Source organism: Agromyces sp. Leaf222, from assembly GCF_001421565.1.
GTDB lineage: Bacteria > Actinomycetota > Actinomycetes > Actinomycetales > Microbacteriaceae > Agromyces.
The window spans coordinates 285,976-341,903 of record NZ_LMKQ01000002.1 but is presented as its reverse complement, the minus strand read 5'-3'; the positions used below and the strand labels follow the sequence as shown (position 1 = coordinate 341,903).

Sequence of the window (55,928 nt, the reverse complement as noted above, 5' to 3'; positions counted from 1 at the left end):
GGGAGCGGGTGACGACACGACCCGCGACCACATTGCCGCGACGTTCCAGCGGGCCGATGCGTTCCTCTTCGGCCGTCGAACATACGACATCCTCCACGAATTCTGGGGCACCATCGAGGACCTGAAACGACACCCAATTGGAGTGGCGTTGAACTCGAAGCCGAAGTACGTGGCATCCAGAACACTGACGGAACCGGAATGGCCGAACACAGCAGTCCTCGGAGACGACCTCTTCGCCGCCATCACGGAACTGAAAGCCAGCGGCGACGGCGAACTGCAGGTACACGGAAGCAGCCGTCTCATCCAGTGGCTCCTCGAGAAGGACCTCGTCGACGAAATGGAACTCATCATCATCCCCGTGGTCCTGGGGCAGGGAGCCCGACTCTTCGCAGACTCAGGTCGAGACATCGCGATGAAGCTGGCCGACTCGCGTTCCGATTCCAAGGGAGTGATGATTCAGACATATCGGCCGACTGGCCGCCCCAACTACGCAACCTTCTGATGCCGTCCGATCGAGGTACACGGCGTAAACCTGATCCGCGTCCGGGACGGCAGATCGTCGAGGCGCGCGGCTACGTGAAGAACTCAGGAGATGCGGGCTGTGAAACGACCGCACACAGCGCTCCCTGCGGATCGCGGATCGCCCCGCGTCGAAAAACGCCTGAGAGGCTGTAGACATGGCGGTCATCGACGACGTTCAAGCGCTGGGCGCGGAGTTGGAGCGCTCCTACCATGCCACCGTGCGCGGGCGATTGAAGTTCCGCGTCGGTCAGATGGTCTACGTCGCGTTCTCCCTCGACCAGCGCGTGATGGGGTTCGCCTTCCCGAAGGAGGAGCGGGCAGCGCTCGTCGCCGGGAATCCACGCAAGTTCCAGATGCCCTCGGACTCGGATCTGCGCTTCAACTGGGTCCACGCCGATCTCGTAGCCCTTGAGCCGGCCGAGGCCCGCGAGCTCGTCGTCGATGCCTGGCGCATGGTCGTCCCGGCGAAGATCTCCCGCGCCTACGACCTCGCGCATCCCGCGGGCCCGCAATGACACTGACGAGCCGCACGCTGACATGAAACCGAAGGAGAGGATCTTCAGATGCAGTACTTCATTTCCGTGATCGATGACAAGAGCAATCCCGGCAGCTTGGACAAGCGGCCGGGGATCAGCGCGTTCAACGAGCGTCTGATCGCCGACGGCTATTGGGTGTTCGCGGGCGGACTCGCAGACCCTGACGCGGCCACGGTCATCGACAACCGGGGCGAGGAGCCGGTGATCAGCGACGGACCCTTCGTGGAGTCGAAGGAGTACCTCGCCGGCCTCTGGGTGTGGGAGGCGCCCGATCTGGATGTGGCGCTCGCCCTCGCAGCAGAGGCTTCGAAGGTCTGCGACCGGAAGATCGAGGTGCGACCGTTCGCGTGAGCGACGTCGAGGACGCGATCACCCGGGCCTACCGTGACGAGTGGGCCCGGGTGGTCGCCGGCTTGACCCGACGCTTCGGCAACCTCGACCTCGCCGAGGAGGCTGCGGCCGAGGCCTTCGCGACCGCTGTCGCCCGGTGGCCGGCCGACGGCGTGCCACCAATCCCAGGCGCCTGGCTCACCACCACGGCGAACCGCAAGGCCATCGATCGACTGCGGCGCGAGAACCGACGCGACGCCAAGCACAAGGAGGCTCTGATGGTGTCCGACAACACCCCACCGGAGTCGATCGGTGCCATCGATGACGACCGGCTCCGGCTGATCTTCACCTGCTGTCATCCGGCGTTGGCGATGGAGGCCCGGGTGGCGCTGACCCTGCGCATGATCGCTGGTCTGACCGTGCCAGAGATCGCTCGCGCCTTCATCGTGCCCGAGAGCACGATGGGGCAGCGGATCACCCGCGCGAAAGCCAAGATCAAGGCGGCTCGCATCCCGTACCGGGTGCCGTCGGCGGCGGATCTCCCCGACCGCGTCTCCGCTGTCCTCGCCGTGCTCTTCCTGGTCTTCAACGAGGGCTACATGGCGACCGGCCCCGACACTGGCCCGGTACGTGCCGACCTGACGGCCGAGGCGATCCGGCTCACGCGCCTGGTCCGTGACCTGATGCCGGAGGACGGTGAGGTGACCGGGTTGCTGGCGTTGATGCTTCTCACCGAGGCCCGCAGCACAGCCCGGATCTCGGTCGACGGCGAACTGATCCCGCTCGACGAGCAGGACCGTGGCGCCTGGAACCCGGTGCTCATTGCTGAGGGTCATCGGCTGGTGCGCGAGCGCCTGGCCGCCGCCGCTACCGGTGAGGTCCCCGGTCGCTACCAAATCCTCGCGGCGATCGGTGCCGTGCACACCTCCGCTCGCGACATCCGCGACACCGACTGGTCACAGATCCTCGCCCTCTACGATCAGCTCGTGAACGTCGACCCGTCACCGATCATCGCCCTCAACAGGGCCGTCGCGGTCGCCGAACTCGACGGCCCGGACGTGGCACTTGCAACGGTCGATCGGCTCGAAAAGGGGTTGAACGGCTACCACGCCTTCCACGCCACCCGCGCCGACCTGCTGCGCAGGCTGGGCCGCACCCAAGACGCCCGCGCCGCGTATGACGAAGCCATCGATCTGGCGGGCAACACGGCCGAGACCGCGAACCTGACACGCCGCCGCGACCAACTGCAGTAGAGCAGACGGACCCAGTCGGCACCCGCAGCAAGCGGCGACTAGTCAGTGCCTTGGTCGAAGCTGATGTGCCTCAAGGAACTCGACGACCGCACGAGCGGGAGTGCGAAAGAATCGACGCCTCCAGTCGGATGCGCCCGCAGATGGATGGTCAGCGGGCAGCGCATGGCACCGCGCCACCCGCGCGCTGCTCGCCAATGAATGACGTCGGGCGAGTCGCCGGAGTCAGTACCGGTCCATGACGATCGATCCGAGCACGGCGTAGAGCTCTTCGATGTCCTCGGGCGAGGAGCCGGGCCGGAAGGACGCGTCGATGACGAGCGGCCCATGGTCGACGTCGACCAGGTAGACGATGTCCATCTGTCCCGCGACATGGTTGTCGTTCGGGCGATCGCCCGCACGGGCGCCCGGCCACGCCACGTAGACGCCGTCGTCGCACGAGGCAGGGTCGAGATCCGCGGGTACGGTCAGCTCGAGTCGGAGCGCGATGGTTCCACCGGCCTCAGAAGGATCGTCGACGATCAGCGAACGTGGTTCGGTAGCCGCACGGCCGTCCTGCGCCGAAAGCCCGATCCGGGGATAGGCCAAGAGGATGAGCTCGCCGCCACCGTCGTGGGTGTGGACGGCAAGGTCGATCGGACTCAGGTTCGCGGTTCGCCGGCATGGGTCCGAATAGACGCCGGAGGGCGTCCAGAAGCTGATCGCAACCTCGCCGGGCTGGCCGAGCTTCTTGCCGATGTAGACGCCACCGGTCGCCCACCCGGGTGGGATCGTGTACTCGACCGTGTGGAAAGCCGAAGCGTCCTGGTTCAGGTTCTTCAGAACGTGTGTCGTGCCGTCTTCCACGGGCAGCGGCTCTGCGCCATCGAATGCTGGAACAAGGAACGGCGTTTCGGTTGCGGTGGGTACGGAGGGCTGTGGAAATTCCGTTCCGCTCGGCGACGCGAACGGAACGAACGGCTCTGCGAGTGGCGTCGCCGTCGGTGCGGCGGACTCAGGCATCACTGTGCAAGCCGCAAGACATGCCACGATGAAGAGGATCGCGCCCGGAACTGCGGCGATCCGCGGCGTACCCCCTACGCCGGCGCGGCGGTTCGAGCGTGCGCCCATGGTTGCATTGTCCACCTCCGGGAGACACCCTTCAAGACTCGCCGGAGATGGCACCCTGCCGCCTCGTTCGCAGACGCGTAGGCGCCAGCACGCACAGAGGATCGGCAGGGGGACCCCCGCATTGTGGCGTCAGCCACTCAACGGCGTGCCCGGTTACGCTTGTGGAAGCGTCGCGTGCCGGTGGCAGACCGTGTCAGGCATGGAGGCGCCGAACCGAAGGACTGCGGATGCTCGCATCACTCCCTTCGTCGTCGCGTGGTTGAGCGCGACACGACCAGGCTCCTCGCCTGGAGCGTTGAACTGCGCACGGTGCACCAGCGTCTCCGAGACGCCCTCGCTGTCGCCCGAGAGGCCGTGCAGCACGGCGCAACGTCCGAGCAAGCCGGCCGTGACCTGCTGCTCTTCTGCCACGGCTTCTGCGCAGCTCTGGACGGACACCATCGCGGCGAGGACCGTGCACTGTTCCCGGCGATCGAGGAAGTGCACCCCCACCTCGCGCCGATCCTGCGGAATCTCGAGAGGGACCACTCGATGATCGGCCACCTCCTCGGCGGTCTCCGCGACGCCCTCGACCGCGCCGCTTCGCCTGCAGAGCTCGACCGGCATCTGGAGGGCGTGGCCGCGATCATGGAGAACCACTTCCGCTACGAGGAACGGCAGCTGCTCACCGTACTGGAGGACCTGCGACTGCACGCCGACGTGCGCGATGTCCTCGGACCGCTCTAAGCCGGACGGACTGCTCCGAAGTTGGGTCGGCCTACGCGGTGCCCAGGGCCGCAAGCGGACCCCTCTGAGGGACATCCGGTCACCGGGCCAGCTGACGAACCGACGGCATTCCAAGGTGCCCGGAAGGCACCTAGATTTGGCGTATGGGGCGCTTCTCTTCTCGGCCGGCGGTGCTGATCGCGATCAGTGGCATCCTGGCGACTGCTGCATATGCTGGGCTGGGCGCGTTGCAGATCCTGGTTCTCAACCCGCTGGCCGCTGCGCCGGGTCTCGCGCTCGATGAGATTCATGCGACGCTGGAAGCGGCAGGCGAGTCGGTGTCGCCGCTCCCCGTGATCATCTTCGTGGGCTTCGGTCTCCTCCTGGCTATCGGAGTCTGGCTGTACGCAGCCGCGGCGTCGAGCGCGTCGCCCCAAGTCGTCGCCGTCATCGTGCTGCTGATCCTCGCCTGCGGCGCCCCCGCCTACTTCGCAGCATCGTTCCCAGCAGGCATGGCGCTCGCGGATACGTTCGCCATCTCTGGCGGCGACCACTCACGCTGGGCGAACGTGCTGTACCTCACGAGCGCTGCCGCGTTCGTGGCGGCCATCGTCCTTCCGGTCGTCCTCGCGCTTCGGAGTCGCCGGGCCACGCCGAGCCCGCGACCGATGACCTGAACGCTGAGGCGAGGTCGCCTAGCCGAGCGCCGGTACGGCGTCCTCGATGAACGGCCGCAGCAGCCTCGTGTACTCCTGGACTTCCTCCGGGAGCCGCCGACGACCGGCGATGACCGGTGGGACACACTGCTCGCGACCGCGATCGCATGGGACGCGAAGCGGCGGAAGATCCGGCCGCCAGCATGGATGCGAAAGCCTGCGCTCTCGGAGGAGTGGCTGCCGGCAACACCAGGACGCCCCGCTGAACGGTACCTCGACATGATCCGTCAGACGGCGGAGCCGGAGTTCCGTGAGAAGGGCATCTTGATGCGGAAACGGGACCTCCTCGTTGCCTGACGACGAACCGAAGCTGTTCACCGCGAACGAACTGCTCGAGCTCCTCACCGAGCTCGGGGAACGTCTCGCTGCCCGCGCCGAGAAAGGTGGACGCCTACGTCGTCGGCGGCGCCGCGATCGCGGTACTCCTCGACTCACGCAAGAGCCGAGGATGTCGACGCACTCTTCTCGCGATCGGCAACGTTCAGCCTCGGACGCCGCTAGACCGCCGGCTCGGGGATGCCCTGGCGCACGTGGCGGGCGGTGATCACGAGATCGAGCACGCAGAGCCCGGCGACGAGGAGGAGGCATCCTTTGGTCACGGAGTCGGCGTAGGGCTGCACGAAGATCGGACCGGCCGCGACCCACCAGGTGAGCAGGACGACCCAGAGCACGTCTCCGACGATGCCGAGCAGCCTGGTCGTGCGCGTCCAGCGCCCCGCGACGAGGACGGCGATCATGCTCGCCAAGCTCGCCGCCCAGAGCACGAGTGCCCACGGAGCCCGTGTGGCCAAGAAGTCCTCGTCGATCACGAACGCGTCGAGCAGTGGCTGCGGCAGCCCGGGCCACCATCTGGCGAGGTTGATCGCGGCCACCAGGGCCGCGATGCCCACGAGAGCGCCGGCGATCGCGAGCACGTACAGCGGGCGACGGATGCTGTCGCGGTCGAGCATCGCGGCAGCTCGGGGCGTCCACTCCGGGGCATCGGCGCCGCGCCGCGCCGCGATCACCGCCGCGACGATGCTCAACGAGACGAGCAGACCGGGCCACCAGAATGCGCCCAGCCCCGCGGACAGCCACCAGGTGCCGAGTCGGCTGAGCCAGTCGTCGCCGGCACCGGTCGCCGGGGCGGTGTAGGTGGCGATGAGCGTGATCACCCATTGGACGCCCACGCCGACGAGCGAGACCCAGGCGAAGCGGGGCGCGTCCGCGGGGCGGATGATCGTGAATCCGGTCGGCCGGTAGCGGTCGGCCACCTCGGCGGGTCGCCCGAAGCTCGCGAGCAGTTCGAGCGTCGCCTCCGTGTCGGGCTCGCTGTCGCCGGCACGCCCGCGCAGTTCCTCGGTCAGCAGCGAGTGCAGTTCGAACCCGACGTCGGCGCGCTGCTTCCTCGGCAGGTGGCGCACGACTTCGGCGACGTAGGCCTGTATGAGGGCATCCGGCTTCATTGCTTCTCCCCATTCAAGAGCTGGGACATCACGTGTGCGAGAGAGCCCCACGATGCGGACAGCTCTCGGTAGAGCTCGGCGCCGCTGGCGCTGAGCGAGTAGTAGCGACGCGGTGGGCCGTTCTCCGCGCGCCACTGCGAGGCGAGGAGGCCCTGCGCCTCGAGCCGTCGCAGCAGGGGGTAGAGCGTGCCTTCTTCGATGGGCATCCCGCGCTCGACGAGCGCCTGCCGCAGCGAGTAGCCGTACTGCTCTTCGCGCAACTGCGACAGGACGGCGAGCACGAGGACGCCCTTGCGGAGGTCCTGCTCGTGCTTCGCGAGGTCTACCATGCCGAATACACTACATAGAGCCACACAGTACTGCAATCATCGATTCACCGCTCGAGGCGTGGGGTGGCGATGCGGAGCCGGCGCGCCTCGCGCAGCGTGTCCTCGAGGACGGCCTGCGGCTCGATGGCGTGCGGATCCGTGTGCGCCGCGAGGCTCCGCTGCGCGATCGGGACCAGCGCGGTCGCCCAGCCGGACAGTGCCGCGACCAGGCTGGGCAGTCGGTACGGCAGTATGGCGCTGCGGTGCCGGCGGAGGTCGACCCCTCGAGCCTCGAGCACGGGGAGCAGCTCGCGAGTCGTCAGGAACGCGTCGCGGAACGCTCGACGGTCTCCGATCATGTTCGCCAGCGACCCGCTCCGCATCCCCTGGTCGAACATGCCGGCGTCGGCGATGAAGTGGAGCCATAGCCACCCGCGCATGTCCTGCTCCTGCCGAACGCCGAGACCGACCCGCCGGAAGGCTGCGAGCACCTCCTGCTCCCGCCGCGTCGGCGAGGCATCCGTCGTGCCGATGATGACGGATGGCAGCATCGCGCCCCACAGCACGCCGTCCTGCCCGAAACCGCCACCCGCCTGCGGGAACCCGAACACGACTCGATCGGCCGGAAGCGGCGCGACCGCGGTCAGCGGTTCCTCCCAGAGATTGCCGAACACCAGCACCGTCGCCGTGCCCAGCCGGGGAGCGAGGAACTCGGCCGCCTCGGCGAGACGATGGTGGCCGACGCTGAGCACGATCAGGTCGAAGCCGTCGCTCGGGTCGATGGATTCGCGCAGCGGCGTTCGGAACGACTCACGAACGCGACGGCCGAACGGCCTGCGGCGTCCGTCGATCCAGTCCAACTGCACCTCGCCGCCGTACTCCGCGGCGCGACCCGGACGCACGTAGAACTCGACGTCGTGCCCGGCGGCGTGAAGCACCCGACCGTAGATCGTCGCGATGACTCCGCGACCGAACATGAGAATGCGCATGACGTGCTCCCTCCATAAGATGGAGCTTGTCTCCAGTTATGAGGATATGGAGACAGTCTCCACTTGTCAACGAGAGGGTCCCATCGTGGCCGAGGCACGAGCGCTGCGAGCGGATGCCCGCCGCAACCGGGATGCGATCGTGGCGGCCGCGCGGGACGTCTTCGATCAGGACGAGCAGGTGCGCTTCGATGACTTCGCGGCGCGCGCCGGCGTCGGAGTGGGGACTCTCTACCGACACTTCCCCACACGGGAGGCGTTGGCAGCAGCTGTGTACGAGCAGGAGGTCGCCGCGCTCTGCGATCAGGCCCGCGACCCGACCCGGCCCGCCGGCGAGAGTCTCGACGCCTTCCTGCGCGGATTCGTGGAGTACTTGGTGGCGCATGCCGGACTCGCGCGCGCGCTCGCAGCCGTCGTGGACCCGGCGGTGCTGGCCGACGGTGGAATCGAACTCGAATCCACCGTTGCCGACCTCCTGAATCGGGCAGCCGTCGACGGTGCCATCCGTGATGACGTGGCCGTCGGGGCGGTGATGATCGTGCTGCACGGCATCGGTTCCGCGACCGATCGGCCGCTCTGGGCATCGGAGTCGCGTGCAGCCGTGGAGCTGCTGCTCGCCGGGCTGCGAAGCGCCTGAGACCGCTACCGGCGGTCGACTCGTCGGGCGACGAGCGCCGCCTGCGGTCGTTGACCGGCGGTCTTCCTGACGTGCGATTCGACGACCTCGAACCCGACGGCCTGGAGTTGCGTGTTGAGCGCCTCGACCGGCCATCGGTACGCCGGGATGACGGCGTGGTCGAACTGCTCGACGACGGGGCCCTCGAAGAACCCCACCAGCAGCGTGCCTCCCGGTGCGAGTGCACGATGGAACTCGGCCAGCGGCACACGGATCGTGTCCGGCTCGTGATGGATGAGGGAGTACCAGGAGAGGACCCCGCCGAGAGTGCCCGTGCCGCAGTCGAGGCTTTCGAGCGTGCCGACGTCGAAACGGAGGTGCGGATACTCGTGTCGGGCGCGTTCGATGAACTCGGGCACCTGATCCACGCCGCGAGCGGCGAGCCCGAGGCCTGCGAGGAAGTTCGTCCACTGGCCAGGACCGCAGCCGGCGTCGATCACCTGGCCGTCGATGCCGCCCGCCCAGGTCGCAACGAGCTGACGGTCAGACGGATGCACCGCGCTCATCGTCCCGAAGAGGTCGATGTACTCCTGGGCCCTGCGGGAGTACGCAACGCTGACGGCACTGATCACATGCAGGAGTCTAGGAACTCCCGACCCGAGCGGATGCCTGCGACGTCGCCGCGGTCTCGTTTCCACGTGCACGAGATCGCAGGTCGTCGAGTGGTCACACGGATGGGTCCCAGGCCGCGAGCTGATCGAAGATGCGACGGTCGCCGTCGAATTCGAGCGAATCCAGCGGTATGCGGTCGTAGAAGAACAGCACCAGGTCACTGGCCGTGCCCCGGGCGGAGGCGTCGACCGAGACCGGGTCATCGCCGGCAGTGGGGGCAAGGGGCGTCACCTGTGCGCCGTCACGAGAGAGCCGGAGGCGCCAGGATCGACCCTCGGTGGCGTGGTAGTCGACCACGGCGGGCCCGTGCGGCCAGGCGACCGTCGTCGCACAGAGGGTGAACTGGCAGTCGTCGAACCCGTCGAGGGCGATGTCCTCCGGTATCGGCTGCGGGGCACCACCGGCGAGCTGGACGTCGGAGGTGTGCACCGCGATCTCGTGCAGCTGACGTCGCGCCCAGGCTCCGGATGTCTGCGGCGACGGCGAGTCCGCCCACCACGTCCAGCACTCCCGATCCGGGCCCGCCTCGCGCAGCACACTCCCCAGGTGCTCGACCGACTCGTCCCACCAGGCCAGGAGAGCCTCGCGCTCCCGGGGAGCAGCCGTGCCGCCTCCCCATGCGGACTCCTCGGGCGGGCCGTCCGCGGGCCCGGCCGCGACGATGGCGGCTGCCTTGCGGCGACCCATGCCCACGTGTTGCACGTGGTCGAACAGCGTCCGTGCGGGATGGGTCGGCATCCGGATGTCGAGGCTCGGCGCCGCGGCCACCGCAGCGCGGAAGGCGGCCGACCGTTCATCGATCAGCCGCAGCTGTTCGGGGAACGCGAGATTCTCGTGCATCCCGCCGTTCTACCACTGTGATCCGACGGCCGGCCAGCGCGCGCCAGCCCGCCCGCATAAGCTTCGACGATGGCTGATGATGTGCGAAACGTCGGGGCGGCACTCGGTGCGATCACCGAGCACTGGCACCCTCATCGACTGACCAGCGTCAACGACTACGACGTGAAGGTGGTCAAACTGCAGGGCGAGTTCGTCTGGCACACCCACCCCGACACCGACGAGCTGTTCATGGTGGTTCACGGCGAGTTGACCATCCAGCTGCGCGATCGCGACGTGATCCTGGGGCCCGACGACGTGTTCGTCGTGCCCAAGGGCGTCGAGCATTGCCCGAAGGCGGCTGAGGAGGTCCACGCGATCCTGTTCGAGCCGAAAGGCACGGTCAACACCGGAGACGCGGGCGGCGACCTGACGGCCGAACTCCAGGAGCTCGGCTGAGCCCTCAGCGACCGAGCAGCGCTGACAGGGACCCCCGGGCCGCGGCCGCCGAGCGCGGCCGGCCTGCCGCTGCGGGCACGAGATAATGAAGCATGTCCTCTTCCGTCGAACGTCGTTCCAATCCGACTGCCTGGGCCGCGTTCTGGTTCGCGCTGGCCGGCCTCGTGCTCATGCCCATCCCGTTGTTCATCGGGCTGATCCTCGGCGGGGCCCTCTCGATCATCGCCGCAGTCCTCGCCGTGATCGCCCTCCTGAAGGGGCTCGCGCGCAGCGGCAAGGGCATCGCGCCCGTCGTGTTCGCCGCGATCTTCATCGCACTCACGTGGGGCGGCATCTCGGTCGGCGGCGGCACGATCTGGTAGTTCGACCGTCCCCACCGGCGTGATCGCGTCGGTGGGGCGAGCACCCGGCGACCCCGTGAGACGGCGGATGTCCCGCACCTCGTGGGTGCGGGACATCCGCCGTTCAGTGCCGGTCGATCACGACGTGGGGAGGCCGTCGTTCTCGAGCGGCACCGCGTCGCCGTCGAAGGGCTCGACGCCGCCGGATCCGTCACTGACGTAGGTCACGCCGATGAAGTCCTGCACCCCTTCGGTCACCGTGGTGATCGAGACGCCCTTGTAGGCGGCGTGGCTGTCGGCGCCGAACGCCAGCGGCACGAGGCCGTTGCCGACGAGGTCGCCCGACTGGATGGCGTCGACGATGCCCTGACGCGTCGGGTTCTCCCCCGCCTTGGCGAGGGCCTCGGCGAAGAGGTAGCCCACCGACATCCCGAAGACGGTGTTGCCGTCGAAGGGGGCGCCGTCGTTGTACTCGTCGTTGATCTGGCGGAACAGGTCGTCCCACTCGTTGCCCGGCGCGTAGGGCAGGTAGTTCGTGGTCACGAAGCCCTCGAGCAGCAGCGGCGCCGCATCGCCGAGGAACCCGGCGAGGGTCACGTAGTCTCCGCCCGACGACGACGACATCCACTGCGCCTGGTAGCCGAGCTTCGCGGCCGTGCCGATGGCGAGCGCCGTGAAGCCGTTGACCGTGGCGAGCATGTTCACCTCGCAGCCGGCGGCCTGCATGGCGCCGATCTGCGCGACGACGTCCTGGTTCGACACCGAGTAGCGCTGCACGCTTGCGAGCGATCCCTCGCCGAGCACGTTCTCGAGGCCCTCGATGAACTCGTCGCCGAAGTCGTCGTCCTGGCCGAGCACGCAGACCGCCTTGCCCGCGAACTCGTCGTCGGCGTACTGCGCGAGCGCCTCGGCCTCGGTGACGTAGTCGGCGTTGAATCCGAAGGTCCACGGGTACTTCTCGGGCTGGTTCCAGCTCGTCGAGCCGGAGGCCACGAACAGGTCGGGCACCTCGTTCTGGTTGAGGTAGTCGAGCACCGACGTGTGCGTCGGCGTGCCGAGGCCGTTCAGGATCGCGAAGACCTCGTCGTCCTGCACGAGCTCGCGCACGACGGTCTGCGTGTTCGCGGGGTTGTAGCCGTCGTCCTTCACGAGGTACTCGATCGTGCGGCCGTTCACGCCGCCGTTCTCGTTGAGGTACGCGAAGTACGCCGTGGTCGCCGCTGAGATCGACGAGTAGCCGGCGGCGGCCGGGCCGGTCAGCGGCTGGTGGGTGCCGATCGTCACGGTGTCGTCGGTGACGCCGGGCGCGGCTTCGGCGGGGTCGGCCCCGCTCGGGGTGCTGCACGCGCTCATCGCGACGAGCAGGGCGGATGCCGCGGCCACCGCCGCGACGGTGCGGCGGTGCGAGGAGCGGATTGGTGCATGGGACATGTCGATCACCTCTCTGTTGTGGTGGGGATGGGTTCTGCTGCGGGAGTGGTGCGAGGTTCGGGGACGGATGCCACGGCGACGGCCTGCGTGCCGCGTTCGCCGCGCCGCGGCATCCGCTTCGGAAGCGCCCCGCGGATGCCGCCGGGCCACGCCGCCGTCACGACGATGAGCAGCACGCCGAACACGAGCACGGGGAGGTTGCCCGTGAGGCGCTGCGCGGCATCCGCCGAGAGGTCGAGGGCGCCGGTCGCGGTCTGGATGAGCCAGGGCAGCATCACGATCACGATCGAGCCGAGGAACGCGCCGAGCAGGCTGCCGAGGCCGCCGATGACGACGGCGACGACGAGCAGCAGCGAGAACGCGAGCGTGTAGGCGCCGGGGCTGACCGACTGGGTGACGAAGCAGAGCACCGCGCCGCCCGCGCCCGCCGTGATCGAGCTCGCGGTGAAGGCGAGCACCTTCACGCGTCCGGCGCGCACGCCCTGGAGCCGGGCGGCCGTCTCGTCGTCGCGCACGGCCCGCATGCGGAGCCCGGCACGGCCGTTGCGGAGCACCGCCAGCCAGGTGACGAACACCGCGCCCACGAGGATCGCGACCCACGCCTGCCACTGCTCGACGGCGATGACCGTGCGCAGCAGCTCAGGCACCCCGTCGTACGCGATCTGCACGCCCTGGTCGCCGCGGAACACGCCCGAGAACACGGCGGTGAACGCCGGCAGCGCGATCACGAGCACGAGCGTCACGCCCGAGAGGTACGGCCCCTTGAGGCGTGCGGCGGCGAGCCCGAGCAACAGCCCCAGCAGGGCGGATGCCGCGACCGCCGCCGCGAGCGACAGCACGAAGCGCGGCACGCCGTCGACGCCCGCCTCGGTCAGGGCGTTGGCCGCGAGCGCGTAGCCGTAGCCGCCGGCCGCCATGAGCGCGGCGTGCCCGAGGGAGAGCTGCCCGGTGAGGCCGATGAGCAGGGTCAACCCGGCCGTCGCGCAGAACGTCGCCGCGATGAGCGCGAACTGGTAGTTGCGGTACGGGTCGAGCAGGAACGTCGCGCCGATCGCGACGAGCGTGAGCACGAGTGCGGTGACGAGCAGGCGGGGAGTCGAGCGGCGTGCACCTGCGCCGCGGGTCGAACTCCCGGCCGCGCGGATGCTCGTGGTCAGTGGCCCGGCGGTGCGCGGCGCCGGCGTTCCGGCGGTGCCCCGCGCCTGCGTTCCGGCGATCATGCGGTCCTCGCCTCGGTCGCGGCGAAGAGTCCGCCTGGCCGCACGAGCAGCACGGCGACGAGCAGCACGAGCACGGCGATGGGCGCCACGGTCGCACCGAGGTAGCCGGTCACGAGGCTGATGAGCACGCCGACGGCGAGGCCGCCGATGAGGGCGCCGGGCGGCGAGTCGAGCCCGCCGACCACCGCGACGGTGAACGCCGAGACGAAGAGCATGTCGGCCGAGTGCGGGTTGAGGCCGAGTTCGGTCGGCACGAGCAGCAGCGCCGCGAGCGCGCCGACCGCCGAGGCGAGCACCCAGCCGGCCGTGACCATGCGCGCGACGCGAACGCCGAGCAGTCGCGACACCTCGGGCGCGAACGCCGAGGCGCGCAGCTGCAGCCCGAGCGACGTGCGCGTGAAGAGCAGCGCGAGCAGGCCCATCAGCCCGATCGCCACGACGAGCACGAACAGGTCGTACGGCGAGAGCACCGGCACCCCGCCGAGCACGATGGGCGTCTCGGGGAACGGCGCCTCCATCGGGCGTGCGTTCGGCCCGAATGCGATGCCGAGCAGCGACTGCAGCACCATGACCACGCCGATCGCGATGATCACGCCCGAGAGCGGCGACGCGTGCGTGGCGAAGCGCATGACGCCGCGCTCGACGATGAGACCCATCAGGCCGCCGGCGACGAGCGCGCTCGCGAGCCCGATCCAGTACGAGCCGGTCAGGCCGGTCACCGCGAACGCGACGTAGGTGGCGACGACGGCCATCGCGCCCTGCGCGAAGTTCACGACGCGGGCGGCTCGCCAGATGAGCACGAGGGCGAGGGCGAACAGGGCGAAGATCGCGCCGCGGGCGAGGCCGGTGGCGAGGAGGAAGAGGAGGCGGTCCATCAGAATCCCAGGTAGGCGTGGCGGAGGGCGGAGTCGGTGCGGAGGCCTTCGGCCGGCCGATCGGCGACGACCTCGCCGAGGTTCAGCACGACGCCGTGGTCGGCGACGGCGAGGGCGCTCGTCACGTTCTGCTCGGCGAGCAGCACCGTGAGTCCGCGCTCGTCGCGGAGGGTTCGCAGCACGGCCATGATCTGGGCGACCACGCGCGGTGCGAGGCCGAGCGAGGGCTCGTCGAGCAGCAGCACGCGCGGCTCGGCGATGATCGCGCGGCCGAGGGCGAGCATCTGCCGCTCACCGCCCGAGAGCTGGTGCCCGGCGGCGCGGCGGCGGCGCGCGAGCGGCTCGAACATCTCGTAGACGCCGTCGACCGCCACGGTGAGCCGTCGCCCGCGGAAACGCTGCAATCCGCCGAGCCGCAGGTTCTCGTCGACGGTGAGCTCGGCGACGACACTGCGCCCCTCCGGCACCTGCGCGAGTCCGGCACGGGCACGGTCCTCGACCGAGACGCCGGCCAGGTCGACGCCGTCGAACACGATCCGACCGGATGCCGCGGGCATGAGCCCCGACACGGTGCGCAGCAGCGTGGTCTTGCCCGCCCCGTTCGCGCCGAGCAGGGCGAGGATCGTGCCGGCCGGAACGCGCACGTCGACGCCGCGCAGCACCGGCGCGCCGCCGTACCCGGCGGTCAGGCCGTCGAGGTGCAGCTCGGCGCCGACGCGCTCCGCCGTTCGGAGCGCGCGCGCATCGCGGGCGGAGCGTGGAGCGCCGACGGCGCGGGCGGTGGTCTCGGCCCGGGCGCTCATGCGGCCGGCTCGATCCCGAGGTACGCCTCTTCGACGCGGGGGTCGGCGCGCACCTCGTCCGGCGTGCCGCAGGCGATGACGCGTCCGAAGTCGAGCACGACGATGCGGTCGGCGACGCCCATCACGAAGTCCACGTGGTGCTCGACGAGCAGCACCGAGCATCCGGATGCCGCGACCTCGCGCACGACGTCGGCGAGCGCGTCGATGTCCTCCTCGCCGAGTCCACCGGCCGGCTCGTCGAGCAGCAGCAGGTCGGGATCGGTCACGAGGGCCCGTGCGAGCGCGACGCGCTTGCGCTCCGGGTAGGGCAGGGCGGCGACCGGCCGCGACGCGAGCTGGGCGATACCGAGCAGCTCGAGGCATCCGCTCGCCTGCGCTTCGGCGTCGGCCCTGCTCCCCCGTGCCTCGAGCGGCACGAGTACGTTCTCGAACACGCTCATCGAGTCGAAGAGGCCGAGGCCCTGCAGGGTGCGGGCGACGCCGCGCGCGACGAGGTCCGTCGACCTGGCGGGAGCGGGGGCGCCGTCGATGCGGATGTCGCCCGAGGCCCGCCGAACGAGCCCGCACACGGCGTTGAACACCGTCGTCTTGCCGGCGCCGTTGGGGCCGATGAGGGCGACGACCTCGCCGCGGCCGACCTCGAACGAGACGTCGTCGAGCGCGGTGAGCCCGCCGAATCGCACGGTCAGCGCGCCGACCCGCAGCCGCGGTTCGGGATCGGATATGGCATCGGATGCGGCGGTGGAGACCTGCTCCACGTCGCTCGGTATGTGGTTCATCGGCACCTCTTCGTGTCGGTTGCAAGGTCACTGTACAACAGATACCGACCAGACGGTATGCCCGAGTTCCGCACTCGCGCGACGCGCCGCCCGCCACCACCTCGACCTCCCGTGCGAGGGTGCGTGCGACGATCGGACGGTGAGCATCCACGTGAACGTCGACAACTTCGCCCGCGCCGAGACCGACCGCATGTTCCACGACCTGCAGCGAAATGCAGGCGGCGTCGGCCGGTTCCTGCACAATCGCGAGCCCGCGTCGGTCGAGGAGCAGGCCGTGATCCGCATGAACCGCGACACGCTCTACAGCTTCGCCGTGGTCGACGCCACGGCCGGCGCCACGCTGACGCTCCCCGAGCACGGCGATCGCTACCTCTCGGCGATGGTCGTCAACGAGGACCACTACATCGACGCCGTCTTCCACGATCCGGGCGACTACGAGATCACCGCCGAGCGCTTCGGCACGCCGTACGTCGTGGTCGCCGTGCGCACGCTCGTCGACCCGGCGGACCCCACCGACATCGCCGCGGTCGCCGCGATCCAGGACGCCATCTCGCTCGCCACCGGCGCCGACGCGACCCCGTTCGAGTCCCCCGAGTACGACACCGCCTCGCTCGACGAGACCCGCGACGCACTGCTCGCCCTCGCCCGCAACCTCACGGGCTTCGACCGCACGTTCGGCGCGAAGCACGAGGTCGACCCGGTGCGCCACCTCATCGGCACCGCCGCGGGCTGGGGCGGCCTCCCGAGCAGCGAGGCGTCGTACCTCGGCGTCGACCCGCGGCTGCCCGTCGGCACCTACGAACTCACGGTGGCGGACGTCCCGGTCGACGGCTTCTGGTCGATCTCGGTGTACAACGCGAAGGGGTTCTTCGAGCCCAACGAGCGCGGTGCGTACACGGTGAACAACATCACCGGCGTGCGCAATGCCGACGGATCGACGACCGTGCGCTTCGGCGACTACCCGGCCGACGTGCCGAACGCGATCCCGATCGCCGAGGGCTGGAACTACCTCGTGCGGCTCTACCGCCCGCGCGCCGAGATCGCCGACGGCAGCTGGAGCTTCCCGACGCTGAGCGCCTAGCCGGCACCGCAGTGCGGGGCTCGTCACGGCTCCGACACGGGGCATGCGTTCACCGAGAGGTCACGAAGTGCGGCATCCGGATGCCGGGAGTCGACGCATCGTGACCACTCGGCGCACTCGATCGGCGCGGCGCAGCCGGGCGGCGCAGCCGGGCGGCGCACGGCGCCCGCGCTCAGTGGTGCGGGATGCCCGCGATCATGCCGCCGTCGACGACGAACTCCGCGCCGCTCGTGAACGACGACGCGTCGCTCGCGAGGAACACGATCGTGCCGGCGACCTCGTCGGGCATCGCCGGGCGCCCGAGCGGGATGTCGAGCTTCGACGGGTCGATGCGGGAGGTCATGTCGGTGAGGATCAGCCCGGGATGCACCGAGTTCACCCTGATGCCGGAGGCCCCGAGCTCGACCGCGAGCGACTGGCTGAGTCCGCGCACGCCGAACTTCGACGCCGTGTAGCCGTGCAGGCCCGGCGAGCCGCGCATGCCCTCGACCGACGAGATGTTGATGATCGAGCCCGAACCCTGCGCCTTCATCGCGGGCACGACGGCGCGGCATCCGAGGAACACGCCCGTGAGGTTCACCGCGATGACGGCGTCCCACTTCGCGAGGGTGAGGTGCTCGATGGGCGCCGCGTTCGCGATGCCCGCGTTGTTCACGAGCACGTCGACGGCGCCGAAGGCCTCGAGCGTCGCGTCGACGGCGGCCGTCCACGACGCCTCGTCGGTCACGTCGAGGTGCACGAACCGCGCGCGTTCGCCGAGTTCAGCGGCGAGCGCGCGACCCTCGTCGTCGAGCAGGTCGGCGGCGACCACCCGGGCGCCCGCCGCGTGCAGGGCCCGCACGTAGGCCGCGCCGAGTCCGCGCGCGCCACCGGTGACGAGCGTGACGCGGCCGCCGAGGTCGAGTCCGAGTCCAGGGCCGACGGGGCCGGAACCGACGGGTCCGGATGCCGCGATCACGCGTCACCCGCCACACGCACGACGAGCCGCCCGACGGTGGCCCCGCCCGCGAGCTCCTGGATCGCCGCCGGTGCCTCCGCGAAGTCGACGACGCCGCCCGCGACCGGGGCGATCGCCCCGGCATCCGCGAGCCGCAAGAGCTCGGCATGCGCCTCGCGCACGAGTTCGGGCCGGATCTGCTGGTAGAGCGCCCAGTGCAGCCCGAGCACCGAGTAGTTCTTCACGAGCGCGTGGTTCGCGCGAACGGGCGGGATCTCGCCGCTCGCGAAGCCGACCACGACGATCCGGCCCTCGAACGCGATGCACTTCGTCGTGCGCGTGAAGGCGTCGCCGCCCACCGGGTCGAACACGACGTCGGCACCGCGCCCCTTCGTGAGCTCGTTGACGACGGAGGCGAAGTCCTCGGTCTCGGCGCGCACGATGACCGTCTCGGCGCCCGCCGCGCGGGCGGTCTCCGCCTTGGCGGCGGATCCGACGACGGCGATCACTCGGGCGCCGGCCGCGACGCCGAGCTGCACCGCCGCGGTGCCGACGCCACCGGCGGCGGCGTGCACGAGCAGCGTCTCGCCCGGCTGCAGGGCGGCCCGCCGATGCAGGCCGAACCACGCCGTCTGGTAGGCGATGACGAGCCCGGCCGCCTGCACGTCGTCGAGCGACGCGGGCGCGAGGTGCGCGGCATCCGCCTTCACGATCGCGTACTCCGAGAGCACGCCGATGTGCGAGGCGACGACGCGGTCGCCCGGCTCGAAGGGTCGCAGGCCGGCGGTCGCGGCGGATGCCGCAACGCCGTCGCCCACGGCCACGACCTCGCCCACGAGCTCGATGCCCGGCACGAACGGCAGCTCGGGGCGCACCTGGTACTCGCCGCGGCAGAGCAGCACGTCGGGGAAGTTCACCGCGACGGCGCCCGTGCGCAGCAGCAGCTCGCCGGTTCCGGGCTGCGGCACCGGCACGTCGTGCAGCTCGAGCACGTCGGTCGGTTCGCCGTGGCGCACGACGCGCCACGCCCGCATGGTCTCGGGCAGGGCGCCGCTGCCCGACCCGGCGGCCTCCGTCGCGGCGCCCGCCCGCGGCATCCGCTCGCTCACGATGCCCCGCCCCGATCGGATGCCCCGCCCCGACCGGCCGCGCTCGCATCGATGCCCGCGAGGTACAGGTCGGTCAGCTGCTCGGCGAGCAGCGTCTTGCCCTCTGGCCCCTCGGGCGAGTACCAGTGCGAGAGGTAGTGCACGTCGGCGAAGAAGTTCGCGATGAGCACCGGGCGCGGGATGTCGCTGCGGTACAGCCCCTCGGCCTGCCCCTGCTCGATGAGCGCCGCGAACGTGTCGTTGTAGTCGCGCCGCCGGCGGGTGACCTCGGACTGCCTGGGCGCCGTGAGCATGTGCATGCTGCGGAAGAACACGGTGCCCTCCGGCAGGAAGTCGATCGACGTCTCGATGACGTCGACGCACACGGCCCGCACGACATCGCCGACCGCTCCCCCGCGCTCGATGATGGCGTCGAGGTGCTCCTTCTGCAGCGAGAGCATGCGGTCGTAGATGCCGAAGAGCAGGTCATCCTTCGACTGGAAGTAGTGGTACATCGCACCCTTGGTGACGCCCGCCGCCTCCACGACCTGCTGCACGCTCGTGTTCGCGTACCCGTTCGCGGCGAACAGCTCGACGGCCGCTCGCATCACGTCGTCGGCGACGCTGGTCTCCTTCATGTGGTTCTCGTCTCTGTGTCGGGTTCGGGATGTCGGTGGCGGATGTCGCGGGCCGGCGCCGGGAGTCGTCGTCGGGTGGGCCGGGCCTCAGCCGATCGGCCGCAGGCTCGAGCCGCCGTCGATGAGGATCGTCTGCCCGGTGATCCACGCGGCGTCCTCGGAGAGGAGGAACGCGACGGGGCCCGCCACGTCGTCGGGCACGCCCAGGCGTTGCATGGGGTACTCGGCGGCGACCTCGGCCTCGCGGCCCTCGTAGAGCGCGCGGGCGAAGGCGGTCTTGATGACGGCCGGGGCGACGGCGTTGACGCGGATGCCGGGCGCGAGCTCGTGCGCGAGTTGGATCGTGAGGTTCATGAGCGCCGCCTTCGAGACGCCGTAGAACGCGATGCCGGGGGCCGCGGCCACCGCGGAGATCGACGAGAGGTTGACGATCGAGCGACTGAGCCCTGCGGCGACGGCGTCACGGGTCCACTCGAGCGCGGCGATCACGTTGACCTCGAGGATCTTGCGGATCGCGGACGTCTCGATCTCGAGCGCCGGACCATAGGCCGGGTTGACGCCGGCGTTGTTCACGAGGTGGTCGAGGCGGCCGTGGTGCGAGGAGATGTGGGCGAAGACGGCGGCGCGGTGTTCCGGGTCGTCGGCCTTGCCGGCGATGCCGGTGGCGCGGGGCCGCCCGGTGGCGTCGTCGATCCCGAGGTCGGCGACGGCCGCGTCGAGCGACTCCTGCGAGCGCCCGGTGATGACGACGTGGGCGCCCTCGTCGACGAGGCGTCTCGCGATCGCCAGGCCGATGCCCCGGCTGCCGCCGGTGATGAGCGCTACGCTCGATTCGAACCTCTGCACGCGTCTCCCCTTCGAGTTCGCGGTGTGCGGATGCCGCGGCCGTGCCGGAGCAGGGCCGGGCATACCGACTGGACGGTATGCCCCAAAGTGTAGCCCATTCCGCGCCCAGGACGCAGCCGCCGCGCACGTGCGCGTCTTCCCGAGGGGTGAAGATGGACTGGTGAGCATTCCCACGCCCGCGGCACCCGCGTTCGCCCAGGTGCCCCCGTGGCGCCTGTGGCTCATCTGGGGCGTCGGCGTCGCCGCGTACATGCTCTCGATCACGAACCGCACCTCGCTCTCGGCCGTCGGCGTCGATGCGGCGGTGCGATTCGACGCGGATGCCTCGACCCTCTCGATGTTCGCGGTGATCCAGCTCGCGGTCTACGGCGGCATGCAGATCCCGGTGGGCGTGCTGCTCGACCGCATCGGCGCTCGACCCATGATCACGATCGGCATGGCCCTCATGGCGATCGGCCAGGCCGTGCTCGCGTTCGCGCCCGATGTCGGATGGGCGATCGTCGCGCGCATGCTCGTCGGCGCCGGCGACGCGGCCGTGTTCCCGAGCGTGCTGCGCGTGGTCGCCGTGTGGTTCCCGGCGAGGCAGGCACCGTTCCTCGTGCAGATGACCGGCATCCTCGGCCAGTTCGGCCAGCTCGCCGCGATCTTCCCGCTCGCCGCCCTGCTGCACGCGACCACGTGGACGATCGCGTTCGGCAGCCTCGCCGGCCTCGGCCTGCTGTTCACCGTGCTGACGTTCGCCGTGATCCGCAACCGTCCGCCCGACCGGGCCGAGGACGTCTCGGTCGACACCCAGACGGGCGCGATCCAGATCGTGCGCTCGTCGGTCGACTTCCGCGAGGGCTTCCGCCAGTCGTGGGCGCATCCGGCGACCCGGCTCGCGTTCTGGTCGCACTTCACGACGCCCTTCTCGGGCACCGCGTTCATGCTGCTCTGGGGCTTCCCGTTCCTGACCGTCGGCGAGGGGCTCAGCGCGCCGGTCGCCTCGCTCGTGTTCAGCGTCTACGTCGTGTGCGGCATGCTCTCGGGGCCGGTGATCGGCGCCCTCTCGAGCCGGCATCCGATGCGCCGCTCGCGCATGCTCGTGCTGCCGATCATCGGCCTGCAGGCCGTCGTCTGGCTCGTGGTGATCGCCTGGCCGGGCCAGTCGCCGCTCTGGCTCCTGTTCGTGCTCGCGTTCGCGATGAGCACGGGCGGCCCGGCCTCGATGATCGGCTTCGACCACGCGCGCACCTTCAACCCGGCGCACCGGCTCAGCACGGCCACGGGCATCGTGAACGTCGGCGGGTTCCTCGCGGCCCTGCTCGCGATCCTCTTCATCGGCCTCGCCATGGACGCCCAGGGCGCCGGAACGCCCGACGCCTACACGCTCGAGGCGTTCCGCATCGCGTTCCTCACGCAGGTACCGCTCTGGGTGCTCGGCGCGACGTTCATCGTCATCGAACGCCGCCGCACGCGCGTGCACCTCGGGCTCGATGCGCCGCGGGTTCGGCGTCGCCGCCGGGGCGTCGCGGCCGCGGGCGACACCCCGGGCGACGAACTGCCGCTCGACTGAACGTTCGGGAGGATCCCGCACGAAGGGGAGGACCGAACCCGAAGGTCCGGTCCTCCCGATCGCTCGATCGCCTCCCGATCAGGTCAGGGGTGGCCGCCACCGTGCCAGCCGGGCCAGCCCCAGCCGCCGTGACCGCCGCCGCCGTTCCCGGGGTGGCCGCCGCCGTTCCCGGGGTGGCCGCCGTTCCCGCCGCCCTTCTTCGCCGCCGCGACCTCGAACGCCCGCTCGATCTCCTGGCTGAACGTCGCGCCCGCGGCATCCGTCGCCGTCACCCGCAGGTCGACCCACGCGCCGGCGTCGGGCACGACGAGCTTCGCCGCGTACGCCGTCACGAGGTCGCGCCCCTCGGAGAACATCGGCGCACCGTCGGGCGACGGCGCATCGACGGTCGTGTCGGCTGCCGTCTTCTTGAGCGCGACCTTCTTCCAGCCGCCGCCGGCGACCCGCGCCTCGAGCGTCGCGCCGGAGATCGCCGCGATGCCGGATGCCTCGGCGACGTGTCCGACTTCGAGCCCGAGCTCGACCGACTCGCCGCGCTTGCGCTCGGCGCCCGCCTTGCCCGAGTCGTCGAGGTCGACGTCGTAGAAGGCCTGCAGCATCGGCAGGAGCTGCCGGCTGGAGTCGCTCGCCGCGCCCGTGGACCGGAACGTCCACTCGGTCGTGGTCGAGGTCGAGGATGCCAGGTACGTGCCGTCGTGCGTCGCGGTGTTCACGACCCGCCATTCGGATTCGCCGTCGGGGAGATCCCAGACGGTCGCGCCCTGGAACGGCGCCGATGCGGCGAGCTCGCCGTCGAGGTAGACCTCGGTGAGCTGCGACCGGTCGGCGGCGCCGGAGTACGTGTCGAAGGCACCCGTGTGATCGGCGTTCGCGCCGTCGGCCCACGACGGCAGGTTGACCTGCGCGTAGTCGCCGGTGCGATTCGGGGCCCAGTAGCCCGGCCCGACGTACGGACGCACGATCGGCCCGAAGTAGCTCGTCTCGACCTTCTGTCCGGGCTCGTACGCCCGCTGGATGTCGCGGACCTCCCACCCGGCGTCGACGACCGACGCGTCCTGGTACCACTCGACCTGGTCGGTGCTCACCCATTCGGTGCGCTCGATGCCCCGCGTCGTGCGCATCGGGAAGCCCGATCCGTACTCGGTTCCCGGCACGAAGTCGTACCGGTACTCGCCGACCGTGGCCGGGTCGCCGTAGTAGGTCGTGTCGATGCGGGCGAGCTTCTTCGGCCGGTAGTCGAGCTTCTGGGGCACCGAGCCGTCGCTGTAGCGGGCGATGTCCCAGATCTCGTCGGCGTTCGGGATTCCCGTGCCGCTCACGGTGACCGGCTTCTTCGCGATCGCGGCGAGCACCCGGCGTCCCTGCACGCCGCTGACCGCGGCGACCGGGATGGGCGTGTCGGCGGTGTAGTCGTCGGAGCCGACCCACTCGCTGAGCTCCCCGTCGCCGTCGTTGACGGTGAGCAGCAACGCGGCACGCGCCGCGACGGCGTTCGCCGAACGTTCGGGCGCCGAGACGACGTCGGAACGGGTCACGACCGCGACCTTGCCCTTCACGTCGACCGCGGCGAACTCCTCGGCGCTGCCGAGGCCCACGTCGACCGCGCCGGCGCGGATCCGGCCGTCGAGCAGGGTCGAGCCGACCTGCGGGATGAGGTCGAGCTGCTCCTTGCCCGCCGTCAGCGACAGCGTCGGCTCCTGCAGGCGCCACCGCGTGGTGAAGTCGAAGCTCTCGGCCTCGGGCGCATCCATCGGCTGGGCGTAGAGCTCGTCGACCCAGACCGGCGCGAGGGCGCTGCCCGTGAAGCCGTCGACCCTGTAGTCCATGCGTCGCACCGTGGCCTCGAGCCCCTTCTCGCCGACGTCGACGGTCACGGGCTTCGTGTCCCGCGCGTCGAACGCGACGCTCGCCGCACCGTCGAGCACGACGTCGGGGTCGCCGACGAGCGCGATCGCCTGGGTGTCGGCGTCGCGGGCGACGTCCATGAACGACATCACCGAGTAGAGACCAGCGGGCAGGCGCAGCGTGGTCTCGCCGGGAACGCCGAAGGAGGTGTACCAGCCGGTCGCGGCGTTCCAGATCCACCCGGAGGTCTCGAGCGGCTCGCCCGCGAAGTCGGTCGCCGTGACGGTGAGGTCGTAGCGTTCCGCCTCCGCGATGATGCCGAGCGCGGTGCGGGTGACCGGGTCGCCGGCGACGGCGGCGGTGAGCACGCCCGAGAGCTGCACTCCGGCCGGCACCTTCGCCGGGTCAGCCGTGAGCACGACCGATCGGGTCTCGCCCGCCGGGATCGTGAGCGAGGCGGCATCCATCGTGAGCACGTCGGATGCCTCGGCGGTGCCGGATGCCTCGGCGGTGCGACCGGGCTCGACGCCGCCGCCCGCGCCGGGCGTGGTGTCGGTGAGCGTCGCGGTCAGGTCGATCGTGACCTCGGCGTCGCCGCGGTTCGCGTACTCGATCATGCGCGTGACCGGCGTCGCGTCCTCGCCCCACGTCAGCATGCCGAAGTCGCCAGACCCGGATGCCACGACGTCGGCCTCGATCGCCGCGGCGACGTCGACGACGCCGGAGCCGACCTGGTAGGGCGTGAGCCCGACATCCGTCGCCGTGCTCGTGAGCGCCGCCCGCAGTTGCGCGCCGGTGTACTCCGGATGCTGCTGCTTCACGATCGCCGCGGCGCCCGCGACGTGCGGGGTCGCCATCGACGTGCCGCTCATGCCGATGTACGACCCCTCGCCGGGGCTGTCCGCCGAGCGGGCGGCCGTGACGTCGTTGCCCGGACCGGCGAGGTCGGGCTTCAGCGCGCCGGAGCGCACGAGCGGCCCCTGGCTCGAGAACCACGAGAGCTCGCCGCTGGGGTCGTCAACCGAGCCGATGGTGAGGGCGCTCGCGGCGGAACCGGGTGAGCCGACCGTCTCCGGCGCGCTCGAGTTTCCGGCGGCGACGATGAAGAGCGCGTCGGTCTCGGCCGAGATCTCGTTCAGGGCCTGCGACATGAGGTCGGTGCCGTCGTCGCCGTAGCGGGTGCCGAGGCTCATCGAGACGATGTCGGCGCGGTCGGCGGCCCACTCCATGGCGGAGATGATCCACGAGTCCTGGCCCTCGCCGGTGGCGCTCAGCACCTTGCCGACGAGCAGGTTCGCGCCGTCGGCGACACCGCGGTGGGTTCCGCCGCTCGCGGCTCCGGTGCCCGCGATCGTCGAGGCGACGTGCGTGCCGTGTCCGTTCGGGTCGTCGGAGACGGACTCGTCGGGAACGAAGCTCGTCGAGTCGGCGAGCACGCGGCCCGCGAGGTCGGGGTGGGTGTCGTCGTATCCGGTGTCGAGCACGGCGACGGTCACGCCGTCTCCGGTGTATCCGGCCGCCCACGCCGCGGGCGCGCCGATGTAGGGCACGCTCGAGTCGAGCGTCGCCTGCACCTTGCCGTCGAGGTGGATCGCGGCGACGCCGCCGCCGAGGCTCACCGCGCCGGGGGCGCTGAAGCTGCGGGCATCGGAGGCCGCGGCATCCGTCAGCGCGGCCCAGGTCGACTCCGCACTCGCGTGCTCGGCCGACGCGGCCGCGCCGCCGATGCTCGCGAGCGGCGCGCCGACGTCGATGCCGGGCACGGGCGCCGAGAAGCTGCGGGCGGACGACGCGTCGTCGAGCTCGAGGATCACCGGGGTCGCATCGACCGAGGCGTCGTCGTAGCCGTACTCGATGAGGCGGCTGACGTTGAACAGGTCGCCGTCGACGACGCCCGCCGTGACGAAGGGCATGGCCGACCTCGGCAGCACGTGCAGCTCGCCCGCGACCTCGATGGTCTGGAAGGCCTCGCCCGGGTCGACGGCGTCGATCGCGACCGCGTGCGTGCCGCCCGCGAGGTCGGTCACGGTGACGCGGTCGCCCGTGATGAGGGTGACGGTGTGCGTGCCGCCGGCGGCGGCCGGCGCTGCGGCCGAAGCGGCCGGCGGCGGTGTGCCGCCTCCGGCTGGATCGGCGGTGGCCGGAAGGGCGGCTGCGCCGACCCCGGCGACGCCGATCACGAGGCCGCTGATGGCGGCCGCGAACGATCGGCGGTGTGCGAATGGTCTCGTGCTTCGTGGCATTAGGGATACCTCTCACGCGTTCGGACTGGCTTGCCAAGCAACCTCTCACGGCGCGTTGGCTAGGGTGGTGGCGGAGAGATGCCATGGCTTCGATCCGCCATGACGGCGGTCGGCGCAGCGAAGGAACGGAAGGCGCTCGTGCTCGAGGCGATCGGACTGGACGACGAGCACACCGCGCTCTATCGGCTCGTCCTGCAGGCACCCTCGTCGAGCATCGACGAGCTCGCGGAATCCGCGGCGAAGCCGAGGCCCGAGGTGCGCGCGATCGTCGCGGAGCTCGAGCGGCTCGGCCTGCTCGCGCGACAGGCCTCGGCGCCCGACCGCGTCGTCGCCTCGCCGCCGTCGCTCGCACTGCGGCCGATGCTCCTCGACCGCGAGCGCCGGCTGACCCAGGCGCATGAAGCGCTCGTGGAGCTGAGCGAGATCTACCGCAACGGGGCGGCGCAGCGCACGGCGCCCGACGTCGTCGACGTGGTGCTCGGGGCGGATGCCGTGCGCCAGCGCTTCGCCCAGCTGCAGGCGTCGGCGACGCAGCAGGTCCGCGTGCTCATGCTGAGCGACGTCGCCTTTCTCGACGCCACCGAGAACTCGGCGGAGGACGACGCGCTGCGGCGAGGGGTGCGCTACCGCGTGATCGTCGAGAAGGCGGTGCTCGAGTGGCCGGGCTTCATCGACTCGGCCCGCGAATCCGCGCCGTTCGGCGAGGAGGTGCGCGTGCTGCCGACGCTGCCGACGCGCCTCATCATCGCCGACGACGACGTGGCGATGCTGCCGATGCGATCGCACGGCGAGGAGCGGTCGTCGGGTGCGCTGCTCGTGAACCCGAGCGGCCTGCTCGACCTCGTGATCGCGACGTTCGAGGAGTACTGGGCGACGTCGACCGAGTTCATCTCGACCGGCGAGCTGCCCGGCGCCCACGACGCGGTCGACCGCGACCTGCTGAAGCTGCTGCTGCTGGGGCTCACGGATGCCGCGGCCGGCGCACAACTCGGCATCTCGGTGCGCACGGTGCAGCGGCGGGTCGCCGAACTCATGGAGACGGCCGGCGTCGCGACGCGGCTGCAGCTCGGGGCCGAGGCCGTGCGCAGGACCTGGGTGTAGTCGGCGCCGGACGCCCCCGGAGACGGCGGATGCCGCGACGAGGCGTCTCGTCGCGGCATCCGCTCGGCTCGAAAGGTGCGGGTCGAGCCCCGCGTGGATCAGGCCTTCGGGTAGGTGTAGAAGCCCTCGCCGGTGGCGACGCCGAGCTTGCCCTGGTCGATGTAGCGCTCCTTGATGAGGTCGGCGAACGCCTGCTGCTTCGGGCCGCCGGCCTTGGAGATGTTGTAGGCCGTGGTGAGGCCGACGATGTCGTAGATCTGGAACGGGCCCATGGGCGCGCCGGTGCCGATGCGCCAGGTCTTGTCGATGGCGTCGGGCTCGGCGATGCCGTCGACGAGCAGCTCGCCCGCGGCCGAGAGGAACGGCACGAGGAGGGAGTTCAGCAGGTAGCCGGCCTTCTCCTTCTTGATCTCGATCGGAACCATGCCGATCTTCGCCGCGAAGTCGACGACGGTCGCGTACACCTCGGGGTTCGTGGCCTCGGTGCCCATGACCTCTGCGGTGTTGTGCGCCCACACGCGGTTGGCGAAGTGCAGCGCGAGGAACCGGTCGGCGCGGCCGGTGAACGGCGAGAGGTCGCTCGGCAGCAGGGTCGAGGAGTTGGTGGCGAAGATCGTGCGCTCGGGGGCGAGTGCGGAGAGCTTCTCGTAGGTCGACTGCTTGAGCGAGAGCTGCTCGGGGATCGCCTCGATGACGAGGTCGGCGTTCGCGACGGCGTCCGCGAGGTCCGCCGTGGTGCGGATGCGGCCGAGCGCGGCCTGCGCACCGTCGGCTGCGCCGGCGACGCCCTCGGTCACGTAGGTCTCGGCGAGTCCGGCGAAGCGCTGCTTCGCGGCGGCGAGCGCGTCGTCGCTGATGTCGTAGGCGACGACGTCGAAGCCGCTGAACGCGGTCTGGTAGGCGATCTGCGAGCCGAGCACTCCGGTGCCGAGCACGGTCACGTTCGCGATGGTCATTGCTGTTCCTTCTTTCGTTGCGTCCCTCGTGGGGCGATGTCTGCGCCGGGTGCGGCGCCGTCGTGAGACCCGTCGGGGGTCTCGAGCGGATGCCGCGGGCGGGTCTCGCCCGTGGTTCCGAGTTCTGGGTGCCCGACGTTGAATCGCCGCAGGTCGCGCGCGAAGCGGTCGACCTCGGCGTCGCTCCAGCCGTCGAGCTGGTCGGCGACGATGCCGTGCAGGATGCCGATGGCCTCGTCGTAGGCGGCGCGCCCCGACGCAGTGAGTTCGAGCGGGCGACCTCGGCCTCCGGCATCCGTCATCTCGCGCACGACCCCGAGCGAGACGAGGCCCGCGAGCTGGCGTGAGACCGTGGATCGGTTGAGGCGGTAGGCCTGCGCGATGTCGACCGAGCGGCAGCCGGGGTGGTCGACGATGAAGCCGAGGATCGACTGGTCGGTCATGCTCAGGCTGAGGTTCGCGGTGCGCGCGTCGGCGACGCCGCGGCGGCTGACCACGATGAGAGCGCTGAGGATGTCGGAGGTCGCGGTGTCGCGCGATGCCGCCTGTCGGGTCATGGTCGCCTCCTGCTGTCGCTCGGAACACCTGTTGCTTCATACAACGTTACGCTCGCGTGTTGCATTCCGCAACATAACCCACTCACGGTCGACGGAGGTCACGGCGGGGCACAGGAACGCCCGTAAGCCCGCGTCACGCATGGCGAACGATCGGCTCGGCGTGATAGTAAAGAACTCTTACGAAACCCGCGTCATGATTCGCGGGTTCGTGCGTCTCTCGAAGTGAGGCCGGTTCGCCCCCGCGAACGCGGGCCCTCACGGAGCACGAAGGTGCTCCACCGCGGGCATCCGTCGATGACGGACGACCCGGCCCGCGGCGTACCGCCCCGACCCGAACGGAGTTCCACGTGCCCACCACCGCGCCCCGACGCCCCCGCGCGCGCCTGCGCAAGAGCCTCAGCGTGCTCGCCATCACCGGCCTCGCCGCCACCGGAGCCTCGGCGCTCGCCCTGACCGGCGTCGCGTCGCCCGCGACCGCAGCCACGGCCGCGGCTGACGCCCCCGCGAACACCTGCCCGCCGAGCGGCGAGATGCCCCCGCTCGGACACCTGCCCGTGTTCACCGACTCGAGCGTCGCCGTGTTCGCCGGCGGCGACTACCGCGTCGAGGGCGCCGCCGCCGAGTCCGAGGGGCTGCTGCTCGTCGCAGGTGACGCGACGTTCGCCAAGACGAGCGGCGGCGTGTTCAACATCGGCTCCGCCGGGTACGGCTCCGGCATCACGCCCGCCGGCGGCTCGCAGATGCTCGCCATCGGCGGCGACCTCTCGACCGCGAACGGCACGCAGCTGCACGTCGGCGCGAACCTCGCGGGCGGCGGCCTCGTCGACGTGGGCGGCTCCATCACCCCGGGCGTCACGTTCGACCTCTTCGGCGGCGCGGCCCGCGACGGGCTCGGCGCCTCGACCGCGATGTCCCCCAACGCCGGCTTCGCGACGGTGCTCGGCGATGCGTCCGACGACCTCGCCGGCCTGGCCGCGACCGACGTGGCGACCACGAGCGGCAACGAGGTGCGCTTCGCGAGCAGCGCCGACCGCGAGCTCTACGTCTTCACGGTTTCGGCATCGGTGCTCGGCTCGACGCCCGAGGTCGTGTTCGACCTCGCGTCCGACTCGGCACCCGTGCTCATCAACGTGACCGGTTCGTCGCTCACCTGGGCGCCCAATTACTTCGCCGACGGCGGCTCGCGCTTCGACGGGCCGTCGAGCCCCGAGTTCGGCACCTGGTCGTCGCGCCTCGCCTGGAACGTCGCCGACGCGACCACCCTCTCGCTCGGCACGAACGGGCAGCTCATCGGCTCGGTGCTCGCACCCGAGGCCGACGCGGACGTGACGACCTCGACGAACGGCCGCCTCCTCGTCGGCGGCGACCTCACCATCGGCGGCGACGGCGTCGAGCACCACAACTACCCGTGGATCGGCGGCAAGGGCCTCGACTGCACCCCCGAGCCCGGCGAGCCGACCGACCCGGTCGACCCCACCGACCCGACCACCCCGCTGACGCCGATCGAGCCGACGGACCCGATCGACCCCGCCGACCCGACGGACCCGGTCGACCCGACCGAGCCCGTCGACCCGAGCGAGCCGACCGACCCGACCACCCCCGAGGGCGGCGACGAGACGACGGTGCAGACCCCCGATGAGACGCCGACCACGACGCCCGCGGCGACCACCGCAGGCTCGACCGAGGCCGGCCTCGCGTCGACCGGATTCGACGTGCTTCCGCTCGCGATCGGTGCCGGTGCGCTGCTCGCCGCGGCCGGCGTCACCCTCGTGATCGCGCGGCGCCGCAAGGCCTGATCGCCGAACGGCCCGATCGATCGATCGGCGCGGATGCCCCGGGCTTCGGCTCGGGGCATCCGTCGTTCACGCTCGAAGGCGAGACGCGACCCGGCGTTCACGCCTCGAGCAGCCCCCGCAGGTCGTCGGCTGTCAACGCCTCGGCTGCACGCGGGTCTGCGGCATCCGTACCCTCGTCGAGGATCGACGCGACGAGCTCGCCCTTGCGGGCCTTGAGCGCCATGACCTTCTCTTCGATGGTGTCGGCGGCGACGAGCCGGTAGACCATCACCTGCTTCGTCTGCCCGATGCGGTGCGCACGGTCGACGGCCTGCGCCTCGCTCGCGGGGTTCCACCACGGGTCGAGCAGGAACACGTAGTCGGCCTCGGTGAGGTTCAGGCCGAACCCGCCGGCCTTCAGGCTGATCAGGAACACGGATGCCTCGCCGTCGCGGAATCGCGCGATCTCGGCGTCGCGGCGACGCACCGGGGTCGACCCGTCGAGGTAGGCGTACGGCACGCCCGCCGCATCGAGCCGCGACCTGGCCCGCCCGAGGAACGACGTGAACTGGCTGAACACGAGAGCCTTGTGCCCCTCGGCGAGCACGTCGTCGAGCTGCTCGAACAGGGCGTCGAGCTTGGCGGAGGGCACATGCGCGTATGCGTCGTCGTCGATGAGCGTCGCGTCGAGCGCGAGCATGCGCAGCAGCGTGAGCGACCGGTAGACGATGAACCGGTTGCGGTCGAGGTCGTCGATGAGGCCGAGCAGTTTCTGCCGCTCTCGCTGCAGCATCGTGTCGTAGAGCCGGCGGTGGGTCGGCGCGAGCGTCACCTCGAGCACCTGCTCCTGCTTCGCCGGCAGCTCGGGCGCGACGTCGTCTTTCGTGCGACGCAGCATGAGCGGCCGGATGCGGCGGCGCAGCCGATCGCGCCGCACGAGGTTTCGGTCGAGCTCGATCGGCCGCCGGTACTGCTCGTCGAACGACCGGCGCGACGGGAACAGGCCCGGCGCGACGATCTGCAGGATCGCCCACAGCTCGCCGAGGTCGTTCTCGATGGGGGTGCCGGTGACGGCGAGGCGGAACGGCGCACGGATGCCGCGGGCCGCCGCGTGCACCTTCGTCGTCGCGTTCTTCACGAATTGCGCCTCGTCGAGCACGAGCCCGCCCCACTCGAGCGCGCCGAACGCCTCGGCCTCGAGGCGCAGCACGGCGTACGTGGTGATGACGAGGTCCGCGTCGGCCGCGGCATCCGCGATGCTGCCCCGACGCTTCGCCTGCGTTGAGGTGACGGATGCCACGCGCAGGCCGGGCGTGAAGCGTGCCGCCTCGCGGGCCCAGTTCGACGCGACCGACGTGGGTGCGACGACGAGGAACGGCGCGGACGCACCGCGCTCGACGGCGTGCACCATGAGCGCGAGCGCCTGTGCCGTCTTGCCGAGGCCCATGTCGTCGGCGAGGATGCCGCCGAGGCGGTTCGCCCAGAGGTAGGCGAGCCAGCGGAATCCGGCGAGTTGGTAGGGGCGCAGCGGCAGCGCGAGCCCCTCGGGTTCGGCCAGCTGCTCGACGCGCCCGTGCTCGAGCCCCTCGACGGTGCGACGCCATGAGACCGCAGGCTCCGCGACGTCGGCGAGGTCTTCGAAGTCAGCCCAGAGGCTCGTGCGGCTCGCGTGGATGCGCAGGCCGGTCTCCCATTCGGCGAGCGTGCCGGCCTCCTCGATGAGGTCGCGCAGCGGGTCGAAGACCGGTTGGTTCAGCATCAGGTAGGTCTTGTCGACGAGCATCAGGCGACGCTGGCCCTTCGCGAGCGCGCGGAAGAGCGGCATGAACGGCACCATGCGCCCGTCGATCGTGATGACGACGCCGAGGTCGAACCAGTCGGTCTTGCGCGACTCGACCGTCGTGACGCGCACCTTCGGCGGCTCGGTGAGCAGGCGGTAGTCGGGGCGCTCGCCCTCGACCTCGAGCCGCAGCGGATGCCGCTCGGCGAGCGCCTCGAGCTGGGGCAGGCGCTCCGCGCAGAACTCGGCGGCGTCGACGCCGCGCAGCAGCACGGTGTCGAGCGGAACCCAGCCGAGCACGTCGGCGACCCGTGCGAGCAGGTCGTCGTCGAGGTCGGGGTCGTCGGCCGCCACCGCGATCGAGGCGGCGACGGCCGCGCTGCTGTCGACGCCCGCGGGCGCCCCGACCGACGTGACCCGTCCGTCGGCGTGATGCCAGTGCCAGGCCAGGCGAAGCACGTCGTGCGGCTCGAACCGCAGGTCGAGCACGAGTTCGGCGGGCACGGGCGGCGGCGGCGTGAACGACCCGTCGCGGCTCGTCACCGCGATCGAGCGGGCGAGCGCGGGCAGGTGGCGTCGCAGGAACTCGGGCAGGTCGACGGCCGGCACCCGGACGACCGGGGCGTCTGGGTTCTCGAGCAGCGCCCGCGCGGCGTCGCCGACCGGCTCGGCGAAGCCGCCCAGCTCGATGCGACCCTCGTCGAAGTCGTACCGGTAGACCCCGTGCGTGCCGATGCCGCGGGCGTTCGCGAGCGTTCCCGGCACGTCGTCGAACGCGAGCTCGGGTGCGAGGGTGAGCGCGCCGTCGCCGTCGCCCTCGCCGTCGCCCTCGTGCGCGTCGAGCGCGATGGCGGCCGAGCCGTGCACGACGACGTCGGGCGTGGCATCCGACCCGACCAGGGCGACGCCCAGTCGGCCGGCCTCGGCGAACAGCGCCCAGAGCAGCGGGCTCTCGAACTCGTCGAGCGTGACCCATTCGGACCCGTAGGTCGTGTAGACGCTCGGCGAGCTGCCCTTCAGCAGCGCGAACTGCGCGAACCAACGCGCCTGCGCGGGATCGAACCCGCCGGCCTCGCCCTGGTAGGCGATGTTCTGCCAGGTGAGACCCGACTTGATCCACGCACCGCGCGCGCCCTGCGTCACGGGTCGAACCGCGAGTCGGTCGACGGATGCCGCGCGCTTGGCCGGTTCGTCACGCGGACCCTGCCACTGGCCGCTGCGCCTCGTGACCTTGCGGCGCAGCTCGAACTGCAGACCGAGGCGCTTCGACGGCGCCGACCGACCTGACGGATCGGACTCGGAGCCCGGACGCGAGCGTGCGCCGTCACGGCCGCTCGACCCCGTCGGTGCGGCGAGCGGGGCGAGGGCCGATCGCCAGTCCGCTGCGCCGGTCGCGGGCGGAGGCGTGTCGGTCACCCCCTCATGCTCGCACGGACCGCCGACCCGCCGGCCGCCGGCCGGTTCGCTCAGCCCGCGCGTGCGCCCGTGTCCGCGCCCGCGGCGGCCTCGACGATGCGCACCCCGGTCTCTCGCAGTCGCGCGAGCGAGGTCGCGTCGGCCTCGGCGTCGAGCACGAGTCCGGTGACCGCGTCGAGCGGCAGCACCTGGAACGCGGAGGCGGCGCCCACCTTCTCGGCGCTGCCCAGCGCGTAGGTCTCGGCCGCCCGCGAGACGAGCACGCGCTTCATCGCGGCCTCGTCGGCGTCGCCGGTCGTGAGCCCGGTCGTCGGGTTGATGCCCGTGACGCCGAGGAGGAAGAGGTCGGCGTTGATGCGGTTGGCCGCCTCGACGGCCGCGGAGCCCGACGCGACCGCGGAGTGCTTGAAGAGGCGCCCGCCGATCAGGATCACCTCTGCGGCGTGCTCGAGCAGCGCGACCGCGATCGTCGGGCTGTGCGTGACGATCGTGCATTGCAGCGAGCGCGAGAGGTGCTCGACCACCGCGAGGTTCGTCGTGCCGCCGTCGAGGATCACCGTGCAACCGGGCTGCACCAGCGCGGCGGCGGCCGCGGCGACCCGGCCCTTGCTGCCGGAGGCGATCGCGGTGCGTGCGGCGTAGTCGGCGACGGCCGGCGATCCCGGAACCGCTCCGCCGTAGACGCGCGTGAGCAGGCCCTCGGCGGCGAGTTCGCGCAGGTCGCGGCGGATGCTGTCTTCGGAGAGGCCGAGTTCGAGCGCGATCTCCTTGGCGACGATGCGCCGGTCGCGGTCGAGTCGGTCGAGCAGGAGCTCCCGTCGAGTCGCCGTCAGCATTCGCACTCCTTCACGTTGTTGCACGTTTCTACACATTCTGCACTATCCTGCAGAACATGACCACTTCGATGATGATCCTGATCGCCGGCCCCTACGCCTCGGGCACCGGCGGCGACCCCGCCCTCATGCAGCAGAACCTCGAACGCCTCGAAGCAGCCGCCTGGCCGCTCTTCCAGGCCGGCCACGTGCCGATGATCGGCGAGTGGGTCGCGCTGCCCGTGCTCGCGAGCGCCGGCGCCAGCGGGCCGACCGACCCGCTCGCCGAGCAGGTCATGTACCCGACCGCCGAACGCCTGCTGCAGCGCTGCGACGCCGTGCTGCGCCTGCCGGGCGAATCCCGCGGCGCCGACCAGGACGTCGCCATCGCCCGCTCGCGCGACCTGCCGGTGTACTTCAGCCTCGCCGAGGTGCCGGGCGTCGGCGACGTGCTCGCCGCCTGAGCGCGCCGCGAGTCGATCCCCATGGTCGGCTCCGGTCAGGACCCGGCGGGCACCTCGTCGAGCATCGCCAGCGAGCGATCCCACAGCTCGCGGGCGAGGTCGGCGTCGTCGGCGCGACGGCTCGCCCGCGCGGGCTTCGACTTCGCGAAGTAGCGGCCCGTCGGGTAGTCGACGCCGGGCTCGCCCTCGGCGAGGTGCACGAGCGTCTCGGCGCCCTGCTCGGGCGAGGCGAGCACGAGGTCGCGCAGCCGCCAGCGGTACAGCCCCGACATGCCGGAGCCGTGCTCGGCCGAGAAGTTCGTGGCGATCGCGCCCGGATGGAACGCCGTCGACGTCACGCCCTCGTCGCCGTGGCGCCGCTCGAGCTCCTTCGTGAAGAGGATCTGGGCCAGCTTCGCGTTGCCGTAGGCGCGCACCGGCCGATAGCGGCGCTCGGACTCGAGGTCGTCGATGTCGAACCGCGCGAACAGCCGGTTGGCGAGGCTCGAGGTGTTGACGACCGTGGCCCGCGAGGCGACGAGCGTCGGCATGAGCTCCTGCGTGAGCAGGAACGGTGCGAGGTAGTTCACCTGGAACGTCGTCTCGTGCCCGTCGCGGGTCACGGTGCGCTCCTTGCCGAACACGCCGCCGGCGTTGTTCGCGAGCACGTCGATGTGCGGATGCCGCGTCGCGAGGTCTGCGGCGAGCTCGCGCACCGAGGCCAGGTCGGCGAAGTCGACGAGGTGGTGCGGGGCGCCGAGTTCGTCGGCGAGCGCCTGCGTCTTCTGCGGCGAGCGCCCGACGAGCACGACGTGGTGGCCGTCTGCACTGAGCCTGCGGGCCGCGGCGCGCCCGATGCCGTCGCTTGCGCCGGTGATGACGATGACCTTCTGCGCCACGCTGCCTCCTGGGGGTGAGAGGCCCAGCCTAGGCGCACCGGTCACGCCGATCAGTCACGCAGACCGGTCACGCCGACCGCTCACCTCGACGGCGAACTCGGAGGTGATGCGCCAGCGGTCCGCGTCGCGGCGCAGCCCGATCGTGGTCTCGAGGGTCAGGTGCACGCGCCGCCCCCTGAGCACGCGGTACGACACGCGTTCGATCGTGCGGCACGTCGCCCGGTCGCCGGCGAGCTCCACCGCCTCGATGCGCGCCGACCAGCGGATGCGGCCCTGCAGCAGCTCGAACCACTCCCAGATGCGCACGGCGTCGCGGCTCGCGTCGGCGATCCGCGTGACGGGCGGGGTCGTGCCGATCACGGGCGCGCCCGGCACGTATCGGGCGGCGAGCCAGTCGGCGTCCCTCGCGCGCATCGCCGCGGCGCGCTTGGACGCGATCCAGCTGATCTCCGCGACGTCGATGCGGTGCTCGCGGGCGAGGTCGGGCGGCAGGTCGGTGTGCTTCGTCATATCCCCACGACGAACGCCGAGGCCGTGAATCGACCCGTTCGTCGACATCCACGAAAGATCGGTTCCCCGGATGCCGCGGTGCGACACTGGGTCGATGCGCCGACGCCCGAACCACCGCCCGACCCGGCCGCTCACCGTCATCCGCTCGATCGCCAGGTGGCTGCTCGCCGGCCTGCTCGTCTTCGCGGGACTCTCGCACCTGTTCTGGGCCCGCAGGGGCTACCGCATCGTGGTGCCCGACTGGGTCGAGCAGGTCGCGCCGATCGACAAGGACGGCGTGGTCGTCGCGTCGGGTGCCGCCGAGGTGCTGCTCGGCGTCGCCGTCGTCGCCCTGCCGCGCGAGCGCCGTCGCATCGGCGCGATGATCGCGGCGTTCTTCGTCGCCGTGTTCCCCGGCAACGTGCACCAGTGGCGCACCGGACGCCCGGCGCCGCTCATGCGCACCGATCGGGCGCGGTTCATCCGCCTGTTCCTGCAGCCCGTGCTCGTCGCGTGGGCGCTCTGGAGCACCGCGCCCGACCGCGCACGGCGTCGCGGCTGAGCTGCGGATGTCGCGCCGGGTCAGTTCTCGGGCCGCGGCCGGGCGAGGATGCCGCCGACGAACCCGAGCACGCAACCGATCCAGATGAGGAAGAGCCCGAGCCCGAGCGGCGGCACGAACGCGGCGACCGCGAGGAAGATCAGCCAGGCCACCGTCACGAGCACGATGAGCACGGCGCTCACCCGGGTGAGCCTGCCCGACTTGCCGATCATGCCGAGGAGCATGAGCGCGCCGAACAGGATCACCCACACGCGGATCGGCGGCTCCGAGAGCGTGATGTCGCCGAGGTTCAGCTGGCCGCGCACGAGCGCGCCGATGAGGTCGACCGAGGGCAGGAACGGCGGGAAGTTCGCGAACCACTCGGCGAACGCCCCGATGAGCACGAGCAGGCCGCCGATCGTCACGAGGATGCGACTGGTCACGGGCCGCCGATCCGCGCTCGCCTGCGTGAGCGCCGCGTCGGCCTCGATCGAGTGCACGCCGTCGGTCGCGATCACGCGGAACCGGCGGGTCGCCGACTCCGACGGTTCTGGCCGCGGGGCGTCGACGACGAGCCGCGACACGACCCCCTGACCAGGCGGGACGACGAGCTCCGCTGGCGTGAACGTGAGTCGGGCCGTGCCGTCCTCCGACGCGCCCTCGAGGCGGACTCCGAGCGGATCCACGCCGCGACGGTTGTCGACGGTCACCTGGAACACCGCCTGGCGTTCGTTGACGACGAGCTGCGACGGCGGATCGAGGCGGATCGCCGCGGTGAGGATCGGCTCGGGCGGTGACGTGAGCTCGACCGTGGCGGCGGCCTCGACATCCTGCACGCCGTCGGAGGCGACGACCGAGAACGGATACTGCACGGTGCCGCCGCGCGGAGGAGCCGGCGCCGCGAGCCGCCCGCGCACGTGCGCGACCGCTCCGGGCTCGAGCACCACCTGCGCCGAGCTGAACGCGAAGCCGATCGCGCGCCCTGGGTCGCGCCCGGCGAGCGACAGCGTCACCTGCTTGTGCCCGCCCCGGTGGTCGAGGAGCACGTCGAAGTCGGCGGTGTTGCCGCGGTCGACGCGCAGCGAGCTGGGTTCGATGCGCACGCGCACGGGCGCGTCCACCGGCTCGGCCGCGGTGCGCTGCACGAGCGTCAACGGCACGGCGGCGCGACCGGCGTCGTTGCCCGCCTCCACGGTGATCTGGCGGCTGAGCTCGCGGCCCGGCTCGGGCTCCGGGGCCGTGAACGACACCTCGAGCTCGACCACTTGGCCGGGCGGCACCGTGACGACGTCGGGCGCGAACGCGAAGCGCACGACACCCTCCGCGTCGGCGGCGGTGAGGCGAACCGTCTGCGGGAAGTTCGCCGCGCGGTTGTCGAGGCGCACGCTGAACTCGCCCGCGGCGTGGTCCTCGAGCCGGATGAGGCTCGGCCGCACCTCGAGCGTCGCGCTCGGACCGAGCGGCGGCACCGTGAGCTGCAACGCGACCTCGACGCTGCGGTCGGGGTCCGCCTGCGAGGAGACCCGGAACGTCAGCGCGACCCGCTGCGCGAGCACGAGCACGTCGGCGCGCAGTCCGAGCTCGAGCGGCACCGCGAGCTCCTGGTCGGGCATGAGGTGCGTGTCCCCGTGCGAGAACTCGAGCCACTGCGGCGGGGAGACCGGCTCGATCGCGTAGCCGTCGACGATCGACGACGGGTTCGTGAGCCGCAGCACGACCGTGACCGGCGCACCCGGGCCGACCGTCGCCTCGATGATGTCGAGCACCGCCTCCGGCGCCTCGATGCGAGCGGATGCCGCGGGGTGCGGCTGCGTCGTCGACGACGGCGCCGACGGTCCGGGGGCGGATGCCTCCGGCACGGGCTTCGTCGCACCCGGCTGTGTTGCGGCGGCCGCCCCTGCTGCGGCGCCGGTCGCGGCGATCGGGGTCGTGGCCGCGGCTCCGGTCTCCGCGGTGGCGGTCTCCGCGGTCGCCGCCTTGGCGGCTGTGGTCGCACCCGGTGCGGCTCCGGCATCCGTCCCCTGCGCCGTCTCGGTCGGAGCGGGGGTCGGCGTCGGGGCTGGGCCTGCGGCTGCGGCGTCGGCGTCGGCGTCGGCGACCGCCGGATCGATGACCGTCGGAATGGTGCCGGTGAGCGGTTCGCCGTCGAGGGTCGCAGCGCCGGAGTCCCATCCGAGGTACGCGTCGCAGACACGGCAGAAGCGTGCGGACGGCTCGTTGGCCTCCCCGCACACCTCGCAGACCCGCACCGCCATCGACGCTCCCCCGCGCTCGGACGTTTCCCCGCGCTCGGACCGGGCGGTCCCCCGCGCACGTCGAAGGTAGCGCCGCCGCCCGCTCGCGGCCAGTGGCCTGCCCGAAAAGGTACGCAGGAGTGCCCGGATTCAGGCGATCGCGCGCGGATCAGGCCGGATGCGCTGCGAACGGCCTGACCCGCGCACGTCTGCCTGACGCGAAGGCGTCCGCCCGCGGCATCCGCACCGCTCGATGCCGCCACGTCAACCCCCGGGCGGCCCGGACGCGAGCGTGCCTACGATGCAGCGCATACCCCCGCGATGATTGGAGCACCGGATGACCCTGGCACGCGACCTCATGACCCCCGACGTGACCTGCGTGAAGGAGGATCAGACGCTCGTCGAGGCGGCCAGGATGCTGCGCGACCTCGACGTCGGCGCGCTGCCCATCTGCGGCAACGACGACCGGCTGAAGGGCATGCTCACCGACCGCGACATCGTGGTGAAGTGCCTCGCCGACGGCGGCGACCCCGCCACCGTGACCGCCGGAAGCCTCGGCGAGGGCAAGCCCGTGACGATCGGCGCCGACGACGACATCCGCGAGGCGCTGGAGACGATGCAGCAGCACCAGGTGCGCCGCCTTCCGGTGATCGACGGGCACGACCTCGTCGGCATCATCAGCCAGGCCGACATCGCCCTCTCGCTCTCGGCGACCGAGACCGCCGAGACGGTGGCGGAGATCTCGGAGGACTGAGGGCCGCGCCAGGTGCGCCGCGGGCATCCCGCCGCGCCGCGGGCATCCCGCCGCGCCGCGCCGCGCCGCCGAGCGGTCAGGATCTGCTGTCTCGTGCCGGCCCAGAGCAGCAGAACGTGACCACTCGGCGGACCTCACCAGCGTGTCGGCGCCGCCCGGCGTCAGGCCGACTCGCGCACCACGAGCTCGGTCGGCAGGGTCATGCGGCCGGCCGGCCGGCCGTCGAACACGTCGAGCAGCATGCGCACCATCTCGTGCGCGATGCGGTCGAAGGGCTGGCGCATGGTCGTCAGCTGGGGGTCGAGGCGAGTCGCGATGGGGGCGTCGTCGAAGCCGGCGACGGCGACGTCGTCTGGCACGCGACGCCCGCGGGCCTTGAGCACGTCGAGCGCGCCGGCCGCCATCATGTCGTTCGCGGCGAAGACGGCGTCGAGGTCGGGCGCCTGCTCGAGCAGGAGCTCCATGGCGCGTGCGCCGCTCGAGCGCGAGTAGTCGCCGAACGCGACGTACCGCTCGTCGTATTCGGAGCCGAGCTCCTCGCGATAGCCCTCGAGCCGGCCGACGCCGCCCGAGGTGTCCTGCGGTCCGGTGATCGTCGCGACGCGCTCGCGGCCCTGCGCGCGCAGGTACGACACGACGTCGCGCGCGCCGTCGCGGTCGTCGGCCGAGACGAAGCCGATGCGGCGCTCGTAGCCGAGCGGCACGCCGCACGAGACGACCGGAACCTCGGCCTCGACGAGGCGCTTGAGGAACCCCTCGCGTCCGCGGTGCGACGAGACGAGCAGGGCGCCGTCGACGTGGCCGCCCATGATGAAGTCGGTCGCACGCCGCTGCTCGTCGTCGGATCCGGCCATGAGCAGCACGAGCGGCAGGTCGCGCTCGGCGAGTGCATCGGCCGCCGAGCGCATGAGCACCGAGAAGTTCGGGTCCTCGAACAGGCGGTCGTGCGACTCGGTGAGCAGGAACGCCACCGAGTTCGCTCGAGCGGTGGCGAGGTTTCGGGCGTGCGGGTTGATGCGGTAGCCCGTGCGCTTGATGGCCTGCTCGACCGCCTCGCGCGCGGGCGGGCTCACCCAGTGCCCGCCGTTGAGCACGCGCGACACGGTGCCCCGCGAGACGCCGGACTCGCGCGCGACATCCTCGATGGTCGGTCGCCGCTTCGGCGCGTGCTCGCTCACGTGGCCAGTGTAGGTGCGGCCGGTGCCCGAACGCCCGCCACCCGAACGGGCGGCTGGGCCCGGCACTCGCGCCGCGGCATCCGCCCCGCCGTCGGGCGCCGGCCCCGCGGCATCCGCTCGGCTCACGCCTTGACCGCGCCGGCGGCGAGGTCGACCCGCCAGTACCGCTGCAGCACGAGGAACAGCGCGATGAGCGGCACGATCGACAGCAGCGCGCCCGTGATGACGAGCGTGTACATCGACGGCAGCGACGCGCCCTGGTTGAGCAGGCCCGAGAGGCCGACGGTGATCGGGAACAGCCGGTCGTCGCCGAGCATGATGTACGGCAGCATGAAGTTGTTCCACACCGCGACGAACTGGAAGAGGAAGATCGTCACGAGTCCCGGCCCCATCATGGGCAGGGCGATGCGGTGGAAGATGAACAGCTCGCGGGCACCCTCGGTGCGCGCCGACTCGATGATGTCGGTCGGCACGGCGGCGGCCGCGTAGATACGCGCGAGGTAGATGCCGTAGGGGCTGATCAACTGCGGCAGCAGCACCGACCAGTACGTGTTCGTGAGGCCGACCTGCGCGAGCAGGAGGTACTGCGGGATCGCGAGGATCACGCCGGGCACGAGCACGCCCATGAGCAGGATGCGGAACACCGTGGCCTTGCCGGGGAACACGTACTTCGCGAGCGCGTAGCCCGACAGCGCCGAGATGTACGTCGAGATCACGGCGCCGACGCCGGCGTAGAGGGCGGTGTTCAGCATCCACCGCCAGTACAGGCCGTCGCGGTAGGCCGTGAGGTCGACGATGTTGTCCCAGAGGTGCGTCGACGGCGCGAACGTGAACGTCGAGAACAGCTCCGAGGCGTCCTTCGTCGAGGCGATGAGCACCCAGGCGACGGGCAGCAGGCAGTAGACGGCGCCGAGCAGCAGCACGGCGGTCGAGCCGACGGCCACGGGCACGCGCGAGTCCTTCGGGGCGCGTCGCCCGGCGCTGCCGGCGAGGTCGGGCACGAGGGCGGCCCTGGTCTCGGTGGTGACGGACATGGTTCAGTCCTCCTGACCGAAGGCGCGTCGCTGCACGACGCGGAGGAAGAGGAACGAGATCGCGAAGGTCGCGAGCGCGATGATGATCGAGGTGGCCGCGGCGGAGTAGATGTCGTCGCGCGTGAACGCATCGCGGTAGACGAACATGAGCGGCGACCAGCTCGTCGAGAGGCTGTTCGTGAGCGGACGCAGCGTGGTGGGCTCGGCGAAGACCTGGAGCGTCGCGATCATCGAGAACAGCGCGGTCATGATGAGCGCCGGCATGATGATCGGCACCTTGATGCGCCACGCGATCTGCACCTCGGATGCGCCGTCGATGCGCGCGGCCTCGTAGATGTCGCTCGGCACCGCCTTGAGCGAGGTGTACATCACGATCATGTTGAAGCCGACGCCGCCCCACAGCCCGATGTTCGCGATCGCGAAGATCACGAGCCCCGGCGAGAGCAGCGACGGAACGTCGTCCCAGCCGAGTTGTTCGAAGATCCAGTAGAACGGGCTCACGGCCGGCAGGTAGAGGAAGCCCCAGAGCAGCGACGAGATGACCGCAGGCACCGCGTAGGGCAGGAAGATCGAGACCCGGCTGAATCCCTTCGCGCCGGTGCGGCGGGCGTCGAGCAGCAGCGCGAAGAGCAGCGCGAGGCCGAGCATGGTCGGCACGAGGATGAGCCCGTAGAGCAGCACGCGGCCGACGCTCGCCAGGAACTCGGGGTCCGAGAAGGTCGCGACGTAGTTCTCGAGGCCCGCGAACTCGCGGGTGCGCGAGTCGCCGCCGAGGCCGAGTCCCTTCACCTGCTCCTTCTGGAACGACAGCACGAACGTGTACAGGATCGGCGCGGCCATGAACACCGTGAAGAGCGTGATGCCGGGAGCGAGCATCAGCCACGGCGTGAGCGCCCCCTTCGCACGACGCTTCGGGCTGCGCTCGGCACGCGGATGCCGCGGGGCCGGCGTGGCCGGCGGGGTGTCGCCGCGAGGGGCGTCGACCGTGGCGGTCATGGTTCGGGTCCTTCCTGGGTGGAACGGGCGGGCGGATGCCGGTCGAGGGCCGCCGGTCGAGTAGCGAAGCGTATCGAGACCTCTGCGCATGGTCTGGTCTCGATACGGCGCTGGCGCGCCTACTCGACCGGCGGAACCGGCGGACCGGCTACTCGGAGACCGCGAAGCCGCCGGCCTTCAGGTCGTCGATCGTCGTCTTCTGCATCGCGGTGACCGCGGCGAGGAACGCGTCGACGGTCTTCGCCTCGGCCGCCTTCGCGAACTCGTCGTTGTACGCGCTGAACGCGACGTTGACGTTGGGTCCGTAGGTGAACGGCGCGACGGCCTGTGCCGCCTCGGCGGCGACGTCGTAGAAGTCGGGCTGGTTGCTGAAGAACTCGGGCGCCTCGGTGAGCACGGATGCCGCGGCATCCGTCGCTGCGGGGTAGATGCCGGTCTGCTCGACGAGCGAGGCGACGGCCTCGGGGTCGGTGTTCAGCCAGGTCGCGAACTCGGTCGCGGCGTCGACGTTCTCGGACTGCGAGGTGACGGCCGTGGACGATCCGCCCCAGTTGCCGTTGGAGACGTCGCCGTCCCACGTGGGCAGGGTCGCGGCCTCCCAGAGGCCGGCCGTGTCGGGGGCGTTGCCCGAGAGCACGCCGGGGCCCCAGACGGCGCCGAGCCAGCCGACCTGGGTGCCGTCGTTGAGTCCGGCGTTCCACTCGGGCGTGTACATCGGCTTGTTGTCGATCGCGCCTTCGGCGACGAGTCCGCCCCAGTACGAGGCGACCGTCTGCGTGGGCTCCTCGTCGATGCCGACGCCCCAGCTGTCGCCGTCGATCGACCACCACTCGGCCTTCGCCTGCTGCGAGAGGCCGGCGAACCAGCCGGCGTCGTTGGCCGAGAAGGTGCCGAGGTACTTGGTGGGGTCTGCGGCGTGCAGCGCACGTGCGGTCTCGGCGTACTCGTCCCACGTGGTGGGCACGGTGAGGCCGTACTGCTCGAACAGGTCGGCGCGGTAGAAGAACATCATGGGGCCGGTGTCCTGCGGCACGGCGTACACGGCGTCGCCACCGAGCGTGACGGACTGCCAGACCCCGTCGGGGAACTGGCCGGCCACGTCGTCGCCGACGGATCCGGCGATGTCGGCGAGCGCGTCGGAGGCGACGAGCGTCGGGATCTTCTGGTACTCGGCCTGGATCAGGTCGGGTGCGCCGCTGCCGGCCTTGATCGCGGTCAGGAGCTTGGTGATGGCGGGGTCGCCGCCGTCCTGCTTGTTGACGGTGACCTGGATCTCGGGGTGCTCGGAGTTCCAGAGGTCGACGACCTTGTCGAGGTTGGGCGCCCAGGCCCAGTAGGTGAGCTCGATCGGGTCGTCGGCGGTGCCCTCCGATGCGCTGTCGGCCGAGCAGCCGGTCAAGATGAGCGCGGCGGCGGCGATGGCGGCGACCGCACCCGTACGGATTGTGGAACGCATTCGTCCTCCTTGTCGAAAGCTGTGATTGCGGATGCCCCGTGGGGCCCGCGCGACCAGAAGGACGTCAGCGTGCCTGTGAGCGATCCCAGTAATACACAGCCAGCTATTGACTGTCAACTCTCGTATTCGTGATGTTGCAGAGCGGGATTGCTGTGCTAGAACTGTGAGCGCACACAGATTCGAGGGAGAATGCCCATGCCTTTGCAGACCGCGCGGTTCACCGTGGCGCACGAGCCGTGGGCCGAGCCGCTCACGCGCCCCGCGATGGGCACCGAGGTCGACCGGCACGAGCGCATCTCGCTCACGAACCGCTACGTCGAGCAGCGCGGCGTGCCCGTGATCCCGGTCTCGGGCGAGCTGCACTACAGCCGCATCCCCCGCGCGGAGTGGAGCGAGCGCCTGCGCCTCATGCGCGCGGGCGGCGTGACGGTCGTCGCCTCGTACCTCATCTGGAACCACCACGAGCCCGTGCAGGGCGAGATCAGCTTCGAGGGCCACCTCGACGCGGCCGCCTTCGTGCGCACGGCGGCCGACGCCGGCCTCGACGTCGTGCTGCGCATCGGCCCGTGGATCCACGGCGAGACCCGCAACGGCGGGTTCCCCGATTGGGTGCAGCAGGCGCCGGTCGCCCACCGCACCGACGACCCCGGCTACCTCGCGCTCGTCGAGCCCTGGTTCGCCGCGCTCGGCGAGCAGCTGGCGCCGCTCTGCGGTCCGTCGAGCAACGTCATCGCGATCCAACTCGACAACGAGCTCTACGACCAGCCCGGCCACCTCACCACGCTCAAGGCGATCGCGCGCCGGCACGGGCTCGTCGCCCCGATCTACACGGCCACCGCCTGGGGTGGCGCCGAGCTGCCCGACGGCGAGGTGCTCCCCCTCTACGGCGGCTACGGCGACGGCTTCTGGGTCGACGCCGACCACGACTGGGACACGACGTTCCGCGAGCACTTCTTCTTCTCCCACACGTGGGACGACCCCGGCATCGGCGCCGACCTGCGCGCGCACCCCGGCATCGGCCGCCGCCCCGAGACGCCGCGCCTGCCCTCGGCCTCCTTCCCGGCCGCGACCTGCGAGCTCGGCGGCGGCATGGCGACCGCCTACCACCGGCGCCCGCTGCTCGGCGGCGCCGACATCGCGGCCGTCGCCAACACCAAGATCGGCAACGGCTCGGGCTGGCAGGGCTACTACATGTACGCCGGCGGCATGAACCCGGCACCCGGCCTGCAGGAGTCGCACGCGACCGACTACCCCAACGACCTTCCCGAGTTCGACTACGACTTCCATGCGCCGATCGGTGCGGCGGGGCGCCTCGGCCCGAGCCACGCCGCGCTCCGCCGCCAGCACGCGTTCCTCGCCGCGTTCGGCGACCGGCTCGCCCCCATGCCCTCGACCCTGCCGGCGCACCACCCGACGAACGTCGACGACACCGAGACGCTGCGCTGGGCATTGCGCAGCGACGGGGCATCCGGCTGGCTGTTCATCACCTGGCAGCAGCCGCACGTGCCGCTCGCGCCCGTGCACGACGTGCAGTTCGAGGTGGCGCTCGTCCGCACCCGCACATCCGAGTCCACTGGTCCGGATGCCGCGGCGGCGCCGCTCGGCGACGACGACGCACGTGCCGGCTCGCTCGTGCTGCCGCACGAACCCGTCACCGTCGCGCCCGGCACCATCGCCCGCTGGCCGCTGCACCTCGAGCTCGGCGGCGTGCACCTCGACTGGGCGACCGCGTCACCGCTCACGGTGCTGCCCGCCACCGGCCCCGCGCTCGGCGCCGACGGCCCGCTCGACGCGCTGCCGCCGACCCTCGTGCTCGTCGCCGAGGCCGGCATCCCCGTCGAGCTCGCGACGGCGGCCGAGCTGCTCGGCGTGTTCGCCGCCGAGCCGCCCGCTGAGGCCGCGGGCGCCACCTCGGACGTCGCCTCACCGGCCCCCGGCATCCTGCGCGTCGACGCCTCGCAGCCGCTGCGCGTCGAACTCGCGCAGGGCGACGGCCGGCTCACGGTGCTCGTGCTGCCCGCGGCATCCGCCGACGACGTGTGGGTGCTGGAGGCGAGCGGCGACCGCCGGCTCGCGCTCTCGGCCGACGCCCTGTTCGAGAGCGCCGACGGCTGGATCGCCGCCCGCGCCGCCGAGCGCCCCGAGGTGCGAGAGTACCTGCCGCTGCTCGGGCGGTTCGAGCCGCTCGTCGTGGCGGCCGAGGCCGACGGCTCGCCGGGGAGCGCCGGGAGCGCTACGGGCACCGCCTCGGGCACCGGCTCGGGCACCGGCTCGGGCACCGGCTCGGGCGGGCGCGTCGCGACCGGCGCCCCGACCCCCGGCGAGGCCCCGCCCGCGAGCTTCGGCGAGCGCCACGGACGCGCCTCGGCACCCTCGAGGGCCGAGGTCGCACGACACGGCACGGCGTGGACGTTCTGGCTGCCCGAGCGCGGCAGTGCGAGCCGCACCCTCGAGATCGAGTGGGCCGGCGACGTCGCCCGCCTCGAGGTCGACGGCCTCGTCGTCGCCGATCGCTTCTGGGACGGCACGACCTGGATCATCGGACTCGACGCCCTCGACCTCGCACCCGACTCGGAGCTGACGCTGCGCATCGTGCCGCTGCACGCCGCGGCATCCGTGCACCTGCCCGAGGGCGCCGCCACCCGACGCGCCGCTGCCGCGACCGAAGCACCCGGCGCACCGCTCGTCTCGCTCGGGTCCGTGCGACTCGTCGAGGCCCCGCTCTGGCTGGAACAGCCGTGAGCTGACCCGCACCACCGACCCCACCAGCACCATCAGCACCACCCGCGCCCCGCCCGACCGGACGGAGCGCGAAACCGCAGCGCCGCGGCATCCGCTCTCCTCATGACGGGCCGACCCGCGGGCCGCCGTCTGAGAGGAGTGGCACCATGTGGAACCGAACGACGAGAGGGCGCGGAGGCGTCGCGGTCGCCGCGGCGCTCGGCATCGCCCTGACCGGGGCGGCGCTGACGCCCGCGGCGTGGGCGGCCGACGCCGCGAACGGAACAGCCGACGACGGCCCGGTCGACGCCGGCATCTTCGTGCAGAAGGTCGACGGGCTCTCGCCCGACTTCGTGAACGGCGTCGACGTGTCGTCGGTGCTCTCGCTCGAGGAGAGCGGGGTGGTGTTCCGGGATGCCGCTGGGCAGCCGGCCGACCTGTTCGACGTGCTCGCCGACAGCGGCGTGAACACCGTGCGCATCCGCGTGTGGAACGACCCGTTCGACGCCTCGGGTCGCGGCTACGGCGGCGGCAACGTCGATGCGGCGCGCGCCGTCGAGATCGGCGAGCGCGCGACCTCCGCGGGTCTCAGCGTGCTCGTGGACTTCCACTACTCGGACTTCTGGGCCGACCCCGCCCGCCAGCTCGCGCCCAAGGCGTGGGCCGGGCTCGACGCACCTGCGCTCGAGACGGCGCTGCACGACTACACGGCCGAGACGCTGCAGTCCTTCGAGGACGCGGGCGTCGACGTGACGATGGTGCAGGTCGGCAATGAGACGAACAACGCCATCGCCGGGTACACGCGCGCGGGCACCGCGATCGACGAGACGTTCGCCGACCTGATCCAGGCCGGCAGCAGCGCGGTGCGCGAGGTGCTGCCCGACGCGCTCGTGGCCGTGCACTTCACGAACCCCGAGACGCCGAACCGGTATGCGACCTACGCCGCCGGCCTCGCGCAGTTCGGCGTCGACTACGACGTGTTCGCAAGCTCGTACTACCCGTACTGGCACGGCACGACGGCGAACCTCACCGCGGCGCTGACCCAGGTCGCGACGACCTACGGCAAGCAGGTCATGGTCGCCGAGACGTCATGGGCGCACACCCTCGACGACGGCGACGGATACGCCAACGTCATCGGGTCGGGAACGATCACCGACCAGTACCCGGCGAGCGTGCAGGGCCAGGCGACCGAACTCCGCGACGTGATCGCAGCCGTCTCGGCCGTGGGCTCGGCGGGCGTCGGCGTCTTCTACTGGGAGCCCGCGTGGGTTCCGGTCGGGCCGGCGACGGATGCCGCGGCGAACGCCGTGCTCTGGGAACGCGACGGATCGGGATGGGCCACCTCGGCCGCATCCGACTACGACCCCGTGCACGTCGGCGAGTTCCACGGCGGATCCGCGTGGGACAACCAGGCCCTCTTCGGCTTCGACGGGACGGCACTCGAGTCGCTGCGCACGTTCGAGTACGCGCGCACGGGTGCGGTCGCGCCGCGCGTGATCACGCAGGTCGGCGCGGTCGAGGTCACCGCGACCGACGGCTCGCCCGTCGTGCTGCCGTCGACCCTCGACGTGTCGTACAACGACGGCACGGTCGAGCACCCCGCCGTGACGTGGAGCAGCGCCCTGTCGTGGATCCGCGGTCCGGGCGAGTACGCGATCCCGGGCACGACCGCCTCCGGGCTGAAGGTCACGGCGACGGTCACCGTGCTCGCGAAGAACTTCGTGGTGGACCACAGCTTCGAGGCCGCCGACCACGGCGCATGGACCTTCGGCGGATATGCATGGCCGAACCCGACGTCGGATGCCCCCGACGGCGGCACCGCCGTGACCTTCTGGAACGGTTCCGCGTACCAGGCCTCGGCGACCCAGACCATCACGGGCGTGCCCGCCGGAACCTACTCGCTGCAGGCGACGACGCAGGGCACGAACAGCCCGGCCACCGACTCGCGCGTGCTCTCGGCGACGACCTCGGCCGGCACGTGGAGCGCCCCGATGCAGTTCACAGCGTGGAACGAGTTCCACACCGCGACTGCGCCCTCGGTCGTCGTCGGCAGCGACGGGGTCGTCACCGTCTCGGCCGTGTTCTCGCTGAGCGGCGGGGCATGGGGCGTGTTCGACGACGTGCGACTCGTGCGCGTCGAGCCCGCCACGACCGTGCGCACGAAGCTGCTCGACGTCGCCCTCGCGGGCGCGGCGCGCCTCGATCGCGACCGGTTCACCGCGGCATCCGTCGCCAGGCTCGACGACGCGGTCGCCGTGGGCGAGGTCGTGCTCGCGGGGTCGCGCGCCACCCAGCGCGACGTCGTGCTCGCGACCGCCGTCATCGCGAAGGCGGTGCTGCAGCTGAAGCGGGTGAAGTAGGCGGCGCCGGCGCGGCGGGCGCTCGGCACCCGTCGCGCGGCCCCCTTCGCGCGGCCCCCCTTCGCGCGGCCCCCTTCGCGCCGCGCCGCGCCATCCCGCCGAGTGGTCACCATCTGCTGCCCTGCACCCGCCTGGACCAGCAGAACGTGACCGCTCGGCGTACTCCATCAGCGTGTCGGAGGCGCGACGTAGGCTCGGAATCGACGGAAGGATCCTCGATGACCGACCACGCAGCATCCGCCACCACCGACCGCACGACCGTCGAACCGTTCGCGTTCGACCCCGAGAACGATGTGCACGCCCGCGCGCTCTCGCGCCTCGCGAGCGAGCGCATCGCGTGGCTCGGCACGACGAGTCGCAGCGGCTACCCGCACGCGGTGCCGGTGTGGTTCCTCTGGCATGACGGCGCCGTCGTGATCCTGAGCGAGCCGAGCGCGGTCAAGGTGCGCAACGCGACCCGCGACGGGCGCGTGCTCGTGCACCTCGAGTCCGGCCACGACGAAGAGCAGCTCACCGTGTTGCAGGGCACCGCCGAGGTGCTGGGCGAGGCCGCGACCTCGTGGCTGCCGGCGATCGGCGAGGCCTACCTCGCGAAGTACGAGCACGACCTGCCGCCGCTGAAGCTCACGCTCGAGTCGATGGCGGCGAAGTACAGCACGATCATCCGCGTCACCCCCGAGAAGCTCATCGCCTGGTGAGCCGACGAGCGGATGCCTCGGCGCGATGCCGCGACATCCGCAAGCCGAGCACCGAGCGCCGCCCGAAACGCAACGCGGCGGCCCCCGAGATCCGGGAGCCGCCGCGCGCCTGATTCGAGTCGTCAGGCCTTATGCCACGAGACCTGCAGCGCAGTCCGTGTTGTCGAGGTACACGAGCCACACGGCCTTGCCGTCGACGACGAAGCCGTCGCCGGGCAGCACGGTCGGCAGCACGTGGTCACCGGTCGGCGTGAACACGACGCGGTAGCGCGTGGTGCCCTCGTGGTCGGGGGCGTCGGCGACCTTGCTCGCGATCTTCCACGTGCCGCCGGTCGAGTCGCCGAAGGTCACGCCGTCGTTCACGGAGCCGCACCGGTCGTTCGCGGTCGGGACCGAGACGGTCGCGACCGGAACCGGCTTGTCGCACGGTGCCGCAGCGACCACGTCGAAGCCCTTCGAGACCTTGAACGTGACGCCGTCCTTGGCGAAGAGGGTCCAGCCGGCAGGAACCGTGGTGAACGCGTCGGCGCTCTCGTTCTTGACGGTCGCGATGACGTCGTAGTGGCCGGGCGTCAGGTTCGACAGTGCCGTGATGGCCGCGCCGTCGGACTTGCGCTTGACGAGCACCTTCACGCCGTCGGGGTTCGTGATGCCGAGGCTCGCGGGCGTGATGGTGCCGAGGCCGTAGCCGACGGGCGCGGTGCAGACCTCGTCGGTGAACACGACGGTCGGAACCGTCTGGCCGCAGCGATCGTTGTTCTGCGTCGCGGTCCACTGCTTGCGGGCGCCCGTGGTGAACGCGTAGCCGTCCTGCGGGGTGGCGACGACGCCGACCTTGCCGTTCAGCGTCGAGTGGTCGGTCACCGCGTAGGTGTAACCGACGACCGCGGGCAGCACCCAGTGGCCGTTGTTCGCGGGGCCGCAGGTGTCGACCCAGGTCGGGGCGATCGGCGTGACGCAGGCGGTCGAGACCTCTTCGAGGTGCACCGAAGCGCCATTCCACGAGGTGACGTCGACCGACCAGGCGTTGCGAACCGACTTGTCGGCGAAGGTGATCGCCTTCGTGTAGGTCTCGCCGAAGGCGGCGTTCACCTCGGCGATGCCGTTCACCGTGACGGTGACGGTGTTCGGGGTCTCGTCGGCGGCGACGTACGCGGGGTTCGCGACTCGCACGGTCGGCGTGCCCACCGCGGGCACGGCGGCGACACCGGCGACCTCGACGTGCTTCGAGGTCTTGCCGGTGGCGGTCCAGATCTTCCAGTCGTAGAGCACCGCCGCGCCGCCGTTCTTGTGCGCGGTGCGGTACGTCCACTTGACCGGGAACAGGCCCGCGAGCGTCTTGTACTCGTAGTCCGTGTGGCTGACCTCGGCGACGGCGGCGACGGCCGGCACGTAGGCGGGGTTCGCGACCTCGACCTGCGGCTCGCCGACGGCGGGCCTGACGTCGTAGCCCGCGAGGTTCACGGTCAGCACCTCGCAGGTGGCGGATGCCGCGGGCGAGGCCACGGGCGAGGCCACGTCGGCGGTGGCCGGCGCGGCGGCGGCCAGCACGGCCAGGCCTCCGGCCAGCATCGCCGTGGTGGCGACGCTCGCGATGAGCTTCTTCAAGTGCGTTCCCTTCGATCGCCCCATTGGCCGGGGGCGGAGCGGTGCCGCGAGGGCATGGCGAGCACCTCCGGGTCGCCTCGTGCGCATGTGTGGGGACAGCGCGTCGGGCACGGGGTGCAGAACCGACGTCGGGTCCCGCTCGCGGCGCCGTTGCCACGAACGAATGTCGGTATGCATTCGAAGCTATACGCCTCCGGCAGCCCAGGAAGGCGCTTCCATGGCCCCAGTAGGGGGGATTCTCGGCGCGGCGGAGCCGCGATCGTGCCGACCGGACGGTGACGCGCTCAGCGGGTTAGCCGCGACATCCGCGAACCCGCTCTGCCGGTTTCGGATGCCGCGCTGCATTCACCGTGTCGGTGGCGCCGAGTAGGTTCGCCGCATGACCGATTCACGGCGGTCCGAAAAGGAGCCGTCCGACGTGCAGCCGTTCGAGCTGCACGTCGCCGACGAGGTCCTCGACGACCTGCGCGCACGCCTCGAGCGCAGCCGCCTGCTCGCCGATTCCCCGCGCAAGCCGGCGTCCGGCCTCAGCGCGGCCTACCTGCGCGACCTCGTCGACAGTTGGATCGCATGGGACTGGCGTGCCCGCGAGGCGTGGCTGAACGCGCATCCGCAGTTCATCGCCCGCATCGGCGACACCGCGCTGCATTTCGCGCACCTGCGATCCGACCGCCCCGGCGCGCCCGCGGTGCTCGTGATGCACGGCTGGCCGCACACCTTCGCGCTGCAGCTCGACTTCGCCGACCTGCTGCCCGACTTCGATGTCGTCGTCGCGAGCCTGCCCGGCTTCGCCTTCTCGTCGCCCTACGCCGACGGGCCCATGAGCGAGACGCGCATCGCCGCGACGATGCATGCGCTGATGACCGAGGTGCTCGGCTACGAGCGGTACTTCACCTACGGCGAAGACGTCACCGCGAACGTCAGCGACCTCATCGCCGCCAGCTACCCCGAGCACGTCGCCGGCATCATGGCGACGCACGCGCACTTCCCGAACAGCGCCGAACGTGCCGCGCTCACCGACTCCGACGAGGTCGCGTTCTTCGCCGGCATCGCGGCGTTCCACGAGGAGCACGGCGCCTACGGCCATGTGCAGTCGACCCGGCCCGACACGCTCGCGGTCGCACTCAACGACTCGCCCGCGGGCCTCCTCGCCTGGCTCGCCGAGAAGCTCGTCGAGTGGAGCGACACGCCCCCCGGCGATCCCTCGGCGGTCGAGCGGCGCATCTCGCGCGAGCGCATCCTGACCGAGGCGATGATCTACTGGATCACGCAGTCGATCGGCACGTCGTTCCGCCCGTACCACGAGGGCGCCGACCAGCCCGACCCGATCCCGCCGGCTGCGGTCCCCGCCGTCGTGTACATCCAGCGGCACGAGTCGGCGTACCCCGAATCCCTCGTGCGCCGGCACTACGTCGACCTGCGCGACTTCGGCCGGCTCGACGAGGGCGGCCACTTCACGGCCGCCGAGGTGCCCGCCGCCCTGGCGCAGCGCCTGCGCGCCTTCGCGACGTCGCTCGGCGCCCTCGGCTGAGGCGCGGCGACCTCACCGGGAACGCAAGAGCGGCGACCCCCGTCATCCGGGAGCCGCCGCTGGGTCTGGTCGGTTACGCGGCGATGCTCGCGCGCTCGGCCTTCGCGAGGTTGGCGACGAGCTCGTCGCGGTTCTGCGCGACGACGTAGGCGGGCTGGTCGCGCTCGACGCGCCAGCTCTCGTCGAGCGGGCCGATGTTCACGGTGTCGAAGCCGAACTGGTCGTACAGGTCGATGACGATCTGCGCGGCGTCGTCGTGGTCGCTCGACGTGGCGAGCGCCCGACGGCCGGGGGTTCCGGCGGGCGAGCCCGCGACGGTGATGTCGGCGGCCGTGATGTGGTTGAAGCCCTTGGCGACGCGGCTCGTGGGCAGGTGCTTCTGCAGCAGCCCGCTGACCGTGTCGCGGCCCTCGTCGAGCACGGGCACGTGGCCGTCGCGCTCCCAGTAGTAGTTGTTCGTGTCGATCACGATCTTGCCGGCGAGCGGCTCGACCGGCACGGCGCCGTACGCCTTGAACGGCACGGTCACGACGGCGAAGTCAGCCGCCTCGGCCGCCTCCTGGGGGGTCGCTGCGCGAGCGTTGGGGCCGAGCTCGTCGACGAGTTCTGCAAGGGTCTCGGGGCCGCGCGAGTTGGAGATGACCACCTCGTAGCCGTTCGCCACCGCCGCGCGTGCGACCTGGCTGCCGATGTGTCCTGCTCCGATGATTCCGATCGTTGTCATGTCGGGAACAACGGATGCCGCGCCACGGGCATTCCCAATCACGTTGCATTACGCAACATTTCTAGAAATCGCGCAGGTTGCCCTGGATGCCGCCGCCGCCGTACTCGTTGCGCAGCACGCCGCGCCGACGCAGGATCGGCACGAGCTCGTCGAGGTAGCGGTGCACCGTGACCGGGTGCAGGTCGCCCGAGAAGATGAAGCCGTCGTTGTCGGCCTCCTCGCCGAACTCCTCGATGAAGTCGGCGACCTGCTCGGCGGTGCCGACGAATCCGGCGTGGTCGCTGATTCGCCCCTTGCGGGCCTTGGCCACGAGGAGTTCGCGCAGTGTGGCCGACTCGAAGCTGTCGAAGCGGCCGAGCAGTCCCTTGATCGTGCCCTGCGACACGTGGTCCCCGAAGATCGACGTGTCGAGCGGCCGGTCGAGCGGCTGGAACGACAGGTCGGTCTCGAGGTCGCTCGACTGGCCCTCGAGGATCGCGGCGATGACGTCGTCGCTCGGGTCGAGCGACGCCTGCACGACGCGATCGACCTCCTCCTGGCTCGAGACGATCTCGGGCTTGAACACGAAGAGGGTCTTGACCGCGTTCGCGGCACGACCGTGCGCGAGCGCCGCATCGATGATCTTCTGGCGATAGGCGCGCACGACGTCGAGGTCGAGCGGTGCGTAGGCGAGCTGCACGTCGGAGTGGGTGCCCGCGAACGCGAGCCCCTTCGGCGATCCGCCCGGCGAGACGATCGCCGGGTCGCCGTCGGTGAACGGGATCGCGTTCAGCGGCCCGGCGACGTCGAAGTACTCGCCCTGGAACCGGTACGGCGGGATCTTCGAGCCGTCGGCGAAGCGGCCGGTCTCGACATCCTCGATGAGCGCGTCGTCGTCCCAGCTGTGCCAGAGGCCGCGCACCGCCGCGAGCCACTCGCTCGCACGGTCGTAGGCCTGGTCGTGGGTGACCGGCGGCACCGCGAAATGACGGGTGCTCGGGACATCCGTCACCACGTTGATGCCCACGCGATGCCCGCTCAGGTGGTGCAGCGACGCGAAGTGGCGCGCCGCGAGGTAGGGCGGGTAGCCGCCGGCGTTCACCGTCGGCGCGATGCCGAGATGCGAGGTGGCGGCGAGCAGGAACGGCGTCAACGCGACCGGGTCGTGCTTCGGCCCGCCGTAGGCCTGGCGCACGCGCAGGTCGATGGTCTCGGGCGTGCCGATCGAGAGGGCGTCCTCGATGATGACGAGGTCGAGGCCCGCCTGCTCGAGCTCGCGCACCGACTGCTGGTAGAGGTGCGGCTCGGTCCAGCGGTAGTTCCACCGGTAGTACGGGTGGCCCCACCCCTGCGGGCCGAAGCCGCGGGAGAAGAACCAGCCGAAGTGCTGGAGGCGGGTCACAGGGTGCTCCCTTCGAGCAGTGCGTTCGTCGCGGCATCCGTCACGTCATCAGTCGGAAGAGCGGATGCCGCCTGCAGGCGCTGCTGGACCGTCGCACGCACGGCCGCGAAGCCGCGCTCGAGGTCGCGCACGAGGTCTTCGGGCTCCTCCAGCCCGACGGAGAGACGCAGCAGCCCGCCCGAGATGCGCCCGCGGGCGCGGGTGTCGGCGTCGAGGTGCGCGTGCGTGGTCGTGGCCGGGTGCAGGATCAGCGAGCGGGTGTCGCCGATGTGGCTCATGCGGCTGAACAGCTCGACCGCGTCGTAGAACGCCTCGGCGGAGGCCTCCCCGC

At 71.2% G+C, this 55,928-nt stretch carries 51 protein-coding genes (2 of these 51 only partly in view); 20 read left to right on the top strand and 31 right to left on the bottom strand.

Annotated elements, in window-relative coordinates:
* From ASE68_RS16435 to ASE68_RS16420, 4 genes are all read left to right on the top strand, one after another.
* Window positions 1–502, top strand: the 3' portion of a protein-coding gene (locus ASE68_RS16435) for a dihydrofolate reductase family protein (protein ID WP_055862180.1). 110 nt of this gene lie to the left of the window's left edge; the window shows 502 of its 612 coding nt (coding positions 111–612); its start codon lies off the left edge, out of view; the stop codon is at window positions 500–502.
* 175 nt (window positions 503–677) lie between these two features.
* Window positions 678–1,037, top strand: a complete 360-nt coding sequence (locus ASE68_RS16430; RefSeq protein WP_055862179.1) for an MmcQ/YjbR family DNA-binding protein — start codon at window positions 678–680, stop codon at window positions 1,035–1,037.
* 48 nt (window positions 1,038–1,085) lie between these two features.
* Window positions 1,086–1,409, top strand: a complete 324-nt coding sequence (locus ASE68_RS16425; protein ID WP_055862177.1) for a YciI family protein — start codon at window positions 1,086–1,088, stop codon at window positions 1,407–1,409.
* Window positions 1,406–2,641 (top strand): RNA polymerase sigma factor, encoded by a 1,236-nt coding sequence (locus tag ASE68_RS16420; RefSeq protein ID WP_055862175.1) that lies wholly within the window; start codon window positions 1,406–1,408, stop codon window positions 2,639–2,641. The genes ASE68_RS16425 and ASE68_RS16420 overlap by 4 nt, the downstream gene beginning before the upstream one ends.
* A 222-nt stretch (window positions 2,642–2,863) precedes the next feature.
* Here ASE68_RS16420 and ASE68_RS16415 read toward each other — a convergent pair whose 3' ends face one another.
* Entirely contained in the window at window positions 2,864–3,748 is an 885-nt protein-coding gene (locus ASE68_RS16415; RefSeq protein ID WP_157421732.1) for a hypothetical protein, read from the bottom strand.
* A gap of 354 nt (window positions 3,749–4,102) precedes the next feature.
* On the opposite strand from ASE68_RS16415, the gene ASE68_RS16410 reads away from it, so the two are divergent.
* A complete protein-coding gene (locus ASE68_RS16410; protein ID WP_235481065.1) occupies window positions 4,103–4,474 on the top strand; it encodes a hemerythrin domain-containing protein in 372 nt (123 codons plus the stop codon).
* 143 nt (window positions 4,475–4,617) lie between these two features.
* On the top strand, window positions 4,618–5,130 hold the full coding sequence (locus ASE68_RS16405; RefSeq protein ID WP_235481063.1) for a hypothetical protein: 513 nt from the start codon (window positions 4,618–4,620) through the stop codon (window positions 5,128–5,130).
* Between the two features lie 536 nt (window positions 5,131–5,666).
* Here the strand turns inward: ASE68_RS16405 and ASE68_RS16400 are convergent.
* From ASE68_RS16400 to ASE68_RS16390, 3 genes are read right to left on the bottom strand one after another with little or no spacing between them, the layout of a single operon-like run.
* A complete protein-coding gene (locus tag ASE68_RS16400; protein ID WP_055862167.1) occupies window positions 5,667–6,614 on the bottom strand; it encodes a hypothetical protein in 948 nt (315 codons plus the stop codon).
* On the bottom strand, window positions 6,611–6,943 hold the full coding sequence (locus ASE68_RS16395) for a PadR family transcriptional regulator (RefSeq protein WP_055862165.1): 333 nt from the start codon (window positions 6,941–6,943) through the stop codon (window positions 6,611–6,613). Before ASE68_RS16395 ends, ASE68_RS16400 begins: the two co-directional genes overlap by 4 nt.
* A gap of 44 nt (window positions 6,944–6,987) precedes the next feature.
* Window positions 6,988–7,911 carry a ketopantoate reductase family protein gene (locus tag ASE68_RS16390; protein WP_055862164.1) on the bottom strand — a complete coding sequence of 308 codons (924 nt, stop codon included), beginning with the start codon at window positions 7,909–7,911 and terminating at the stop codon, window positions 6,988–6,990.
* A gap of 85 nt (window positions 7,912–7,996) precedes the next feature.
* On the opposite strand from ASE68_RS16390, the gene ASE68_RS16385 reads away from it, so the two are divergent.
* Complete coding sequence (locus tag ASE68_RS16385) at window positions 7,997–8,545, top strand: TetR/AcrR family transcriptional regulator (protein ID WP_235481062.1); 549 nt, start codon at window positions 7,997–7,999, stop codon at window positions 8,543–8,545.
* A 5-nt stretch (window positions 8,546–8,550) separates the two neighbouring features.
* Here the strand turns inward: ASE68_RS16385 and ASE68_RS16380 are convergent, their stop codons facing one another.
* Entirely contained in the window at window positions 8,551–9,156 is a 606-nt protein-coding gene (locus ASE68_RS16380) for a trans-aconitate 2-methyltransferase (protein ID WP_055862161.1), read from the bottom strand.
* A 94-nt stretch (window positions 9,157–9,250) separates the two neighbouring features.
* Window positions 9,251–10,036, bottom strand: coding sequence for a maleylpyruvate isomerase N-terminal domain-containing protein (locus ASE68_RS16375; protein ID WP_055862160.1), 786 nt, complete (start codon window positions 10,034–10,036; stop codon window positions 9,251–9,253).
* Between the two features lie 69 nt (window positions 10,037–10,105).
* Between ASE68_RS16375 and ASE68_RS16370 the strand changes: the two genes are divergently transcribed.
* Window positions 10,106–10,471: a cupin domain-containing protein gene (locus tag ASE68_RS16370; protein ID WP_055862159.1), complete on the top strand. Its 366-nt coding sequence runs from the start codon at window positions 10,106–10,108 to the stop codon at window positions 10,469–10,471.
* Between the two features lie 92 nt (window positions 10,472–10,563).
* Complete coding sequence (locus tag ASE68_RS16365; protein ID WP_055862158.1) at window positions 10,564–10,833, top strand: hypothetical protein; 270 nt, start codon at window positions 10,564–10,566, stop codon at window positions 10,831–10,833.
* Between the two features lie 117 nt (window positions 10,834–10,950).
* On the opposite strand, the gene ASE68_RS16360 is transcribed toward ASE68_RS16365, so the two are convergent.
* Genes ASE68_RS16360 through ASE68_RS16340 form a run of 5 tightly spaced genes read right to left on the bottom strand, consistent with a single transcriptional unit; the run spans window position 10,951 to window position 15,920 of the window.
* Window positions 10,951–12,243 (bottom strand): ABC transporter substrate-binding protein, encoded by a 1,293-nt coding sequence (locus ASE68_RS16360; protein ID WP_055862607.1) that lies wholly within the window; start codon window positions 12,241–12,243, stop codon window positions 10,951–10,953.
* Window positions 12,244–12,248: 5 nt separating this feature from the next.
* Window positions 12,249–13,463, bottom strand: coding sequence for a branched-chain amino acid ABC transporter permease (locus ASE68_RS16355; protein WP_082462427.1), 1,215 nt, complete (start codon window positions 13,461–13,463; stop codon window positions 12,249–12,251).
* The gene (locus tag ASE68_RS16350) at window positions 13,460–14,338 is read right to left on the bottom strand and encodes a branched-chain amino acid ABC transporter permease (RefSeq protein WP_055862153.1); all 879 of its coding nucleotides are present in this window, start codon (window positions 14,336–14,338) and stop codon (window positions 13,460–13,462) included. Before ASE68_RS16350 ends, ASE68_RS16355 begins: the two co-directional genes overlap by 4 nt.
* Window positions 14,338–15,141: an ABC transporter ATP-binding protein gene (locus ASE68_RS16345; RefSeq protein ID WP_082462426.1), complete on the bottom strand. Its 804-nt coding sequence runs from the start codon at window positions 15,139–15,141 to the stop codon at window positions 14,338–14,340. Before ASE68_RS16345 ends, ASE68_RS16350 begins: the two co-directional genes overlap by 1 nt.
* Window positions 15,138–15,920, bottom strand: a complete 783-nt coding sequence (locus ASE68_RS16340) for an ABC transporter ATP-binding protein (RefSeq protein WP_055862150.1) — start codon at window positions 15,918–15,920, stop codon at window positions 15,138–15,140. Before ASE68_RS16340 ends, ASE68_RS16345 begins: the two co-directional genes overlap by 4 nt.
* 139 nt (window positions 15,921–16,059) lie before the next feature.
* Between ASE68_RS16340 and ASE68_RS16335 the strand changes: the two genes are divergently transcribed.
* A complete protein-coding gene (locus tag ASE68_RS16335) occupies window positions 16,060–17,001 on the top strand; it encodes a DUF1214 domain-containing protein (RefSeq protein WP_235481060.1) in 942 nt (313 codons plus the stop codon).
* 172 nt (window positions 17,002–17,173) lie between these two features.
* Here ASE68_RS16335 and ASE68_RS16330 read toward each other — a convergent pair whose 3' ends face one another.
* The 4 genes from ASE68_RS16330 to ASE68_RS16315 all read right to left on the bottom strand — a co-directional run bounded on the left by ASE68_RS16330 (window position 17,174) and on the right by ASE68_RS16315 (window position 20,510).
* Window positions 17,174–17,959 carry a glucose 1-dehydrogenase gene (locus tag ASE68_RS16330; protein ID WP_235481057.1) on the bottom strand — a complete coding sequence of 262 codons (786 nt, stop codon included), beginning with the start codon at window positions 17,957–17,959 and terminating at the stop codon, window positions 17,174–17,176.
* Window positions 17,956–19,047, bottom strand: coding sequence for an NADPH:quinone oxidoreductase family protein (locus tag ASE68_RS16325; protein ID WP_235481055.1), 1,092 nt, complete (start codon window positions 19,045–19,047; stop codon window positions 17,956–17,958). The genes ASE68_RS16330 and ASE68_RS16325 overlap by 4 nt, the downstream gene beginning before the upstream one ends.
* Window positions 19,044–19,664: a TetR/AcrR family transcriptional regulator gene (locus ASE68_RS16320; RefSeq protein WP_055862147.1), complete on the bottom strand. Its 621-nt coding sequence runs from the start codon at window positions 19,662–19,664 to the stop codon at window positions 19,044–19,046. The genes ASE68_RS16325 and ASE68_RS16320 overlap by 4 nt, the downstream gene beginning before the upstream one ends.
* Window positions 19,665–19,751: 87 nt before the next feature.
* A complete protein-coding gene (locus ASE68_RS16315; protein ID WP_055862139.1) occupies window positions 19,752–20,510 on the bottom strand; it encodes an SDR family oxidoreductase in 759 nt (252 codons plus the stop codon).
* A 250-nt stretch (window positions 20,511–20,760) separates the two neighbouring features.
* Here ASE68_RS16315 and ASE68_RS16310 point away from each other — a divergent pair, with 250 nt between their 5' ends.
* Window positions 20,761–22,065, top strand: a complete 1,305-nt coding sequence (locus tag ASE68_RS16310) for a nitrate/nitrite transporter (protein ID WP_055862597.1) — start codon at window positions 20,761–20,763, stop codon at window positions 22,063–22,065.
* Between the two features lie 83 nt (window positions 22,066–22,148).
* On the opposite strand, the gene ASE68_RS16305 is transcribed toward ASE68_RS16310, so the two are convergent.
* The gene (locus tag ASE68_RS16305) at window positions 22,149–26,153 is read right to left on the bottom strand and encodes a S8 family serine peptidase (protein WP_055862134.1); all 4,005 of its coding nucleotides are present in this window, start codon (window positions 26,151–26,153) and stop codon (window positions 22,149–22,151) included.
* A gap of 78 nt (window positions 26,154–26,231) precedes the next feature.
* Here ASE68_RS16305 and ASE68_RS16300 point away from each other — a divergent pair, with 78 nt between their 5' ends.
* A complete protein-coding gene (locus tag ASE68_RS16300; protein ID WP_235481053.1) occupies window positions 26,232–27,254 on the top strand; it encodes a helix-turn-helix domain-containing protein in 1,023 nt (340 codons plus the stop codon).
* 98 nt (window positions 27,255–27,352) lie between these two features.
* On the opposite strand, the gene ASE68_RS16295 is transcribed toward ASE68_RS16300, so the two are convergent.
* Both ASE68_RS16295 and ASE68_RS20595 read right to left on the bottom strand, forming a co-directional pair.
* Window positions 27,353–28,210, bottom strand: coding sequence for a 3-hydroxyacyl-CoA dehydrogenase (locus tag ASE68_RS16295; protein WP_055862133.1), 858 nt, complete (start codon window positions 28,208–28,210; stop codon window positions 27,353–27,355).
* The gene (locus ASE68_RS20595; protein ID WP_055862132.1) at window positions 28,207–28,767 is read right to left on the bottom strand and encodes a MarR family winged helix-turn-helix transcriptional regulator; all 561 of its coding nucleotides are present in this window, start codon (window positions 28,765–28,767) and stop codon (window positions 28,207–28,209) included. Before ASE68_RS20595 ends, ASE68_RS16295 begins: the two co-directional genes overlap by 4 nt.
* Window positions 28,768–29,114: 347 nt before the next feature.
* Between ASE68_RS20595 and ASE68_RS20590 the strand changes: the two genes are divergently transcribed.
* Window positions 29,115–30,563 carry a choice-of-anchor A family protein gene (locus ASE68_RS20590; protein ID WP_055862129.1) on the top strand — a complete coding sequence of 483 codons (1,449 nt, stop codon included), beginning with the start codon at window positions 29,115–29,117 and terminating at the stop codon, window positions 30,561–30,563.
* 97 nt (window positions 30,564–30,660) lie between these two features.
* Here the strand turns inward: ASE68_RS20590 and ASE68_RS16280 are convergent, their stop codons facing one another.
* Window positions 30,661–33,738 (bottom strand): DEAD/DEAH box helicase, encoded by a 3,078-nt coding sequence (locus ASE68_RS16280; protein WP_055862124.1) that lies wholly within the window; start codon window positions 33,736–33,738, stop codon window positions 30,661–30,663.
* Between the two features lie 50 nt (window positions 33,739–33,788).
* Window positions 33,789–34,574 carry a DeoR/GlpR family DNA-binding transcription regulator gene (locus tag ASE68_RS16275; RefSeq protein WP_055862121.1) on the bottom strand — a complete coding sequence of 262 codons (786 nt, stop codon included), beginning with the start codon at window positions 34,572–34,574 and terminating at the stop codon, window positions 33,789–33,791.
* A gap of 56 nt (window positions 34,575–34,630) precedes the next feature.
* Here ASE68_RS16275 and ASE68_RS16270 point away from each other — a divergent pair, with 56 nt between their 5' ends.
* Entirely contained in the window at window positions 34,631–35,014 is a 384-nt protein-coding gene (locus tag ASE68_RS16270) for a DUF4406 domain-containing protein (RefSeq protein WP_235481050.1), read from the top strand.
* Window positions 35,015–35,049: 35 nt separating this feature from the next.
* Here the strand turns inward: ASE68_RS16270 and ASE68_RS16265 are convergent, their stop codons facing one another.
* Both ASE68_RS16265 and ASE68_RS16260 read right to left on the bottom strand, forming a co-directional pair.
* Entirely contained in the window at window positions 35,050–35,892 is an 843-nt protein-coding gene (locus tag ASE68_RS16265; protein WP_055862116.1) for an SDR family NAD(P)-dependent oxidoreductase, read from the bottom strand.
* A 54-nt stretch (window positions 35,893–35,946) separates the two neighbouring features.
* Window positions 35,947–36,402 carry a nuclear transport factor 2 family protein gene (locus ASE68_RS16260; protein ID WP_055862113.1) on the bottom strand — a complete coding sequence of 152 codons (456 nt, stop codon included), beginning with the start codon at window positions 36,400–36,402 and terminating at the stop codon, window positions 35,947–35,949.
* A gap of 94 nt (window positions 36,403–36,496) precedes the next feature.
* Between ASE68_RS16260 and ASE68_RS16255 the strand changes: the two genes are divergently transcribed.
* Window positions 36,497–36,943 carry a hypothetical protein gene (locus ASE68_RS16255; protein WP_055862110.1) on the top strand — a complete coding sequence of 149 codons (447 nt, stop codon included), beginning with the start codon at window positions 36,497–36,499 and terminating at the stop codon, window positions 36,941–36,943.
* Between the two features lie 20 nt (window positions 36,944–36,963).
* On the opposite strand, the gene ASE68_RS16250 is transcribed toward ASE68_RS16255, so the two are convergent.
* On the bottom strand, window positions 36,964–39,177 hold the full coding sequence (locus ASE68_RS16250; RefSeq protein ID WP_055862108.1) for a hypothetical protein: 2,214 nt from the start codon (window positions 39,175–39,177) through the stop codon (window positions 36,964–36,966).
* A 316-nt stretch (window positions 39,178–39,493) separates the two neighbouring features.
* Between ASE68_RS16250 and ASE68_RS16245 the strand changes: the two genes are divergently transcribed.
* Window positions 39,494–39,910, top strand: coding sequence for a CBS domain-containing protein (locus tag ASE68_RS16245; protein ID WP_055862105.1), 417 nt, complete (start codon window positions 39,494–39,496; stop codon window positions 39,908–39,910).
* 161 nt (window positions 39,911–40,071) lie between these two features.
* Here the strand turns inward: ASE68_RS16245 and ASE68_RS16240 are convergent, their stop codons facing one another.
* The 4 genes from ASE68_RS16240 to ASE68_RS16225 form a co-directional block, all read right to left on the bottom strand.
* A complete protein-coding gene (locus ASE68_RS16240) occupies window positions 40,072–41,088 on the bottom strand; it encodes a LacI family DNA-binding transcriptional regulator (protein ID WP_055862102.1) in 1,017 nt (338 codons plus the stop codon).
* 122 nt (window positions 41,089–41,210) lie between these two features.
* A complete protein-coding gene (locus ASE68_RS16235) occupies window positions 41,211–42,122 on the bottom strand; it encodes a carbohydrate ABC transporter permease (protein WP_055862099.1) in 912 nt (303 codons plus the stop codon).
* 3 nt (window positions 42,123–42,125) lie between these two features.
* Entirely contained in the window at window positions 42,126–43,118 is a 993-nt protein-coding gene (locus ASE68_RS16230) for a carbohydrate ABC transporter permease (RefSeq protein ID WP_082462424.1), read from the bottom strand.
* Between the two features lie 148 nt (window positions 43,119–43,266).
* The gene (locus tag ASE68_RS16225) at window positions 43,267–44,574 is read right to left on the bottom strand and encodes an ABC transporter substrate-binding protein (protein ID WP_055862095.1); all 1,308 of its coding nucleotides are present in this window, start codon (window positions 44,572–44,574) and stop codon (window positions 43,267–43,269) included.
* 195 nt (window positions 44,575–44,769) lie between these two features.
* Here ASE68_RS16225 and ASE68_RS16220 point away from each other — a divergent pair, with 195 nt between their 5' ends.
* The 3 genes from ASE68_RS16220 to ASE68_RS16210 all read left to right on the top strand — a co-directional run bounded on the left by ASE68_RS16220 (window position 44,770) and on the right by ASE68_RS16210 (window position 50,353).
* On the top strand, window positions 44,770–47,316 hold the full coding sequence (locus ASE68_RS16220; RefSeq protein WP_162238291.1) for a beta-galactosidase: 2,547 nt from the start codon (window positions 44,770–44,772) through the stop codon (window positions 47,314–47,316).
* A 146-nt stretch (window positions 47,317–47,462) separates the two neighbouring features.
* Window positions 47,463–49,655, top strand: coding sequence for a glycosyl hydrolase 53 family protein (locus tag ASE68_RS16215; protein ID WP_082462423.1), 2,193 nt, complete (start codon window positions 47,463–47,465; stop codon window positions 49,653–49,655).
* A 218-nt stretch (window positions 49,656–49,873) separates the two neighbouring features.
* The gene (locus ASE68_RS16210) at window positions 49,874–50,353 is read left to right on the top strand and encodes a pyridoxamine 5'-phosphate oxidase family protein (RefSeq protein ID WP_055862088.1); all 480 of its coding nucleotides are present in this window, start codon (window positions 49,874–49,876) and stop codon (window positions 50,351–50,353) included.
* A gap of 129 nt (window positions 50,354–50,482) precedes the next feature.
* Here the strand turns inward: ASE68_RS16210 and ASE68_RS16205 are convergent, their stop codons facing one another.
* A complete protein-coding gene (locus ASE68_RS16205; RefSeq protein ID WP_055862085.1) occupies window positions 50,483–51,961 on the bottom strand; it encodes a hypothetical protein in 1,479 nt (492 codons plus the stop codon).
* A 379-nt stretch (window positions 51,962–52,340) separates the two neighbouring features.
* Here ASE68_RS16205 and ASE68_RS16200 point away from each other — a divergent pair, with 379 nt between their 5' ends.
* Window positions 52,341–53,492, top strand: coding sequence for an epoxide hydrolase family protein (locus ASE68_RS16200; RefSeq protein WP_055862082.1), 1,152 nt, complete (start codon window positions 52,341–52,343; stop codon window positions 53,490–53,492).
* 73 nt (window positions 53,493–53,565) lie between these two features.
* Here ASE68_RS16200 and ASE68_RS16195 read toward each other — a convergent pair whose 3' ends face one another.
* The 3 genes from ASE68_RS16195 to ASE68_RS16185 all read right to left on the bottom strand — a co-directional run.
* Complete coding sequence (locus ASE68_RS16195) at window positions 53,566–54,216, bottom strand: NADPH-dependent F420 reductase (protein WP_055862079.1); 651 nt, start codon at window positions 54,214–54,216, stop codon at window positions 53,566–53,568.
* 61 nt (window positions 54,217–54,277) lie between these two features.
* Window positions 54,278–55,597, bottom strand: coding sequence for an LLM class flavin-dependent oxidoreductase (locus ASE68_RS16190; protein WP_055862076.1), 1,320 nt, complete (start codon window positions 55,595–55,597; stop codon window positions 54,278–54,280).
* Window positions 55,594–55,928, bottom strand: partial view of an O-acetylhomoserine aminocarboxypropyltransferase/cysteine synthase family protein gene (locus ASE68_RS16185; RefSeq protein WP_055862073.1) — the 3' portion only. 1,066 nt of this gene lie beyond the right edge of the window; 335 of the gene's 1,401 nt are visible here — the last part of the coding sequence; the start codon falls outside the window, past its right edge — the gene reads right to left on this strand; its stop codon occupies window positions 55,594–55,596. Before ASE68_RS16185 ends, ASE68_RS16190 begins: the two co-directional genes overlap by 4 nt.

Bases quoted from the DNA above. Each gene is read 5' to 3' on its own strand.
- ASE68_RS16230 (WP_082462424.1), bottom strand. From the start codon at position 43,118: ATGACCGCCACGGTCGACGCCCCTCGCGGCGACACCCCGCCGGCCACG.
- ASE68_RS16365 (WP_055862158.1), top strand. From the start codon at position 10,564: ATGTCCTCTTCCGTCGAACGTCGTTCCAATCCGACTGCCTGGGCCGCG.
- ASE68_RS16270 (WP_235481050.1), top strand. From the start codon at position 34,631: ATGACCACTTCGATGATGATCCTGATCGCCGGCCCCTACGCCTCGGGC.
- ASE68_RS16415 (WP_157421732.1), bottom strand. From the start codon at position 3,748: ATGGGCGCACGCTCGAACCGCCGCGCCGGCGTAGGGGGTACGCCGCGG.
- ASE68_RS16320 (WP_055862147.1), bottom strand. From the start codon at position 19,664: ATGAAGGAGACCAGCGTCGCCGACGACGTGATGCGAGCGGCCGTCGAG.
- ASE68_RS16210 (WP_055862088.1), top strand. From the start codon at position 49,874: ATGACCGACCACGCAGCATCCGCCACCACCGACCGCACGACCGTCGAA.
- ASE68_RS16430 (WP_055862179.1), top strand. From the start codon at position 678: ATGGCGGTCATCGACGACGTTCAAGCGCTGGGCGCGGAGTTGGAGCGC.
- ASE68_RS16345 (WP_082462426.1), bottom strand. From the start codon at position 15,141: ATGAGCGCCCGGGCCGAGACCACCGCCCGCGCCGTCGGCGCTCCACGC.
- ASE68_RS16375 (WP_055862160.1), bottom strand. From the start codon at position 10,036: ATGCACGAGAATCTCGCGTTCCCCGAACAGCTGCGGCTGATCGATGAA.
- ASE68_RS16305 (WP_055862134.1), bottom strand. From the start codon at position 26,153: ATGCCACGAAGCACGAGACCATTCGCACACCGCCGATCGTTCGCGGCC.
- ASE68_RS16200 (WP_055862082.1), top strand. From the start codon at position 52,341: ATGACCGATTCACGGCGGTCCGAAAAGGAGCCGTCCGACGTGCAGCCG.
- ASE68_RS16340 (WP_055862150.1), bottom strand. From the start codon at position 15,920: ATGAACCACATACCGAGCGACGTGGAGCAGGTCTCCACCGCCGCATCC.
- ASE68_RS16350 (WP_055862153.1), bottom strand. From the start codon at position 14,338: ATGGACCGCCTCCTCTTCCTCCTCGCCACCGGCCTCGCCCGCGGCGCG.
- ASE68_RS16245 (WP_055862105.1), top strand. From the start codon at position 39,494: ATGACCCTGGCACGCGACCTCATGACCCCCGACGTGACCTGCGTGAAG.
- ASE68_RS16395 (WP_055862165.1), bottom strand. From the start codon at position 6,943: ATGGTAGACCTCGCGAAGCACGAGCAGGACCTCCGCAAGGGCGTCCTC.
- ASE68_RS16310 (WP_055862597.1), top strand. From the start codon at position 20,761: ATGCTCTCGATCACGAACCGCACCTCGCTCTCGGCCGTCGGCGTCGAT.
- ASE68_RS16400 (WP_055862167.1), bottom strand. From the start codon at position 6,614: ATGAAGCCGGATGCCCTCATACAGGCCTACGTCGCCGAAGTCGTGCGC.
- ASE68_RS16300 (WP_235481053.1), top strand. From the start codon at position 26,232: ATGCCATGGCTTCGATCCGCCATGACGGCGGTCGGCGCAGCGAAGGAA.
- ASE68_RS16425 (WP_055862177.1), top strand. From the start codon at position 1,086: ATGCAGTACTTCATTTCCGTGATCGATGACAAGAGCAATCCCGGCAGC.
- ASE68_RS16195 (WP_055862079.1), bottom strand. From the start codon at position 54,216: ATGACAACGATCGGAATCATCGGAGCAGGACACATCGGCAGCCAGGTC.
- ASE68_RS16370 (WP_055862159.1), top strand. From the start codon at position 10,106: ATGGCTGATGATGTGCGAAACGTCGGGGCGGCACTCGGTGCGATCACC.
- ASE68_RS16220 (WP_162238291.1), top strand. From the start codon at position 44,770: ATGCCTTTGCAGACCGCGCGGTTCACCGTGGCGCACGAGCCGTGGGCC.
- ASE68_RS16405 (WP_235481063.1), top strand. From the start codon at position 4,618: ATGGGGCGCTTCTCTTCTCGGCCGGCGGTGCTGATCGCGATCAGTGGC.
- ASE68_RS16355 (WP_082462427.1), bottom strand. From the start codon at position 13,463: ATGATCGCCGGAACGCAGGCGCGGGGCACCGCCGGAACGCCGGCGCCG.
- ASE68_RS16255 (WP_055862110.1), top strand. From the start codon at position 36,497: ATGCGCCGACGCCCGAACCACCGCCCGACCCGGCCGCTCACCGTCATC.
- ASE68_RS16250 (WP_055862108.1), bottom strand. From the start codon at position 39,177: ATGGCGGTGCGGGTCTGCGAGGTGTGCGGGGAGGCCAACGAGCCGTCC.
- ASE68_RS16295 (WP_055862133.1), bottom strand. From the start codon at position 28,210: ATGACCATCGCGAACGTGACCGTGCTCGGCACCGGAGTGCTCGGCTCG.
- ASE68_RS16260 (WP_055862113.1), bottom strand. From the start codon at position 36,402: ATGACGAAGCACACCGACCTGCCGCCCGACCTCGCCCGCGAGCACCGC.
- ASE68_RS16215 (WP_082462423.1), top strand. From the start codon at position 47,463: ATGTGGAACCGAACGACGAGAGGGCGCGGAGGCGTCGCGGTCGCCGCG.
- ASE68_RS16225 (WP_055862095.1), bottom strand. From the start codon at position 44,574: ATGCGTTCCACAATCCGTACGGGTGCGGTCGCCGCCATCGCCGCCGCC.
- ASE68_RS16235 (WP_055862099.1), bottom strand. From the start codon at position 42,122: ATGTCCGTCACCACCGAGACCAGGGCCGCCCTCGTGCCCGACCTCGCC.
- ASE68_RS16390 (WP_055862164.1), bottom strand. From the start codon at position 7,911: ATGCGCATTCTCATGTTCGGTCGCGGAGTCATCGCGACGATCTACGGT.
- ASE68_RS20595 (WP_055862132.1), bottom strand. From the start codon at position 28,767: ATGACCCGACAGGCGGCATCGCGCGACACCGCGACCTCCGACATCCTC.
- ASE68_RS16275 (WP_055862121.1), bottom strand. From the start codon at position 34,574: ATGCTGACGGCGACTCGACGGGAGCTCCTGCTCGACCGACTCGACCGC.
- ASE68_RS16360 (WP_055862607.1), bottom strand. From the start codon at position 12,243: ATGTCCCATGCACCAATCCGCTCCTCGCACCGCCGCACCGTCGCGGCG.